Raw genomic sequence first — 57,671 nt, forward strand, 5'->3', positions numbered from 1 at the left:
CGAGGTCCATCCCGAGGCGCGTGGCCTCGGCTATTAGTCGATTCATTTCCGCCCGCGCCGCTTCAAGGTCGGTAGTCGCGCCCAGCTTGACCTGATCAGCAATTGCCCGAAGGCCCGCCACCTGCCGGGCCGCCCGTTGGGCCGTCTCCGTAAGGGCCGATCGAACACCCTCCACTTTTTTCCGTTGTTCCTCGATCTGTGTGGTGAGTTCGCGTTTGGCCGTTTCGACATGCCGATCGATCTCGTCGGTGAGTGCGCGTCGATCCCGCGCGTTCGTCGGCAGTTCGCACTGAATGCGGGTTAGCTCATCCTTGGCCGATGTCAGGGCCCTTTCGAAGAACGTTTGCGCGCGTTCGCAATCCGCCACCGCGTCACGTACCCGTCGCTCCAGGGAGCGCACGGATTCCTCCGCCGACCCTGTATCCAGGATGACTCGTTGCGGTGCATCGCTCCTAGCGGTGGGCGCGGCCGTCAATGGTTGCTGCCCCGTCACGCGCATGTTTTCGCTTGACGAAGCAGAGTTGGGTCCGCACGGGGCGACGACTTCCTCCACCATCGTTTCCGTGATCTTTTTCGCGGAGCGCGAGTAGGCGGCGAGCATCGCCCCATCACAAATCTGGTTGATGAGCCGGGGGATTCCCCCCGACGCGGCATACACAGCGTTCAGCGCCGGGCGTTCAAATACCGTTTGGGCCTTTGGGATTCCCGCGACGCGGAGTCGATGGGTGATGTAGCCTTCCGTCAGTTCCCGCGACAACGCCTTCAGGTGATACCTTCGAAAAAGGCGCTGGCGGAGCTGCTCCATTCCCGGCAACCCAAACGCGTCCTGCAACTCCGGCTGACCGAGGATCAGGACGGTCAGCAGCTTGGCGTCGTCTGCTTCGAGGTTGCCGAGCAAGCGCAGTTCCTCGAAGGACTCTGTCGTCAAATGCTGAGCCTCGTCGACAATGACGACCGCAAGACGATCCCGGGCGTATTGGTCGAGCAGGAACTCCTCCAGGGCGCGGGACATTTCCGGGGCCGACGCATCCGCCGCCACGCGGACATCGAACTCCCGGCAGATCGAAAACAAAAGTTCCCGGGGGCCGACGCGTGTATTGTGGACCACGGCGAATTTCGCCGAGCGCTCCAGACGCGACAACACCAGCCGGCTGACGAGCGTCTTTCCCGAACCGACTTCGCCCGTCAACAGCGCGAAGCCCTTGCGCTCCTGCGCCGCATAGACCAGCGAGGCGACGGCTTCTTCGTGATCCGGCGTATTGAAGAAAAAACGCGGATCCGGCGTGTTGTTGAACGGGCTGTACTTCAGGCCGAAGAAGTCGGTGTACATGGTTCACTGGCTCCAAGGCGCGCTGGCGCGGCACGGTGCGGTCGGATGACCGGTGGCGCGGAAATCGCGCGGGCAGCGTTGTCGCTGTGCGTCCGTTATCGGAAGTCCGAGAAACCTCCCTTGATGGCGGGACGCGCCGCGGACCGGTCGCGCGACAATTGCCGCTTTGTCCGAGAATAGGCCTCTCCATTGATCGGCCGAGAATCCGCCTAATTGGAGTCCCGCTTCAGCGATTTATTCAGTCGGTAGGGTCCCCACCCGATAAACGCCCGGCGAGGGGTTGAAGTCCGTGGCCCGAGGTCGGGCGGCGGGCCATCGAAAGAAGCATTGGGAATACGCGATGCCGCCTATCGGCGAAATCCTCATCCCTGCGTCCGCGCCCCTGGCGTTGCTGCGACGGCGCCTCGCAGGCGGAGCGTCGGCATGGTTGGGCGTGCTCGCGCTGGGCGCTGCGTGCGGCCCTTCCGATCGCGAGATTGACTCCTTTGTTCGCTCCTGGGAGACCTCCGTTTCGGCGGCCGACTATCAGGTGCAGCCGCCCGACGCATTGGAGATCAGTTCGGCGCAGGCCAGAGAGATCGACGGAGAAATTCAGACGGTCCGACAGGACGGAAAGATTACGCTTCGACTCCTGGGGGACGTGAAAGTAGCGGGCATGACGCCGATCGAGATTTCCCGCAAACTCGAATCGCTGCTGCAACGGTACTATGTTGATCCGCAGGTCAATGTTCGCCTGAAGGAGGCGAACAGCAAACAATATTATGTCTTCGGGCAGGTCGATCGCGAGGGTCCATTTACCTGCACCGGCCGGGATACGCTGCTCAGCGCGCTGGCCCTCGCGCAGCCGACGTTTATCGCACTCAAATCCAGTGTCAAAGTGATCCGTCCGAACCGGGACCGCGAGAAGCGCCACGTCATGACCGTCGACGCTGACCGAATCATCAAGAAGGGCAAGCTCGAGGACAACGTCTACCTTCAGGACGGGGACATTGTATACGTGCCGCCGACGCCGCTTGGCTGGCTGGGCTTGAAGCTCAGTGCGCTGTTCTACCCGGTGCAACAGACCCCGATTTACGGGTACGCGCCTGCACGATTGGCGAGCGGATCAGACGATTAAGGAAACCTAGAAGAATCTTGTAGACCACGGAAATGCAGCACCACATTGAAGAATTCTCCGTCGCGGATGTTCGCCACACCCTGGCAGAGGTCTGGCGCGTGATCGCGGCGCGGCGATGGTGCTTTCTCTTTCCATTTCTGGCCGTCGCGACGCTGGCCTTCACCGCGTCGCTCTGGGTTCCACGGAAATATTCCGCGACCACGGTCATCAAGCGCGAGCACGATCCCGTCCTGGCCAGCATGATGGGCAAGGCGTGGTCCGAGCCCTACGCCGAAATTCGCCAGCGAATGGCCGCCGAACTGACCCACCCCGACCTGATTCAGCACGTTCTGGCCGAACTGGACCTGCCGGAGGGGCTTTCGCGCTTTGAGAATGGTGAACTCACGCCGGATGCCCAGGCGGCACAAAAGGAAATGGCCGAGGAGATCGCGCAAGGTCTGGCCACGAAATCCCTCGAGGCGTCGCCCAATCGCGATGTCGTCGCGCTGACACTCGTCCTGTCGGACCGGTCGCACCAGGCCGCGATTCTCCGCGAACTGCGCGATCAGTATATCGCCCGCACCAAGAAGCGAACGATCGAGGTCATGCGCGGGGTTGAAGCGTTCCTGCTCACTCAATCGGAGCGATGCAGAACCGAACTGGCCGAGCATCAACGAAATCTTGTTGAATTGGAGTACCAATTTCCCGGCATTGACCCCGTGGCCACTGATCCGACGCTGGCGCAGGAAGCCGTGCTCCTGCACGAGAAGGTGGACCTCGAACGGCAGCTTCAAGCGCTGGAGGCGCAATTCCAGCAGTGGACCGACCGCCTGGCGCACTCCTGTGTAACGGCGAACGGGACTCCGGACGGCCGACCGATACGGCTCCCGCAAGCGCCGAATCCGCAATATCTCGAACTTCGCCAGCAGATCGAGAAGCTCGAGCGTGAACTCACTGACGCAAAGTCCGTGCGCATGATGACGAACGAGCACCCCATTGTCGTGGAACTGCATCGGTCGCTGGCCGCCCGCCGGTCCGAGCTTGGCCAAACGCCCGTGACCGTGGATCGATCGGCCCCGGTAATTTCAGGGCCGGATGGTCCAATGGCGGCGGCACAGAATGCCGAATTTCAACTCGCGGATCTCGAGGCGAGATTGCAGAGCGCGGAGAGTCGACATCGAGAAGTGTCTTATCAGATCGCCAAGATTCAGGATGGGAGAATCCTTGCAGGCGGACGACGCGAAGAATACCTCGGCATCAAACAGAAATCCGACCGGGCGCGCGAGGAAATGGCGACCTGGACTCAACACCTCGGGCCGCTCCGCCGCGTCGTCACGCTCGAGAGCGACAATCGCGGCATTCACTTCAGCACCGTTCAGGACGTCGTCGCCGAGGCGCGGCCTCAATCGCCCGACGCGCTGCTGGTCATGGCCGCATGCCTGGCGATCGGCGCCGCCGCCGGCGGGCTCTCAGTCCTGGTGCGCGAGCTGATGGATCGATCATTCCGAACGGTCAAGCACCTCTCCACCTCGCTGGGCATTCCCGTCATCGAGAGCATCGATGAGATCATGACGCAAACGTCGCATCGCCGGCGCCTGATTCGAACGCTCGTGACGGTCCCTGCCGCGGCGGCGCTGATGCTGTCCGTTACGTCGGCAACCGGAGTGATGGCGTACCTGAGTCTGAAGGATCCCATTGGGTACGAACGCGTAAAGTCCACTCCCACGAGCGTGGTGGAAGTCCTTTTGGAACAGAAATAGGCCGGGGCGAAGGATAGGTATCAGCCATGGGACATCTCGCGGACGCACTCAAAAAAGCGGAACAAGAGCGGGGCCGAACGCGACACGCCGGAATGTCGAGGGAGTCGACCCCGACGCTGACTCTGGCCCCCCCGTCGGCGGATCGCCTGCGCGATGCCGTCCATTGGACGCCGATTGCACGCGGATCAATGGAATCGCCTGTACTTCCCCTGGGCGGGTCGATCCTTAATGAAGTCGTCGTTCCGCTCCGTTCCGCCGGCCCCCCTTGTCGGCCGGCCTGGACCATCCACCCGTCCGTCGTCGCCTATCACGATCGCACCTCTTCCATCACCGAGCAATTCCGCGCCGTTCGCACCTGGCTTCTCGCGCATGCCGCGCCCGGACAATCGACCTGCCTGGCCATTACCAGCAGTGTCCCCGGCGAGGGCAAGAGCGTCACCACCGCCAACCTTGCCGTCGCGATGGCGGAGGTGCGGCAGATGCGCGTGCTGGCGGTCGATTGCGACTTTCGGCAAGGTGGACTGGGAAGGCTCCTGCGTACGACGCCGGGGCCCGGGCTGGCGGATGTGATCGCCGGTCGCGCCGCCCTGCGCGAGGCGATACGTTCCACACCGTTGGACAATTTCTTTGTGCTTCCGGCCGGCACGTGCGGGGATATCGGGCCGGCGGAGCTGCTGAACTGCACCGAGGCGGCCCGCGTCTTCGAGGAGATCCGCGACAGCTACGATTGCGCCCTGGTCGATACACCTCCCGTCCAACAGGTGTCGGACGTCGGGGTAATTGGCGGCCTCTGCACGGGCGTCGTCATGGTGGTGCGCATGAATCGCACGGATTCCCAGGTGGTCCGGCAATCCTTGCGCTGGTTGCAGTCGAACAATGTGAAAGTACTCGGCTGCATCGCCGCGGCATGCAGCCTCAAGGCCTCGCTCAACAGTTACCGACCGACCGACGACATTGAATAAGCCGGCGGGGTGTCGGCATCGCGGGGGGTGGAACGAACTTCGATGCAAATCCGCCTCCTCGACGCTTCGTCCGAGACCCGCTACGCGGAATACGTCGCGCGCCGCGCCGATGCAACCTTCTTTCACGAACTCGGCTGGAAGCGGGCCGTCGAGCGGGCGTTCGGCCATGAGTCATGGTACTTGACGGCGGAACGTGATCGAGAAATAGTCGGCATATTGCCACTGTTCCAGGTAAACAGCCTCCTGGCGGGTCGGCTCCTGATCAGTGTCCCCTATGCGACGTATGGAGGAGTACTGACTGACGACTCGGACGCTGCACATGCGCTCTTCAGCGAGGCGAAGTCGATCGCCGGACGTGTCGGCGCTCGGTCCATTGAGTTTCGATCCCTCCGCGCTGCGGACCCATCTTTACACACCGAGTCCAGCCACGTCACCTTTACAAAAGCGCTTCCGACTCGTCCCGATGAAGTGCTCGGCTCATTTCCTCGCAAGGCCCGCGCTGCTGCCCGTCGCGCCGCGGAGCGCTACGCCCTCACAACACAGTTCGGCCCGCATTTTCTCCCAGACGTGTGGAGACTTTACGCCCGGTCGATGCGGCGACTAGGCTCGCCCAACTATCCTCGGAAATTCTTTGAAGGGCTGTTGGCTTCGGAGCCGGAACGCTGCGTCTGCCAACTCGTTCGGTGCGGGGAGCGGCCGGTCGCGGGGTTGCTCACCTTTCTGCATCGCGACACCGTCATGCCGTACTTCGCGGGCATCGACGAGCGCCGCGAGATCTACGGCCTCTCGCACTATCTCTACGCCGAATCGATGCGCTGGGGCGTTCAGCAAGGGTTTGCCCGCTACGACTTCGGGCGCAGCCGGATCGACAATGCGGGCGCCTACGACTTCAAGCGACTGTGCGGCTTTGAGCCACAGCCTTTGGAGTACCAGACCTACATCGCGCCGGGTCGTAGCGCGCCGGATCTCGCCGCCGGATCCCCGCGTTGGGCGATGGCTCGACGGATGTGGAAACATCTTCCGCTGGCGGTCGCACGACCGTTAGGCGGGTGGCTGGCTCGGTCCATCCCCGGTTGATTCGGAGTATCCCCAGCGTGCATTCACGGCAGAACATCCTCTTCCTGACGCATCGCGTCCCTTTTCCCTCGAACAAGGGCGACAAGATCCGCACGTTTCACCAGATGGAGTATCTGGCCGCGCGGCACAACGTCTACTGCGCGTGCTTTGTCGATCGGCCCGCCGATAGGGTCCACGCCATCGCCCTTCGCCAATGGTGTAAGGGCGTTATCGCCATCCCGTGGGACCGACGAACGGCTATTCGCCGCGCCGTGAAGGGATTTTGGAAAGGGCGCAGCCTGACGTGCGCCGCGTACGACGATCCCACGATGTGGCATCACCTGCGGGAGTGGGCGCGCGCTATTCAGTTTGACGCCGTGACAGCATTCTCGGGGTGCATGGCCCCCTACGCTTGGGCCTTTCCCGCGGGCAGGCGCATCCTGGACCTGTGCGACATCGACAGCCGGAAGTGGCACGACTACGCCGGCGACTCCCTATTTCCGCTTTCTACCGCCTACCGCGCCGAGGGGCGACGACTGGCGGCCTTTGAGCGGCGGTGCGCCGATCATTTTGATTCCACGATCGTGGCGACACCGCGCGAGCGCGAGTTGATCGACCCAGAACAACGCCAGCGGACGTTGTATATCGTTCCGAATGGAGTCGACCTCCCGGCCCTCCCGCCGGAACCTCCCTCGGCCAATCCACCGATCGTGACCTTTGTCGGTGCGATGAACTATCGGCCCAATGTCGATGGCGTGCTCTGGTTTGTCCGGCGTGTCTGGCCGCGTATTGTGCAGGCGACGCCTGACGCGCGGTTTGTGATGGTCGGTGCAGACCCTGCCCTCCTTGTCCGCCGTCTTTCCCGGTTTAAGAACATCGTCGTCACCGGCGAAGTGCCTGGCGTGCAACCCTACCTGCGCGCCTCACGCGTCGTCATCGCCCCGATGCCGATCGTTCGCGGCATCCCCAACAAAGTGCTCGAGGCCATGGCCATGGCGCGGCCGGTTGTCGGGACACCCGGCGTCGCGGCCGCGTTGGGTGCGCAGTCGGGCCGGCACCTGATGACCGGCGAGTCGCCTGAGGCGTTCGCCGACCATGTGATAGCCCTGCTGACCGATAGCAAACAATGCGACCGGATCGCCGCCGCCGGCTATCGCTTCGTCGACATTCACTACTGCTGGAAGGATGCACTGACGGATTATGAACGCGCCGTCGCAGGGCCGGCGATCTCTGCGGCTCGACCGTCTGTGCTGTTACAAAGGGCTTCCAATTCCGCCCGATCGGCCGTGGGAGTCCGATAAAGTACAACTCCATCCCGCGCTTCTTATCGCTTTAGTCGCGTCCCGCCCCGCTCGATACAACAGACACGAACAGTTTTAGGACGATTCGCGCGGGCTGTTGTTCCAGGCCCTCGCGACCGGAATGGAGTCCCGTTTGTCCGCACGCGCCAAGTCAACCCGTTCTGCCGTCGACGTCTCTTCGCGCCCCAGGCGGCCCGTGCGAATCCCGCCCCGGCTTCGCCAACCCGCCTTAACGGACGAGCCGCCAATCGGTGCAGCGCCCGTCGACAATTCCGGACGGCGACACAAGGTGCTCATCATTGCCAGTCGCTTTCCGCCGGTGGCTTCCGTCGGGGCCACCCGCGTTCGGAAATTCGTGAAATTTCTGCCGGAGTTCGGGTGGGACCCGGTCGTCATCACCGGGGCCGCGCGAAAAGGTGACTTAACGCTGCACGACGCCCGCCGCGCATCGGATTTCGAAAGTCTCGCCGACCTGCCCGCCGGCGTACCGGTCCATCGACTGGGCGCGGCGCTCGATCATTGGCCGACCTACCTGGCCCGCGCGGCGGGGCAGCGCCTCGCGCCGTGGACATGCGCACTCGGCGTAGACGAGCTTCGCTGGTGCAGCGCGTTGAAATGGCGTTTCGAGAAGCTGCATGACGCACTGGCCTTCCCCGATCGCGGAATATGGCGTCTGCCCTCGACGGTTCGGCTGGCCTTGCGGCTCCACCGGCAATACCGCTTTGACGCGATTTTCTCCACCGGGATGCCCTTCAGCGATCACGTCACCGCGATGGTCATTCAATCGCTTATTCGCCGCCCGTGGTTGGCGGACTTTCGCGACCCCTGGGTCGAGTACATCCACTGGCAACAATGGCAATCTGATGCGGGCCGGCGACTGACGGCCGCTGCCGAGTCGGCCGTCGTCCGGCGAGCGGCCTTTGTCATCAGCGTCAACGATCCCATGACGCGCCGCTTTGCGGCCCGCTATCATGGGGTGGGCCCCGCAAAATTCGTCACGATCGCCAATGGTTACGATCCGGCCGATTTTCCGGCGTCAGTGCCCACGCCCCCGACCACGGGCTTCCGACTGCTTTACGCCGGTTCGCTGTACGGCGCGAGGACGCCACATACCCTGCTGGCAGCGTTCCGCCAGTTTCTTGACGACACGCCCGGCAGTCGGCGTCACGCCTTCATCGATTTCGCCGGTCGCCCCGGGCCGCACGTCGACGAACTGTTGCGAGAGTCCGATGCGGGCAACGTCCGCTACCTCGGCATGTTGCCGCACGGCAAGACGCTGGAAGCCATGGCGTCGGCGGACGTCAATGTGATCATCCTGCCCAATCTTCCCGGCAGTGCCAACGATTCCACCGCCAAGCTCTACGAATGCCTGGGCAGCAATCGAGCCATTCTGGCCGCCGTCCCGATCGACGGCGCGGCGGCGAATGAGCTGCGCCGGTTTGACGGAGTGAGTATCTGTGATCCGGATTGTGTCGATCAGATCAGCCGGGCGATCGGGGAGTATTACCAGGCGTGGCTTTCGAACGACTTGACCGTCCGGCGCCCGGCTTCATTGCTCGCCACGGTGACGCGCCGACATCAGACCGGACAACTCGCGGAGCGGCTTGACGCCGCCGTCCGCGCCAGCCGATGCACACTGGAGGTGCGACCATGAATCCGCTGATGACGACCGCCGGTTTCGATACGTTGACGGGCCGATTGATCCGGCGCATGCGCCGCTTGCGGAGCGAGACCTGCGTCACGATCCTGACCTACCACAGCGTCGACCACACCGAGACGATATTCAATTCCAACGTCCGTCACGACCCGGCGGAGTTCGAACGGCAAATGGATTATCTCGCGGAGAACTATTCGCCGCTGAGCTTGCGCGAGTGGATCGAACGGGCCCATCGAAACGACCCGCCGCATCGCGGCGTCGTCGTAACGCTGGACGACGGATACGCCGATTCTTTACGGCAGGCGCTCCCCATTGCGTTCCGGCGGCGCATTCCGGTCACGATCTTTCCGGTGACGGCGGTCATCGGAAACCGCGACCTCCTGTGGCAGCACAAACTGGCATGGCTGGTCGCGCATCATCATGAAGCCCGAGTCCTGGATGCGCTGATCTCGGCGGGGTATCCACCGGTCCCGGAGAATCAAAACGTCGAAGCGTATGTCCGCGCGCAATTCCGCGCTGATACGCCGGAGATCCTTGAATCCCTCTTGAAGAAGTTGGGGCAATCCGGCGCGTCGATCGCCGCCGCCGAGCGACTTTACCTGGAACCGGAAGAGATCGCCCAGGCCGACCGGGACCTCGTCGAATTCGGCAACCACACGCATACCCATCCTTTTCTGTCGGCCCTCAGCGTGGATGAACAACGCGAGGAAATTATTTTGGCCCGAGATGCCCTTTCCGCGCTGACCGGGTACGCACCGATCGCGCTGGCGTATCCGTTCGGTCTCAAGCGTCACTACAACGCTGCGTCCTCTCAAATCGCGAGAGAAACGGGTCATCGCGTCGCCATGGATATGCGCCGCCGCATCAATCGGCCGGATGGCGATCCGTTTGAATTGAGCCGTAAGCCGGCGACGACCGGTCCCCATGATCACTTTGAGCGCATCCTGGAAGATTGGCCGGACAACGCCGAACCGCCGCCCATGGAGGGCCGCGCATGAACGGCGATCCGCGGGTGCTCGTGGTTGCCCCCTACCTTGGGGAGTTCGGCTGGGAATTAATGAACTGGCAGGGGCGCGTGCGCCGCCTCCTCATGGACCAGACTCATCCCCGCGTCGTGCTCTGCGCTTCGCCGGATCGCCGGCCGCTCTACGCAAACGCGGCTGCGGATGGCCGTTTTCTGTTTTGTCCGGTCCACGTTGATGCGCCGGGCATTGCCAGCGAAGATCATCGAATCGATGCGCGAGGCAATCGTCACGACCCGGAAAGATTGCGGCTCTTGACGTGCGATGCGGCCCGTCGGGCCTGCGAACACTACGGCATCGACCTGGCCCACGCCGAGTTTCTGACCCCCGACTATCGCGGAACGCTCTGGCCGACCGATCGCGCCGATCAGTGGTTTTCCGAATTGCGCCAATCGTCACCCCTCGAAACGGATATCCTGCTCGTCCCCCGCACGCGGAAGAGCGCAACGGAGCGAAATCAACCCGCGTCGTGGTGGGAAGAACTGGCAGCTCGACTAATCCGCGAGGGCCTCTCGGTCGAAGTCTATATGGCCCCGCTCAGCAATGCCATCCGGCAACTTTCACGCGCTCGACTCGCTATCGGCGCCTCGACCGGCGGACTGCACCTGGCCAGTCTTTGCCGATGTCCGCACTTTGTCTGGGGCAGCGGGGCGGATGATCGTTGGACCGCCCTGAAGTTCAGCAATCGCCAGCGCTATGAGACAATCTGGAATCCCTTCGGCACGCCCTGCCGATACGACGAGTGCGGTTGGCAGCCGACGGTTCACTACATTCTCAAAAAATCACTTGGCGCGCTGGCGGAGATCGGACTCCCGCGCGGCCGGGCGACGCCGGCCTGGTCGTGGAATCCGAAGTGGCGAATCAAGCGGCGAATAGCGCGGCTACTCGACGATCGCCGGGGAATCCTGCCGTGGCCGTGGACGGTCCGACAATTCGTCCGCGAGCACGTGGTCTAGCCAGGGGACTTTCGGTCGCAAATGAAAGGACTCCGCAACCTGCTTCTGGTCGCATACCACTTCCCGCCGCACGGCGGCAGCGGAGTCCAACGCGCGCTCAAACTCGCTCGTTACTTGCCGCCGGCCGGTTGGAGGGCGCACATCATAACGGCAGGCCACGACCATTATCCCGTCCTCGATCGCACGCTGTGCGCGGAATACGCCGACGCAAATGTAGAACGAGTTCCCGGCTGGGAGCCCGGCGCCCTGGCGAAGCACATGGCGGCGCCGTTGCCTCCCTTATTCAAACGGAGTTGTTGCGGACTCGAAGACCGCCTCTATTGGCGACTCGATCGGTGGATGCGGAGATTACCCCTTGCGGAGCTGGAACAACTTTGGGTATCGGCGGCAGCGCGCCGTGCACGACACATGATCCGCGAACACGCCATCGAAGCGGTCATCACAACGTCGCCGCCCTGTGCCACGCACCTCGTGGGGCGAAATCTCCAGCGGCGAATGGGCATCCCCTGGATCGCCGACCTGCGCGATCCGATCGTCGACAACTTTTCGTACCGCCCGAAGACCAGCGGTGAGGATCGTTTCTTCGAACGACTGGAAGCAACAATTGCACAAGAGGCTGATCGGGTTGTGGTCACGTGCCCCGAGTTGGCGGAGTGCCTGCGCGAGCGATACCGCAACGTTCCCGCCGAGCGATTTACGACCATCACCAACGGATACGACCCGGCGGACGCACCAGCGGCCGTGCAAAGGGCGAACTCCGGCCGATTTACGCTGGCACACGTCGGGGCCTTCTATCGCGAGCAGACGGTCGGACCGATTCTCGATGCCGTTCGTCAACTCCGCGCCACCCGCCCGGAGATCCGCGATGCGCTGCGATTGCGACTGGTCGGGACGCTGTCCGCTTCGGAACGTGCGCGACTGCTCCCGGAAGATCATACTTTTCTTGACCACGCCGGGTATGTCGATCATCGCACCGCAATCGAAGAAATGGCGTCGGCAGATATCTTGCTGCTGACGACGCCCGCTTCGGATGGCGGGAGACTTTGCATTCCCGCCAAGACCTTTGAATACCTTGCATTCGGGAAACACATGATCGCGTCACTCCATTATTCGTCCTGGATTTCCCGGACGATTCAACAGGCCGGCAACTGCACCGTTATGCTTTGCGCGGGCGCGGCGGAGTGGGCCAACGCCATCGAATCCTGTTTTGTCACCTGGAATGCCGGGCGACTTCAGCAGCCACGCGACAGGGCGGTTGTGGATGCGTTCCGGCGCGATCGAATCGCGGCGAGATATGCCCGCGTCATTGAAGAAGCCATTGCGGAAGTTCGCTTAAGCCGCGCCGAGGTACTATGCGCGAATGAGGCCGTCGCATGAAATTAGCCTGGCACATGCCAACCCTTCGCCGCACATGCTGCGGCCTTTCCCAGCGCGCCCTGCGCCTGGCGAACGGTCTTCGGCAATTCGGCCATGACGTCGAGTTCTACGTTGAGGCCGGCAAATCGGACATTGCGGGCGATGTGTTGGACGGTTTTTGCGTACGTCGGATTTCAACTCAACGGAATCGGCTGCTGCATTGGTCGCTACAAGCCCTTGGGCGGCGTCGTGCAGCCGCGGCACTCGCGGCACAAATCACTTCGGACCACGAGGTCATGCTGACCTGTCAGCCCGAGTTTGCCTCCGAATATGTACGGCATCGCCGCGACACGCCCCTGATTTTTGTGTGCGGCGGGACGACGCTGCTGCATGATGAGGCGGACCGCGCGCGATCGGCCGTAGTTTCGTGGCCCCGGCGAGGGTTCTTCGCGTTGGATCGACATCTCAAGCGCCGCAACGAGCGCAACGCGTTCAGGCTCGCCGATGCCGTCGTTTTCGACAGCGATGCGACGCGCGCTCATGTGACGCGCGACTATCGCCTGGACATCGCCCGTTTTCAGACGATACATGGCGGCGTCGACTCGGATGAATTTCAGCCGCCTTCAACACAGCAGCGGCATAATGCCCGGCATCGGCTGGGAATCGGTCCATCCGAAGATGTACTGGCATGGACCGGCCGATTGTCGCCGGAAAAAAACATTGACTTTCTGCTTAATGCCCTCGCCTACTGCCGTCGACGACCCCACCGAGTCCTCATCGTCGGCGACGGTCCCGCTCGTGATGCGTTGATGAAGCTCAACCATCGCCTGGGGCTCAATAGTGTGGTCAGTTTTGTGGGCATTCAGAGTGACGTCCGACCATTCCTTCATGCCGCCGACGTTTTTGTTTTTCCGTCGCGCGGAGAGTCGTTCGGCGGGGCGCTGGTCGAAGCGATGGCCTGCGGGCTGCCGTGCATTGCCCTGCGTCCCAACGGCGACGCCATTCGCAACGCCAGTCTCGAGATCATCGAACCTGAGACGTCCGGATTGCTGGTCGATCGCGCCGAGCCCGCCGCCCTCGCCGCGGCAATTGAGCTTCTGCTGGTAAACCGCGAACTGCGCAACGCGCTCGGCGCAGCCGCGCGCCGCCGTGCGACTTCTTTGTTCACCTGGGCGGCGGCGGCCGCACAATTTAACGCCTTAGTGAATGAAATCGCCGCCCGCGGCCGGCCGAACCGTCGTCTCGATGCCGCCTCTTTGACCGCGCTTCAGCCTGCCCACGCTTGAGGAAAACCATGCGCTTTGCCGTCTATGTCACCTTGCTGTTTGCGATCCTGCCGATCATCTTCTACCGGCCGTTCTTCGGTCTTTGCGCCTATTACGTTGTGTCGTTTCTCCAGCCCAAGCTTTTCTGCTGGCGGCCGGATTTTCAGGACGCCATGCTCGTCGGCGTGCCCCTCGTCATTGGGGCGGTCGTGATCGGCGTGCGCCGCGCCGTTCCGGTTCCGCGTATCGTTGCCTCCACCGGCGAAATACGCGGCATCGTCGACAAAATCGTGCGCAGCCCGGTCCTCGTTCCTGCCTGGCCGCTGGTGGTCTGCGCGCTGCTGTTTATCTACATCGCATTAACGCGATTGTTCACGGCCTTCCCGCTTGCTCCAACGACCGATCAGTTCCGCGCCCTCGGCAAGATTCTGATTATTACCGCCCTGCTGACCGGTCTGGCGTGCGACTTCCGCCGCTTCCGTATCCTCTACATCGTCATCGCGCTGTCCGTGGCCTTTTGGGCGATCAAGGGAGGCTTCAAGGTGATCGTCCTCGGACCCCATCAGGTCTACGGCAAGACGTATGACAACAACTATTTCGCCCTGACGTCCGTCATGACTCTGCCGATGGTGTTCTACTTCGCCCTCTCCGTCCGGCATGCGCGATGGCGAACGCTGCTGTTGGTCTTCGCCGCGCTCATGTGTCTGGCCATCATAGGATCGCGTTCGCGGGCCGGCTTCGTCGCGTTTTCGATCGTGCTCACGGCCATGGCCTGGAGCAGCCGGTATCGCCTGCGCGCGCTCTGCGCCGTGCTCGTGGTGTCGACCGTCACGCTGCTGGCGGCCGCCACCGAAGTGCGTGAACGCATTCAATCCATCGTCTCCTACGAATCCGATCGCTCCGCCCGCTCGCGGTTCCAGACGTGGGCGGTCGCCCGGGAACTGGTCGCCCAAAGTCCCCTCATCGGCGTCGGCTTCAATAATTTCGAACTGGCCAAAGACCAGTATGAGGGCGGTCGCAAGGCCGCGCACAACATCTACCTGCAAAATCTGGCCGAATTGGGATTTTTGGGGCACCCGCTTTGGCTTCTCCTGGTTTTCGGCTCCATGCTGAGCATGTACCGATTCATGCGTCGATCGCGCCGACTTCCGTCGGAGATGCGGTGGGCCTATCACTGGTCACGCGGCCTGCTGTTGGGCATGGTCGCGTTCTGCGTTCATGGGATGTTCCATAACGAAGAGTATCTGGAATTGATGTTCGCGATGATCGGCCTGCATATCGCACTTCAGGTGACGGCGCGGCACGAGCTTGCCCGATGGCAGTGGGGAGACCGGAAGCGGACGCCAGCGACTACCCCGAACCCGGCCCGATCGGCCGGCGCGGGGACGACGCCCACCTTGCACCCCGCCTATCTTTTCGGAAAATTAGCCCGTACCCGCCGCGTGGCCCGCACCACCTCTTAGCCCATGAGGAACACGCGCCGCCACGCCCGCGCGATCTCGCCATAATAGACCATTCCCGCCGCGATGGTGCCGACAATGCCCGCTCCAAGGAGCCCCATCTTCAGAAGCCAAAGCTGGCGATCGAAACGGTTCACGGCGGCCGCGTCCTGCGCAAAACGCTCGATGAGGCGGCAACGCGACTCGATGCTGCCGTGACGCCAGCTCGGGGCGGCTTTTGGAATTCCATTTAGACCGGCGATCTTCGACAGCGTACGACCGAAGAGGTTTGCCGCCGAGACGCATACGCCGGAGGCCTGCCGCTCGCCGTGGATCGGGCACCAACTGAGACAATTCTGAATGTCGGGTGTCACGCTGCGAACACCGAACAAGTCCGCCTGCCGCTCAAAGCGTCGCGAGAGCCAGCCGAAGCCAAAGAGCCACAGCCCGAGTAGCACGACGAGACCGATGAGTTGCAGCAGGCCCGAGTCCGTGATGACTCTGCCCCGCACGAGCAATTCCAGGACACCTCCGGTCACATACATCGATGCCAACGCGAATAATCCGAAGAACGGCAGGTGCCAGTGGTGAACATGCCCCGCCTCATGGCCGAACACCGCCTCTATCTCCTCGTCATCCATGGTCTCCAGGAGCGCGTCCGAGACGAGAATGTACCGTAGCGGCGGTATGAACCCCATCACCGCCGCGTTGACGGTCATACCGTGCGTGTGCCAGAGCAGGACATCGCGATAACGCAGGCCGATCCGCTTGCAGATCCGCTCGAAGCGCTCACGCAGCGGACCCGGAGGCAACGGCTCCGTTGCCCAGATGTAACACAATATTACCGGCGAGATGAGCAGCACGAGAAACGAAATAATCCCGAGGACGGCATCCGCCGCCCAGGGGAGCGTCGTCGCGTTCATCAGGTCCCTTCGCCACAGATCGGTGAAATGCTTGGCGGCGACGATCAGGGCCATGGGCGCGGCCACAATCAACACCTGGTGCCGAAACTTATCCCACAGAAAAGTGAACACCGAAGCGTCCGGCGGAGGCCTTCCATTGGAAGCCGCGGAAAGCGCCGTCGCGGCATCCGTTTTGCGTGCCTCGTCAATCGGCGGGGCGGGTTCGCGCTCCGAAGGAAAGAATACGCCGCGAAGCCGAGCTTCCACGGGAAATTGGATCGCCCAGATTACCGCGAGAGAGGCGAAGAAGGGGACCAGTAAAGTCAAATCGCCGACGAGAGGTAACCGGTCCAGGCCCCATTCTCGTCGTACCAGGGAGGCCCAAGGCGTCAGGGTCATCGTCCCGGTGAGCAGCGCCGCGATCAGCACGAGGAGGACAAACTGGCCCGTGGAGAATGCCTGAGTCGCCCGATCGAAACCCTGAGGCGAGCCATCCAAACGGCGCAGCGACTGCTTCCGAACATACAAGGCCGCCAAGGCGACAACAGCGATCTGACCAATAGCGATGGAAAGAGTCATACTCTCCCATCCGGTTCGGCCGGCGATGAGGTTAAAACCCGGCGGAGGAAGGTTATCGCTAAGTACGAAGGCAAAGGCCATGATTACCAGGAAATACATCGCAACCGCCGCTTAATGAGGCTCGTACAAGGAGACGAAGGACCGCCCCGGGAATGATAATCGGTCGCTGTTTAATTGCACCCCCCGTCGATTTGCGCCCAGCCTATTATCCCGTAAGATTCTTGTCAACCGATCCGGCGAGCGTCGACAGGATCGGAACTTCAGGAGCGTGAACCATGATTCGCATTTGCCGGCCCGTGGCGATCGTAATCGTTCTTTTCCACGAGACCCTTTGCCCCGCCCAGGCGCCACCCGCATCCCCGCCGACGACCGCTCCGGCCGCCGACAAGCGCAATTTCCGCAGCTTCCGGCAGGAGGACCCCACCTTTCTCACCGAGCGGATGACCCAGGAATTGAGCCTCGACGACGCGCAGCGGGAAGCCGTCGCAAAAATCCTGCGGGACCATCAGGCGCACATCGCCGCGCTCCGCCAGTCGATGCAAAGCCAGCCCACCGAGGGCTACGACAAGATGCGGCTGATCGCGCAGGAGATGCGCACCGCACGGGAAGCGGCGGACACCGCACGGGTCGAGGAGCTGACCCAACAAATGCGCCAACTCCGTGAGGAACAGCAGGCCCGCCTCGCCCCGATGCGCGAGCAGATGATGGCCAGCCAGGAAAAACTCCAGACCGATCTGTTCGCGGTCCTTCGCGACGACCAGAAACCGGGCTTTGAAAAGCTCTGGGAACAGCAATTAGCCCGGCGTTCGCCCTATCGAGGTCCGGAACGTAGTCCGCAGACGCTTAAAGCGCTCGTCGATCGTCTCCCGGGTCTGACGCTCGAACAACAGAAAGGCGTCGAACAATTTTTCCGCCAGCACCAGGACGCTGAAAAGCAAACGGAGAAGGGCTCGCCCGCTGAGCGGGCACTGGTGACAAAATTGTACGACGGCGTGATCGCGCTGCTCACGCCCGAGCAACGCCAACTTCTTGAAGGGCAGCTTTCCGGTCGCCGCGGCGGCGTCCGCGGCGCAGAGCCGTTGCCGATCCGCGGGCCTGCCCAACCGCCGACGCCCACGTCGCCGGACAAGTCGGAGACTCCGCAGACCCTTCCGTGATAGTCTAACGAGCGGCGCCTGCCACAGGTCACCCCGCTACGGGGGAAGCGACGTCTGGAATCGCGCGGAGAACGGCCCCGATTGCGACCACGGCTAGGCCAAGCACAACATTAAGCATCAGCCAGAATGCCCGCCGCTTGCGCAGCCCCTCAAACGCGGCGGAGCGACCGGCCAGCGCGCTGGCCAGGAAGAAAACGGCGAATGCCAGGATGATTTTGAAGCCCATCAGGGCGTGATAATGCGCCTGCCCCTTGTGCGCTGGGACTTCGTTCGCGATGTAATTATAGAAGCCGGTCAGGAGCAGGATTGCGATGGCCAGCATCACCAGGCGCGCGGTCCGGCGGCGGACCGACTCGACCAGTCCCTCGCGCACCTCCTGCGGCGCCGCCTTGATCGACGGCAGGATCACCATCAGACTGAAGATCGCCCCGCCCACGGCGATAATCGCGGCGCTTAGATGAAGAAAGCGGACGACGACATTGACGAAATCGATGTCTTGCATGGCTGTAGGGCGGGCTTTGCCCGCCGCAATCTCCTTGAACCGAAACATGGCGGTCTAAACCCGCCCTACTCGATCATCGCCGCATATTCGCTCAGTTCCTCGCGAAAGTCCCGCATCGTGATACCGAATGTGTTTTCAACTGGGGCGGTGTCGCAGACCGAATTCTCCTGCGACATCTGCACCTGACCCACATCAAACCGCAGGTCTCGCGGGAGCAACGGCAATTTCATCACCGTCATCGCCATCAGTTTGGCCACCGACGCGGGGCCACCCACGATCGGCTTCCACGCCTTCGCGCCGGGGATCGTCTCCTTGCAGACAAGGTAGAACTGCCGCCACGTCATCGCCTCCGGCCCGCCGAGTTCGTAGATCTTGCCGATCGTCTCCGGCTTCGAGAGCGCTGCGACGAAACAGTGCGCTACGTCCTTGACTGAGACCGGCTGCAATTTCCGCAGCCCGTCTCCGAAGTAAGGGATGACCGGAAACGGGGCGGGGATCACGCTCAGCACCGGCACGGTCGCCTTGGTCACAAACGTCTTCATCATCCGCATGAACTCGCCGTCGGGCCCGTGGATGATGCTCGGCCGAAAGATCGTCCAATCCAGCCCGCTGTCCCGAACATAGCCCTCAGCGAGCCACTTGGTCTGGTGATACTCGCTGACGGCGTTGGCCCGACTCCCCAACGCCGACATGTGGCAATAGCGTTTGATTCCCGCGGCCTTGCAGGCCTCCAGAACCCGCCGCGTGCCCTCGACGTGGATCCGGTGAAAAGTCTGCCGCTTGAGGCGCTGCTGGGTGATGATCCCCACGAGATGGATCGCCGCCTGCGCCCCCTCCGCGGCCTTCTTCATCGCGGCTTCGTCAAACAGGTCGCCGCCAACAGCCTCGAATCGATCCCTTCCGTACGACGCGGCATGTCGCAGAAACCGCTCGCGATCCCGCACCAGACAGACTGGCCTATGCCCCCGCGCAATGAGTTCGCGAACCACCGCCCTCCCGACAAAACCCGTCGCTCCGGTCACCATGACGCGGGCAAGAAACTCGGGTTCGGGAGTTGTCGGCTGTGATTCCGCGGACTTCGACTCTGCTTCGCTCATGGTAATCTCAGTTCAACTGCGTTTATCAACCCGGTTGCATGATAGCCGGGCGGTATGAAGTGTAAACAGGTGCGGCGACCAAAGCCCAGGGCGCAAGCCCTGGGATCGACTCCAGGCGTCCCACTGACTCCCAGGGAAAGCTGCCTACTTTGAGCGCCGTCGCGCGCTTGATCCGCGGGCTTGCGCCACGCGGCACTGATTATTGCAACTTCGCACGAACCATGATCGGATTACTGTAAAACCAAAGATCATCCCACGGATTGACCTTCGGCCCGTCCATCTCCGGGGCCTGTACGTCGCGGTTGGTGCCGCGGATGCGAACGTAGAAACTGTTCTTCACGTTGTCGAAGCGATGGTGAAACACGAGCCAGTCGCCTCTCTTGACCAAATCCTTGGCAGGGACGCGCGCCACGACGCGCGTCGTCGGGTTGACGATCGTCTCCCGGTCATTCGCCGGGCCGAGGATGTCGCCCACGATCAGGTCGATATGATCCAGTATCGGCCGACCACCACCGAAATTCTGCCCCGTCGCCGGTCGCAGGCGAATCCGGACCTCCACGTCACGGTCGTTCTTATCCAGCACCAGCGTCCCGCCCATCGGGGCGGCCGCATCCGCCGCGTGCGCCGAAAACTCGAGTCGATCGATCAAATCGCCGTGAACCGTGAACATGTTCCCGTGCCGCAACGCGTCGAGCACGGCCTCCCGTGACCCAGACGCCGCGTACACCCACGTTTTCGTATATTCGCCGGGGAAAAAATCAATATTGTCATCGCGATCGCCGTCGTGATGGTCTGCTTTCCGATCCGTCGCCGTCACATGGCCGTGCGTCTCGTAGGTGGACGTGTCTACGATCGTCGCGTCGGTCCAGTGCCGATGGCTGTCGGAGTTCGCCGTGATGTACCACGCCCGGCCCTCGCCGAGCAGGCTGTCCCACAGACCGCCGACGGTCGCGACGTACCAGTCATACCCGCCCCACGTCTTGAACGACTCCTTCGGGTAGCCCTGCCACGCGTCCGGCTTGATCTTCTTGCTGTATTCGCCGCGCGTGTGACCGACAAGCGTCGCGGCCTGGTGACCGGGGGCGCCCTCGAACCCGCGCACGACGTTCGGCCCGGCATCCGACCAATTGCGGAATTCGGTGGGGCTGACGCGACCGGTCCGCGCGGGGTGGTTCACGAAAAAGAGCGGACGGGGCGTCATCGACTGAAGGTACTGCAGCGCGCGGACCGCATCAGCCTCGGTATCCGCCGGGGTGTTTTCGCGCGACTTGTTTTTCTGGTCGAACCGCGCCTCGAACTCTGCGATCCGCATGGCCTCGTCAGGCGTCGGTGGCAGGATGACACTGCCGTGCTCGGCGGCGGGGATGTTCCACTCCAGCCCCTGGAAGACATGCATCGACGGGTGCTTCTTCCGAGCCGCGACCAGTTCGGGGTAGGCGTACGTAAGCGCGACCTTGTCGTGCATCGGCCCGCCGTGGTCGGTGATCACGCACCACGACAGGCCGTATTGCCGGACCTTGGCCACCTGCGCCTCGATCTCGTACTGACCGTCCGGGCTGTACTTGGTGTGGATATGATGATCGCCCGCCAGCCAGACGCCGCCCTCGTAGGGGCCGTCTGCCCTGCTATGGCACGGCAGCCACCAGCCCATTGCGACGAGGATGACAGCCGCGCCGGCGCGGGCCAAAAAGTCGTGGTGCGAGAACGCGGGCTTGATGCGTTGGTCCATCCGCGAATAGTAACGGATCGACGCCGTTGTCAGAACCCCGACCGCAAGGCCGGGCAAGCGAACGACGCCGCGCGAGCCCGCGCCAGATCGCCTGTTAGGCGCTCCCTCGCAGGCACTTGCGGGCCTGGTTCTGATTGACCTGCCACACGCCGGCCGATACGCTTAGCGCAATCTTCACCCCGTTTTCGGAGGATCAATTACATGTCCGTGCAATCGCCATCCAAGCCGACCTTAGGCTGCCAGCCCCCGATCAACCTCAAAAACTGGATCGAGGAAAACCGCGAGGGCTTTAGGCCGCCGGTCGCGAATCAATACCTCTACGACGGGCGCGACTTCTTCGTCATGGTCATCGTCGGCCCCAACGCCCGTAACGACTTCCACCTCGTCGATTCCGAGGAGTATTTCTACCAACTCAAGGGCGACATCGTCGTCCGCACGCGCGAGGGCGACAAGATCGTCGACCATCGCGTCCGCGAGGGCGAGACCTTTTTCATCCCCGCCAACGTGCCGCACTGCCCGATGCGCCCGCCGAACACGATCGGCGTCGTCGTCGAGCGCCGCCGCCCGCCGGGCGAGAAGGAACACATCATCTTCTACTGTCCGCACTGCAGCGCGCTGGTCGAGGACATCCTCTTCGACTGCCGCGACATCGTCGACCACTTCCGCGACACGATGGAGGCGTTCTGGAAGGACGACGCGCGGCGGGTGTGCAAGAAATGCGGCAAGCGCGTGGAGAAGCCGGGGCCGATGGAGAAAATTTGATCGCGGTTGATTCGATGGGCTGGATTCGAGTACGATGCATCCGCTCAAGGCCGGAGCTTCGGAATGGCTCGCCCAAAAAGGAGGACACATGCGGATTGCACGTGACTATTGTGGCCAAACTCGTTCTAACGAGAGGGGTAAGGACCGCAGACGCGGCTTTGGTAACACGATTGGCTTGACGAGTCTCGTCTGCCTGCTGGCATTCGTACGCGCCGCACAAGGCCAGACTGTGCCAAGCGGGTACCAAGTGCAGCCCGTGGCGTGTGGGTTAAGTAGGCCTACAACGATGAGTTTCCTTTCCGCGAATGAATTCTTGGTCCTCGAACAGTATTCGGGCAATGTCAAGCGCGTTCAATTGCCCGGACCGCTCGTTACTACAGTGTTAACACTTCCAGTCGTTCAAGAATCTGAAACGGGATTACTCGGAATCACGCTGCATCCACAATTCCAGCAGAATAGCTTTGTCTATCTGTACTACACGAACCCTACTCCGCGCGAGAATCGGATTGTTCGCTACACGTGGGATGGGACTATGCTTACCTCGCCCACGACCATTGCCACGCTTCCATCGTTAGGGTCGCTCCATAACGGCGGCATCCTTCTCTTCGGTTTTGACGGAAAACTGTACGTGGTGATAGGACAACAAGGTTCGAGTCTTACGACAAACAGCGCAGCGTCTCCCCTCGTTACAACCGCCGTCATATTGCGGCTGAATGACGATGGGACTACCCCGATCGACAACCCGTTTTCATTGCCCGGATGGGAGCGATTCTTTGCTTACGGGATCAGGAATTGCTTTGGTATGGCGTTTGACTCGCTTAGCGGCTTCCTGTGGATCACGCAGCCAGGTACGGTCCTTAATGACGAAATAAACCTGATCCCATCGGGCGCCAACAGCGGATGGGATCGAATACAGGGGAATGTGGCTAATGATCCAGAAGGAACAAGCGACCTCTATGTAGTGCCCGGGTCCCAGTACGTCGACCCAAAATACGTGACCGGCGGAACTCCGACTTCCATTCGCTTTCTGCATAGTTGCCGCTGGCCGGCGTCTTTGCGAGACGATTGTTATGTTGGAAAGTACTCCGGTGGATACATCCTTCAAGGCATCATAAGCTCGGATCGGACCGTACTTTTCGTACTGGTCGTTTGGGGCCAAAATTTTGGAATAACGACAGATATTCAGATTGGTCCGGATGGTTACATGTACGTCGTATCACTGGACCAAGGCTGCGTGTACCGCATCCGCCCCATCAACCCCATGGGCGACCTCAACCTCGACGGCACCGTCACGATGGACGACATCCCGCTCTTTACTCACGCCCTCCTCGGAGAACCGCTCACCCGGCAGTTACTCGCCGTGGCCGACTTTGACGGCGACGGCAGCGTGACCGGAATGGACATCCCCTGCTTCGTCACTTCGCTCCAGATGCCGAATTAGGGCAAAGTCTCGGAGAATAAAATGGCACGACGAATCGTAGCGATCGTTTTGGGCCTGCCCGTGGTGTTACCGCCCATTCCCGGATGCGCCAACGAATACAAAGGCGTCATCAAGCCCACGCCGGACCTCAAGTCGCTCTCGCCTGAGCTGGAGAACATGACCGACGCCGCGATCGACCACTTGCTTTCGACAAACGTCGAGCCGGACTTTCCGGCCGTGGTCGCCGTGGCCAAACTCAACGCCGGATACTCCCATCCCTTTTATAACCGTCAGGACTCGCTCAGCCTGGAAATGCCTTCCGGGGACGAAACCGACGCGTGGCGAAAGGCCGCAGATGCGGCAAGATTCGGAAACCTGGCCCTCGTAGACCAGGTTCATGTCGTCAATCCGTTGATCTCCCGGCGCGCCCCGACCTTGAAGGAACTCCGTGATTCCGCCGCATTGCTTCACGCAAACCTGCTCGTCGTCTATGCCCAGGGCGACTCCGCCGACTCCGGCTACAACAGCGCCGCCATCGCCTATTGGTCGATCATCGGTCTCTTCCTCGTGCCCGGCGATACCGTCGGCCATCACACGGCATGCTATGGACTCGTCATGGACACGCGGACGGGCTACATCCTCGCGGTGCTCGACGGCGACTCGAAGAAGGAAGAAAACGTCCTGCCCGGCGCGGTGCCGATCGCCCGCCGCCGGACCCAATCGCAGGCCCAGGCCCAAGCCCTCGAACGGCTACAAAAGCGATTCACCGAAGCCCTCGTCTCCTTGGGTCGCGGCGGAGACGAACCGGCCGCTGCCAAGGCGCAATAGCCCCTTTCGCTATTCGCCATTCGCTATTCGCCATTTACAATCCCCCCATGGCCTCCAGCAAGATCGACCTCCACACCCACATCCTCCCCAAAACCTGGCCGGACCTCGACTCCAAATACGGCTACGCTGGCTTCGTCCGCATCGATCATTACCAGCCCTGCTGCGCGCGGATGATTCAGGGTGGCAAGGTCTTTCGCGAGATTACCGAGAATTGCTGGGAGCCCGCGCGGCGGATCGAGGACTGCGACCGGCACGGCGTCGCGACGCAAGTCCTCTCCACCCTGCCGGTCATGTTCAGCTACTGGGCCAAGCCTGCCGACGCGCTCGACCTGTCACGGCTGCTCAATGACCACATCGCCGGAGTTGTGCGCGATCACCCCGGCCGCTTCGCCGGTCTGGGGACGATCCCGCTACAGGACCCAGAGTCCGCCTGCCGCGAGTTGGAGCGCTGCATCCGCGAACTCGGCATGGTCGGTGTCGAGATAGGCACGCACGTCGAGCCTAACGCGCACACCGGCCGCAAGGAGCAATGGAACCTCAACGAGGCTGCGCTTCTTCCAGTCTTTCAAACCGCCGAACGGCTCGGGGCCTGCGCCTTCGTCCACCCGTGGGACATGATGGGCAAGGAGCGGATGCCGAAGTATTGGCTGCCCTGGCTGGTGGGCATGCCCGCCGAGACAAGCATGGCGATCTGCTCCATGATCTTCGGCGGCGTGTTCGAGAAGTGCCCGGGGCTCCGCGTCGCCTTTGCCCACGGCGGCGGGTCCTTCCCCTTCACCATCGGCCGAATCGAGCATGGCTGGCGTGTTCGGCCCGACTTGTGCGCGGTCGATAACCCCGTGAATCCCCGCGACTACCTCTCCCATCCGGACGGCAGACCTGCGCGGTTCTGGGTCGATTCGCTGGTCCACGACGCGGAGGCTCTGCGACTGCTGGTCAAGCTGTTCGGACCACAACGGGTCGCGCTGGGGAGCGACTACCCGTTCCCACTAGGAGAAAACGTACCGGGAACGCTCATCGCGTCGTTATCTGACCTTTCCCACGCCACCCGCGAGACGGTTCTTGCGGGCTCAGCCCGGGAATTTTTGAAGATGGAGTCGCGCGTCGGCGCGTGAGCGCTATCGCCCAAGGGGTGCGCAAGGACCCAATCCCCGCGCAATATCCGCAAGGGATGGGGCACGCTCGCTCCACGGGCAAGTACCCGTGCTACATGGGCCTATACGCCGGCGAGGCGGAAGGGAATCCCGACGAAGTTGTTGATGGCCGAAAAAAGCCCCGTCGTGAAGAACGTGTTTATGAGGGCCATAAACAGTGAGAAAAAGATGTCGCCGAGCAGCATAGCAAATCTCCATGAACTTGATGGTTTCTAAAACCGAATTCCAAAACCGATACTCGCCTGGAAATCGGGGGCCTGCTCGTTGAGGCCGACGCTCACCCGTGTGTCCAGCGAGATAGTGTCCGTGATCTTGAAGACCGGGCCTCCGCTGAGCAGGTGCGAGCAGTCCGAATCCTTAAGGCTGGGGTAAACACCGAAATACTCCAGGTAAAGCGAGACGCACTCGTGAACCTGGTACGCCCCCGCCAACGTCGCCGCCGTCTGGCAAAACTGGCCGTCCTCTCCGTCCGGCACCCGCTCAAGGATCGAACCGTACACCGTGAAGTGGTCGGTCACACAATAATTCCAGGGGAATTTGATTTCCGGCACAACGTTGTCGAAGCTCTTGCTTTCCTTGCCCGTGGGGACGTACAACGAGGGGATCACCGAGATCGTGGGTATCCAGCAACCGTCTTTCTGACAAAAGATCGGGATCTTGAACCCGAAATTCGTATCGCGGCAGCCGTCGTCGTGATCTTCGTGACCGATATGCCGCCCCGCCGGCGTCTTGATCTGGTCCAGCGTCTCGGTCAGGCCGTATCCGATCCAGAGGGCTCGAAATTCAAGCCAATCAGTCAGACCCGTGCGGAACGCCGTCTCGGGAAAATTGTGGTCGATCACGCGCTCTTCGTGTTCGCGGTCATAAGTAAAGGTGTACCCGGACTCAATCTGGATTCGGCCCCGCGGAACCAGGGCGGCGGCATCAGAGAAACCGGGCCGGTCCGTCACAATCTTCCCAATGGGAGCCGGCTCCGGAAAGATCCAGAACCCTTCGGACGAATGCGTGGTCGTCTCCGCGGTGGTTGTTTCTGTCGTGGAGGTCTCCTGCAGCGACATCGGCTCAGACGATTCGCCGCTCCCTTGCGGCGGTGTTTGGCCGAACCCAATGGGGCTATGGATGACGGTCAACAGGAGGGTCAAACACGCGATCGAGCGGGTTTTTCTCATCGTGTCACCTCTACAGAACTTGGGTTCCTCGGGCGCGCTCCGACGCACGCCAACGTTCGTTCCGCCAGTAAACCTTGATCGATTCAGTTGGATCGACCGCGCCGGAGGCAAATGAAACCCGCTCCCCTGGGGTGTTGTCAAGCTTTTTCCGATCCCGCGACGGTCGATTTGGAAGACCCTGTCCCGCGAATGTTGCGCCAACAAGACCTTTGACCGAGGGCTACATAATAGCGGGGCTCCGATCCGGGGAATGCCGGTTTTATCAGATGTCGGCGCCCATAATGGTTATTGGACAGGGCGTGCGGGCCTTGGACACCGTCGCTTGCATACGTAAACTGTCCCTATGGCGCCCACCGCGTTCCAGACCGACGAGGCGTTCCCCCAACGGCTTGACGCTGAGGACCCCCTTCGAACCTACCGCGAACGCTTTCACCTCCCCATCGACCGCGACGGTCGGCCGCTCGTCTATTTCGCTGGCAACTCCCTCGGACTGATGCCCAGGACCGCACGGACGTTGGTTGATCAGGAGCTGGACGATTGGGCCCGGTTCGCCGTGGACAGCCACTTCAAGGAGAAAACTCCCTGGTACTCTTACCACGAGATGTTCCGCGAAAGCGGCGCGCGGCTGGTCGGGGGGCACGCCGGCGAAGTGGTGATGATGAACAGCCTCACGGTGAATCTTCACCTCATGATGGTCTCTTTTTACCGCCCCACCAAGAAGCGCTACAAAATCATCATGGATGCGCCGGGGTTTCCGTCCGACACTTACGCGGTCAAAAGCCAGATCGCCGCGCATCGCTTCGATCCCAACGACGCGCTGGTCTGGGTCCGGCCCGGCGAGGGCGAGAATTCAATCCACCCCGGCGACATCGAATCCATCCTGGAGGACCACGGCGACCAGGTCGCGCTTGTGCTCCTGTCCGGCGTAAATTTCTTCACCGGCCAGGTCTTTGACATCGCCGGAATCACTGCCCTGGCCCAGCGCGAAGGCTGCACCGTCGGCCTCGACCTCGCCCACGGCGTCGGGAACATCCCGCTCGATCTGCACGACTGGGGCGTCGATTTCGCGGTGTGGTGCAACTACAAGTACGTCAACGCCGGGCCCGGCGCGATCGGCGGCTGTTTCGTCCACGAAAAACACGGCAAGAACACGGACTTGTTGCGGCTCGCGGGCTGGTGGGGCAACGACCCGGTGACGCGATTCCAGATGCAACTCCTGCCCGACTTCGTGCCGGCAGCCGGAGCCGAAGGCTGGCAGGTCTCCAACCCGCCTATTTTCTCGGCTGTACCGCTCCGCGCATCGCTCGACATCTTCGACGACGCCGGGATCCCGGCCCTGCGGTCCAAGTCGCAGAAGCTGACGGGCTACCTGCAATTCCTCCTCGACCAGATCCCCAGCGGTCGCTACGAAGTGATCACGCCGAAAGTCCCCGCGGCACGCGGTTGCCAGCTGTCGATCCGCGTGAACGACCGGCCCAAGGAACTGTTCGCCGAATTAGAGGAGGCGGGCGTCAAGGGCGACTTCCGCGAGCCCGACGTCGTCCGCGTCGCCCCGGTGCCGCTGTACAACACCTTTCACGAAGTCTGGCGCTTCGCGCAGGTGCTAGCGAAGCACGCCTAAACCGCCGCCTCAACCCCCGTTGGCAATCGCTACCGCCGCGAGCAGCGCTTTCGCCTTATTCATCGTCTCCTCATATTCCGCCGCCGGATCGCTGTCGGCCACGATTCCCGCCCCGGCTTGCATGTCCACGATCCACTCGCCACTCTTTGTGCCGGGTGTGATGACCATCGTCCGCAGGGCGATGCACGTGTCCATATTGTCGGAAAAATCGACGTAACCGACCGCCCCGCCGTAGGGGCCGCGGCGGACCGGCTCCAGCTCATCGATGATCTGCATCGCCCGAACCTTCGGAGCGCCGCTCACGGTCCCGACCGGCAACGATGCCCGCAGCGCGTCCAGCGCCGTGCGGCCCTTCGCGAGCCGACCCGTCACCGTCGAACTGATGTGCATGACGTGGCTATAGCGCTCGATGCTCATGATGTCAGACAGTTCAACGCTGCCGGGTTCTGCGACGCGGCCCACGTCATTGCGGCCCAGATCGACCAGCATGATGTGCTCGGCCCGGTCCTTGGGATCGGCCAGCAGCTCCTTTTCCAGCGCGGCGTCCTCGTCGCCCGTCGCCCCCCGCCGCCGCGTCCCCGCCAACGGCCGATTGGTGATCACGCCATCTTCCACGCGGCAAAGTATCTCGGGACTCGCGCCGACGAGTACGCACTGTGGACTCTTGATGTAGAACATGAACGGTGAGGGATTGACGACGCGCAGCGCCCGGTAGATATCAAACGGATCGGCGACCGTTGTCGCCCGGAGTCGCTGGCTCAATACGACCTGAAAAATATCGCCCGCCACGATGTATTCCTTGGCCTGGCGGACGACGGTCTCAAACGCGTCCCTCTCAAAAGTACTTTCAAATGCAATCTCCAGTCGGGCGTCGACGTCAAACTCCCCCGCCGCCGTCGGCCCCGGGTGATTCAAGGTCTCCACCAAGCGCTCGATGCGCCGACAGGCATCGTGGTAGGCCGCTTCCTCTCTACCACTCTCCACGCGAGCATGCGCCACGACCATGACCGTCTTGCTGACGTGATCGAAGATGACCATGTCTTCGTAGATCCCGAAGACGAGATCATCCAAGCCCCGATCATCCTTGGGCGCGTGCGGCAGCGGTTCATAACGCCGGACGGTGTCGTACCCGGCGAACCCGACCGCCCCGCCCGTGAAGCGCGGCAGCGCGGCGGCCCCCGGCGCCGTATCCGAACGCGGGCAGGCCTTCAAGCCCTCAAGCATTTTCTGAAGCGCCGCCAGGGGATCGGCGACCGATGTCATGACCTCAATCGACCCGTCGGCCCGCTCAACGGTGGCGCTGCGGTCCTTTGCCCGGAATACGATTCCGGGACGCGCCCCCACGAAACTGTACCGGGCAACCTGCTCACCGCCGATCACACTTTCCAAAAGGAAGGCGTGTTCGGCCCCCTCGGCCAATCGCGCAAACGCCCCCACCGGCGTCAACTGATCGGCCATCAGCCGTCGATAGATCGGTACGGTCCGGCCGCGACCGGCGAGCCTTTGGTAATCATCCAGACTTGGCGAATAGACGGGCAACGACGGCTCCTCTCTGCGTCCTTCGAGGACGAGCGTAGAACGCATTGTACCGAGAGCCCGGGTCGGCCCAAGCGCGTCTTGCGTTCGCGGCCCTGCGCAGTCGGCGCTAGAATGGCCGCCAGTGACGAGCAAGCGAAGCCTATCGAAAAACGACACCCGGCGCGTGAATCCGGCCGGCCTTGCGCTGGGCCTCGTGATGCTGATCGTCGGCGCCTCTCTGCTGGTTTCGCCGATGACACACGAGTCCCACAGTTGGCGTTGGGACCTTCGCGAACAAAAAAACTGGGAGGGCGCGAAGATCAACGCGCAGCCGATGGGGCTCGATGAATCCGGCGTCTTGTTCTCACCGATGGGGAACCGGCCGGTCAGCCTGTTGACGCCTCCGCTGGAGTTGCGCGGGGACCTCGGTGGGATTCTGACCGTCTCCGCGCAATGCCCGGACGCACCGGTACAGGGTGTCCGCACGGGGGTCCGACTGCTCTGGCAGATCGAAGAGCGCCCGGATTTTCATTTCGAGGAGCAGATCGTCCAGCTAGGTCGGAGACCGACGGAAATCGTCTTTGGGCTTCCCGTACCGGCAGCGGATCTCCATCGGATCGGCGTACAGTTCCTGGGGACAAGCCAGAACATCCGATCCTCGGGAATCCAAATTCCATCGCCGTCGCCCGTCCAGAAATTGATCTATGTTGCTCACCAACTCGGGACGATAGTGCCAATTCTCAGTCACAGTGTCAACTTCGTACGCGGTCCGCTCCTGCTCGGCCACTCCACGAACTACTACACCCTCTCGCTGATGTTAATTGCCCTCGGCGGCTACTTGGTCTCGCGCTCCATCCTCCGCCGGCCGATCCGCTGGACGACGATGGGGCTCCTGTTGCTCATCGTGTGGGTCGCCGCGGACATCCCGGCGACATGGCGATTCGCCCGGCAAGTCAACGACGATGTTGCCAGGTTCGGCGAACTCGACGCGAACGGCAAGATCGCCGCCGCGCACGGCGGCGAAGTCGCATGGGCGTTCGAGCAGCTTTCTCAACACACTCCAGTCGGCTCGACATTCGCCGTTGTCAGCGACGACACTTTTACGCCCGCCCACCGGCTGGGATACCTCGCCGCGCCGTTCCGTACACGGCGAGAGAATCCGGCCGATGCGGAATTCGTTTTTTCATGTCATGCAAGTAACGTTGCATTTGACTCATCCAAAGGCGCGTTTGCGGTTGGGGATCAACCACCGATTCAGGCTGCGGAAATCGCCCGGCTTTCGCCCGACGTCTATTTGCTACGCAACACCTCGCAGCCGAATTCCGCTCCGACCGATAGCCCGCCGCCCCAACTACCCTTGAGCCTGCCGTGGCTGCTCGCCGGGATTCTTGTTCCTTGGGCGGCTGGTGCGGGGCTTGTTGCCTGGCTGGTCAACAGACGGTGGACCTGGGTTTTCGTGATTGGAGGGGGCTGGCTCTTCGGACAGATTCTCATCGTCGCGACCCTCTCCATCTTCCTGTTGATAACCAACGGCGGCCGCGCACGGCTGATTATTCTCGGCTTGGCCATTCTCGCAGCTTCTTGCTGGTGGATCGTATTCCACCGCACTCGACTTTTCGCCAACGCCGACAAGACTCCCAGCTCTGGAATTTCCGGGAAAATACGGCAGCCTCTTTCCTGGCAGGTGCCGGCAATGGCCCTGCTGATAATCGGTCTGATGATCAAGCTCTCCTACATGACCATGAGCCAATGGTCCGTCACTGTCCGCTGCGATGACGCGATCTCCATGTGGCTCTTCAAGGCGAAGGTCATCGCCGGGCTCGATCAATTGCCGACGGATCCGACGCACGATTACTACCTCGGCGGCTCCAACCCGAACTATCCGCTTCTCTGCCCCCTCATCGCCGCATGGCTGCCGATGGTCGCCGGTCAGTGGGACGAGCGAATCGCCACGTTGCCCTGGCTTCTCTGCTACATGAACTTGTTGCTGCTGATGGGTGGCGGTCTCTGCCGGTGGCTGTCCGCCGCGCATGCGAGCGCTGTGGCCTATCTCGTCGGATCGCTTCCGCTTCTCGCCATGCACGTCGTACGTCCGGGTTACGCCGATTTGTTATTGGCGGCATTCCTTGTCGGTGCCGTAGTGCTCCTGTCCGGCTGGCGATCCGACGGCCGGCTCGGCGATCTCCTGCTGGGCGGGATCTTCGCTCTGACCGCCGCCTGCATGAAACGCGAAGGACCGCCCGTTGTAGCGCTCGCCCTTGTTTTTTTCCTGGCAACAGGCCGCCGACACCTCCTCACTTATCCAATTAGGGTCCGTTGGGGAATCGCCGCGGTCGTCCTCATCGGCACGATCCTGACCACCGCGGTCGTCGGCTTTTCCGACCACGCCGAGAGCGTTGCGGCCTTCGGCTACCACCCCGGCGTCTGGAGCGCGCTCGGCCGCCACCTGTTCACCTGGGATTCTTTTCATGCCCTCTTTTGGTTGTTTGCCTTCCTGATGCCCGTCCTCCTTTGGAATAGGCGCGTCGAAAGCGGCCCCGCCGCTGCGCTCCTGGTACTGGTATGGTGCAGTCTGATCGCCGCCATCTTCATCTTCACGCCGCAGGCCCGTTTCGCCTTGAACGACCAGACGCCCTCTCGGCTCTTTCTCCAAGTAACGCCTGCCATCGTGGGGCTGCTGGCGGCGACGCTTGGACCTACAATGTCCGACAAAGGCGAGGCGGCCCATGGGAACGTATGAGTTGGTCATTGAGTCGGAGTTTTCCGCCGCCCATCGGCTGCGCCTCCCCGACGGCTCCTGCGAGCCGCTCCACGGCCACAATTGGCTGGTAGAAGTGCATCTTGCGGGCCCGGAACTCGACGACGCGGGCATGCTGGCGGACTTTACCCACGTTCAGCCCGCCCTCACGGCCATTACCGCCGAGCTTCACGACACCTGCCTGAACGAATTACCGGCCTTTCATGCGACCAGCCCCTCGACTGAGCGCGTGGCCCGCTATGTGCACGATCGCCTCGCGCCGCAGTTGCCGAAGTCCGTTGCGATCCGGCGCGTGCGCGTCTGGGAGACGCGGCAATGCGCCGCGGCCTATGTTCCCGGCGCCTCCGCCGGAGATTAGCCCGGTGGACAAAGGAATCTGATGCCGCGAGGGCCGGTTGACGATAAAATGTAGGCGGTCTAATATTTTTCGGACCGTCCTGGCCTCCCAGAGAGGTTGAATCGACGATGAATCTCGGTTGTCAGGCCTGCAAGAAGCAGCCGGCTACAGTTCACCTTACGGATATCACTCCAGCGGGGGAGAAGCGCGAGCGCCACCTGTGCGACGAATGCGCCCAGCAGGAAGGCGTCCTGCCGAAGGTACCCGCGACCGTCCCCGTCAGCGAGATTCTCAGCGGTCTGGTCCTCCAGAAGAGTATCGTCCAACAGCTGGCCGATCTGGCCTGCCCGCATTGCAAGCTGACCTTTGTCGAGTTTCGCAACAGCGGCCTCTTGGGCTGTCCCCACGATTACGAGGCCTTTGAAAAAGCCCTCCTGCCGCTCATCGAGCGGGCCCACGAAGGCGCCAGCCACCATATCGGCAAGACGCCTCATAAGCACGCCGATCCCGGCGCGCCGGGACGAGTGGAGACCGATTTGATTCGACTGCGCAAGGAACTGAACCGCGCGGTGGACGACGAGCAGTACGAAGAGGCCGCCCGCATCCGCGATCGCATCAGCACTTTGGAAAAAAAATGATCGTTGACGAAATGGCCAGGCAATCAGGGGAATGGCTCCGCGGCGTCGGACCGATGTCCGACATTGTCATCAGCTCGCGCATCCGCCTGGCGCGCAACATCGCCGGTTATCCCTTCCTCAGCAAGGCGTCGGAAGAACAACGGGCCGAATTGGCCACCATCATCCGCCGCAACGTCGATGAGAAGGCCACCGCCGGCGAGTGGTCCTACCTTGAGATGGCCAAGACCGACGAACTCGATCAGCAGATCCTGATCGAGCGGCACCTGATCAGCCGCCAACATGCGGACTCGCGCGGCAGCCGCGGCGTTGCCGTCTCCAAAAATGAATCCGTCGCGGTCATGGTCAACGAAGAGGATCATCTCCGGCTCCAGGTGCTGCGCAGCGGCCTGCAACTCGATGAAGTTTGGGAGGAGATTTCCCGGATCGACGATCGTCTCGAAGAGCGGATCGACTTCTCATTCCATGCGCGGTACGGCTACCTGACCGCCTGTCCGACCAACGTCGGCACGGGGCTTCGCGTCTCCGTCATGTTGCACCTGCCGGGGCTTAAGCTGACCGGCGAGATCGAACGCGTCTTCCGCGCCGCCCGCGACATGCGCCTCGCCGTTCGCGGTCTTTTCGGTGAAGGGACGGAAGCGACCGGCGACTTCTTCCAGATCAGCAATCAGGTAACGCTTGGCCGAACCGAGGAGGAAATCGTCAACGACTTCAAGCACCTCGTCATCCCCAAGATCATCGACTACGAGAATCGCGCCAGAAAGACGCTGGTGCAGGACAAGACGCTTGCTTTGGATGACCGCGTTTGGCGCTCCTACGGAACGTTGGTAAATGCCCGGACCATCAGCAGCGAAGAGACCATGTTGCATCTCTCGCACCTGCGGATGGGCATTAACCTGGGCCGGATCAAGACGGTCGATATGAAGACGGTTAACGAACTCTTCCTGCTGACCCAGCCCGCCCACCTCCAGAAGCTGCACGGCGGCCGGCTCAACGGCGAACAGCGCAGCATTGCCCGCGCCGAGCTGATTCGCAAGCGGCTGGCGAAAACATAGGACCAAATGACCCCATCAGTCCTATTCCGCCTCCGTCAACACGCATGCATCTCCCGCCGTTTCGCGATCTCAGATCGCTGAACCGTTAAGGAGACCGCGCCGTCGAGCTGCGGGGAAATCTCCACCCAAACCGACTTGTACGCCGGCGTCCGCGACCGCGGATCGATCCGCCGCGGCACAATGACATTCGCCTCAGGGTAGTACATGGCTGCATTGCCCGCACGAATGTCGAATTCGCGTACTAGAATTCGCTCCATCTGCCCGGCTTCGCTGCGCACGACGACCGGTTGGTCGACGCGCAGCCCCAGCCGCTCGATGTCTTCGCGATTCATCAGGATCACGTCGCGCCGGTCCTGGCCTCGATAGATATCCTCCTCCTCGTACACCACAGTGTTGAACTGTCCCTCGGACCGTATCGTCATGAGCCGCAACCGCCCGTTGGAGTGAGCGGACGGAAGTTCATGCACGCGAAATCGGGCGCGCCCGGAGGCTGTGGGAAATCGCGGCGTATGCAGGACGCGACCGCCGATATGGAACTCCTGCTTCGTCTGATCGATGTCCGCCAGCGGCTCGAAGCCGGGTACGATCCTGGCGATCGCCTCCCGAATGGTCGTATGATCCTTCATCCCCCGCCAATCGACCGGCCCGCCCTCGCCCAGCACGCCGATCGCGACATCCGCGATGATCGACGATTCGCTTCGCGGGCCGGGATGGCGCGGCGTGCCTCCGTCGCTCAAACGGACGTAGTTGAACATCGACTCCTGCGTGGTCGATTGCGACTCCTCATCGCGGGCCAGCGCCGGCAGGACCATCGTCTCCCGGCCGAGCCCCCACGCGTGCGTCGTATTCAGCATCGTGTTGACGTACACAACGGTATCGACTCGGCCCAACGCCCGCGAGGCAAACCCCGCGTCGGGCGTCGCCCCAAACAGATTGCCGCCGATGCACCACGCCAGCTTCATCTCCGCGCGCTCGGCGGCCTCCAGGCAACCGATCGTGTCGTGGCCCGGCGTCGTTGGCAGCCGCACGCCAAAGTGCGACTCGAGCCGCTGAAATACGGCCTCTTTGAGTTTCGGCGCGACGCCCACCGAGCCGATACCCTGCACGTTGCTATGCCCGCGGATCGGCAGCAACCCGGCATGCGGTCGCCCGATCATTCCGCGCATCAGTGCCAGATTGACAATCGCCTGAACATTCTGGACGCCATGCTCGTGATGGGTGATGCCCATTGTCCACGCAAAGATGGCGTTGCGGGAGTTCGCGTAAAGCGCTGCGGCATCCTCTATCGCCGCTCGCTCGACGCCGCCCGCCTGCTCGACCGCTTCCCACGTCAGCCCAATAAGATGTTCGCGGAATGCCTCCCACCCCTCGGTCGCGTCGCGAACAAAGTCCTCTTCGATCGCCCCGCGCTCCAGTACGGCCTTGGCAATGCCCGTCAGCAGCGCGAGATCGCCACCCGCATGGGGTTGAAGGTATCGGCTGGCAATGGGGCTGCCGAACAACAGGCTCCTCACGTCTGAAGGGACGCGGAAGTTGACGAGCCCGACCTCGCGCAGGGGGTTGATCACGACGACGTGACCGCCCGTCCGCCGGATCTTCATCAAGGTGCGCATAAGCCGCGGATGGTTCGAGGCCGGGTTGGCCCCGATCAGGAAAACGAGGTCGGCATGTTCCACATCTTCCAGCGTGACCGTCGCCGTCCCCGTCCCGATCGAATCCGAAAGCCCCACGCCGCTGGCCTGATGGCAGTAATACGAGCAATTGCTGACGTGATTGGAGCCGAAAAGCCGCGCGAAAAGTTGCAGCAGAAACGCAGCCTCGTTGGACGAGCGGCCGCTGGAATAAAAAAAGCATTGCTCCGGAGTCGCCGCCTTAAATCGTTCAACGACCCGCCCCAACGCCTCGTCCCACTCAATGACGCGATAATGCGTATCGCCGGGCCCTGCGTAGAGCGGCTGCACAATCCGCCCTGCCGATTCAAGCTCGCGAGCAGAGAGGCTCCGCAACTCCGCCAGGCTGTACCGCCGGAAAAACTCCGGTCGCAGACCGTCCTGCATGTCCGCGGCCATCGCCTGAAACGACTTCTTGCAGATCTCCGGCCAGTGCCCCGCCTCGTTCCGCATCGCCCCGCGCTGCCCGCCCATGCCCAGCGCGCAGGTTTTGCACGCGTTCTTCGTCCGCACCGCGCGCCATAACCGCCGCCAGCCGACACGGTCGGCCAGGTCCAGCACATATTGAAGAGCGGGCCACCCGCCGCCGGATTGGGGACGCTGCATCGATCACCTGCGACTCATCGACTCAGAAATACACCATAGACATCATAACCGCTTCAATAAAAACCCAGCGCGGATGTTACGGGGCCTGTCGAGTCCGCATATGCCATCGCTTTCACTGAATCCAAACGACTCCTCTCCTCCGCTTGCCGTAGCGACCGTCATATTCGAAGATTTGCAAGAGCTGCGCGCATGAACTCCATTTATTCATCCAGAGTTAGGGCCTATCCAGGCATCCTCGTCGCGACGATGGCGAGCCTGTGCGTCGTCTTTTACCCTGGATGTACGACGCCGCCCTTGCTCGACGGGTCGCTTCCGCGTACCAACGGCGACGATACCGAAATCGTCCCCGTTAACTCCGCAGCGGCCAATCTCTCGTCCCTGCAAATTTTTCCAGACGATAATCCCTGGAATCAGGACATCTCCGCCCTTCCCGTGCATCCCAATTCAGCGAACTACCTCGCCTCCATGGGCCTCAATACCGGCCTGCACCCCGACTTCGGCACGGTCTGGGATGGCGCGCCTATTGGAATCCCCTATGTCGTGGTCGGTGGCGACCAACCCAGGGTGCCGGTCTCGTTCGACTACGCCAACCAAAGCGACCCGGGGCCCTATCCGATTCCGCCGGACGCACCGATCGAAGGCGGCGCGGACTCCGATGGCGACCGGCATATCATCGTCATAGATCGCGACAATCGGTTACTTTACGAACTTTTCTACGCCTATCCCTCCGCCGGTGGGTGGACCGCCGGCTCCGGGGCGATCTTCGATCTGACGTCTAACGCGCTCCGCCCGGCCGGTTGGACCTCCGCGGATGCCGCAGGACTGCCCATCTTCCCCGGCCTGGCGCGTTATGACGAAATCGTCGAAGAGGGCGAACTCCATCACGCGCTTCGTTTTACGGTCGCGCACACGCAAAGGGCGTATATCTCCCCCGCCCGCCATTTCGCCAGCTCATCCACCGACGCGAATCGACCTCCAATGGGCCTGCGTGTTCGCCTGAAGGCCGATTTCGACGTGTCGCAGTTTCCGACGACGGTGCAGGTGATCCTCCGCGGGCTCAAACGCTACGGCATGTTCGTGGCCGACAACGGCTCCAATTGGTATATTACCGGGGCGCCGGATTCGCGCTGGAACGATGAGGAACTGAGCACCCTGGGCGACGTCAAGGGCCACGACTTTGAAGTCGTTTACACCGGCGACCCGGTCACAAACTGATCGGGGGTAGCCTTTCGAATGTCGGCCTTGCCATCCTAACAAATACCGAATATACTTTGGTAATGGCCCTCAAACTCGTCGCCAACCCGCCCAACCCCTACGAAAGCCAATATCGCGAATTCCTCGGCCCCCCGCCGCCGGTCAAGGTCGAAATCTACGAGGAGCATGCCAAGAGCCTTGTCACCGAGAATGATAGTCCCGATATCCCCTTCCGCTGGTCGGTCAACCCCTACCGAGGCTGCCAACACGCCTGCGCGTATTGCTACGCCCGGCCCTACCACGAGTACCTCGGCATGGGTGCGGGGACGGACTTCGACACCAAGCTTGTCGCCAAGATCAATGCCGCCGAGCTTCTCCGCAAGGAGGTCGCCCGGCCCAAACTCCGCGGCCAGCCGATCTGTTTCTCCGGCGTAACGGACTGCTACCAGCCGATCGAGGTGACCTACAAGCTGACGCAAGAGTGCCTTCGAGTCTGCCTGGAAATGGGCAACGCCGTCTCGATCATCACCAAGAGCTTCCTCGTCATGCGCGATGCCCAGCTTCTTTCGCAACTTGACCGGGCTGTCGGAGCGACGGTCTATCAGAGCATCCCTTTCGCCGACGACAAGCTGGCCCGGCTCATCGAGCCCCAGGCCCCGCCGCCCTCCAAGCGCTTCGAGGCCATGCGCCGCCTGACCGACGCGGGCGTCCCCGTCGGCGTCATGGTGGCCCCGATCATCCCCGGCCTGAACGACCAGGAGATCCCCGAGGTCCTGCGCCGCGCTGCGGAGAGCGGCGCGTCGTCGGCCGGATATGTGCCGCTTCGGCTCCCGGGCAGCGTCGCCGCCGTCTTCATGGAGCGGCTCAAAGCGGTATTGCCGCTTCGTGCCCAACGCGTGGAATCGCGCATCCGCGAGATGCGCGACGGCCAATTGAACGATTCCCGGTTTGGCAACCGCATGCGGGGCGACGGCGAATATTGGCGGAGCATTCAAGGCTTGTTTCGACTCTCCGTCGAACGTTTTGGGTTGAATTCTCGCCGTCGAGAGAAGGAGGCCGATGGACCGGCGATGCCCGCTCCAAGAGCGGCAACGGGCCAGGCGACTTTTGACTTCGCCTAGGGCGATCCCCGTTTGGATGGACGTGCCCCCGCTGCCGTCAGAGCCGCGTGGCGCAAGCCCGCGGATCGAGCGGCGCATGAACCGCTGAACCGGGAGACGCTTGCCAACAAGTAGCACTGCAAGGAAATAGTGTATGATTAGCGCTTACCGAGGGTTGGCCGTGCGCAGCATTATCTGGATCGCAGCGATTCTCATCGGCACCATCATTGTCATTCTTTTGGTGCGCGCGAAAGACCGCAAACGTCCGGGTTTTCGTGACTGGCTCCGCGACCCGACTTCTTTCTACCGTCGAGCCGCGCAGGACGGGCTGTTCGAGGACCCTGATCCTGGGCGAGTAACCGACGACCAGATTCGCGCGGAGGTTTCTGCGCTATTAAATGACAGGAAGGCACAACGCGCGGCTTCCTGGCTGCGCAAGGTTGGCCCAAGATGTGTTCCCTTCCTTGTTGACGCTCTCCGAGATTCCCGCTTCCTTACCTACTCCCGTCCGAAAGATTCGGCCTTTGCGACTGTTCCGATCGATCGAGTCTTATCGATTCTAGGACGCCTTGGCGATGCGAGAATGGCTGAGGCGATGACGCATCTTGCGTTCGACAGCGATATTCGGATACGGCAGGAGGCCGCCATGGCACTGACCTCCCTCGGGGCGGCGGAGCAGGCGGCCACAATAAAGAGGCTTCTGCTTGAAGGCAATGCAAAAATAGTGGATTACGTCTTCATTGGCCTTCAACATGCAATCGAGCGCAAGACAGCGTCTCCAGAATTCCTAACCGCGATATTCGACGATCTGCAGCAATACCTAACTTGGGAAGAATTTCAATTTGAAAGCAAACCAGCTCAGGCGATGCTCCGCGCAGACCGCAGCCGGGCTCTCTCGATCATTACCAGCGATCCCGTCTGGCGTTTTTCCAATCCGTCGCTGGTTCCGATTCTACGAGCTCTCCTTAAAGAGCGCGTTGATATTCCACCCCAAGCTCTCGCACAGCTCGATCATGAATTGGGCGAACCGAATGGCGACCGTCGCCGCGAGGAAGTGATCGGACTTTTGTTGAATGCGCAGGCCCGCCAGAGAATACGCGGCGTGGAGGCCAGGATAACTCGGTACCTGGATGCGGGTTCGACCTTGATTCAGCACTATGCCGCCGAAGCCTTTGCCGCGATAAACGGAGTCATCGATCCACTTGCACACACCTCTAATTTGATTGACGCACGGGGCTGGGACCGCATGACCGAACCGCAGCAGTTTCTCCACGCGGTTTACGGGCTTGAAGGCGAAGTAAACAATGGCGGATTCAGCCAATATTTTTTCAATTCAGCCGGAGATTTTTGGCGAACTGCGCTCGCGGGGCTCCGTGCGATGAATGTAAACACGACGTTTGAGCTACTTCAGAAAGCCGTAGATTTCTTTGGACCCGATGGGCCTAGCGCAGATCGCGATGAACGACAGGAACAACTCTCCAAAATTATCGATGAACGTGAGGCGGACTTACATGCGCTGGACGACGAATTCTTCAAAGATGAGGATCAGCGATATGTCCGGCTCCTGCTTTACGCTGCCAAAAATGCCGAGCATTTCCACTGAGTACGTTCAGGCGCGCCGAGGCTATCTGCCTGATGGCTTTTGAGTGGTCTGTCCACAATCTACCGTGTATAGTTCGTCCATGACCGCGCTCTATCAATCGTTTCTTACGCTCATCCGCGAAGCCGGAATCCTCGGCTCTGTCGAGGCCCTGCTCGACTGGGACAGCGAGACCTTCATGCCGCCCGGCGGTCTCGCCACGCGAGCCGAGCAGATCGCCTTCATCGCCGGTCAGGCCCATGAGCGGCGGACCAACCCGCGGATCGGCGAACTGCTGGCCAATCTCGAAGTCGGGTCACTCGATCCCATTGCCGGAACCAATGTCCGCGAGACCCGTCGATCCTACGACCGGGCAACAAAGATTCCCGTGGACTTGGTCCGCCGGATCGCCAAGGCCTCGACGCTCGCCAAGGACGCCTGGGGCAAGGCCCGGGCCGAATCCAACTTCGACCCCTTTGCCCCGCATCTCACCGAATTGCTGGACCTTAAGCGTCAGGTCGCCGACCTCGTCGGCTACTCCGGCGAGCGCTACGACGCCCTCCTCGATGAATACGAGCCCGGCATGACCGCGGCGGGCGTGGAAAAGGTCTTTGGTTCGCTCCGCGGCCCGCTTTCGGAGTTCGTGAAAAAAATCGCCCAGGCCAAGCGCAAGCCCGACGTCTCCATCCTGCACCGCCATTTTCCCCGCGCCGCCCAGGAAACCCTCTGCCGCGAATTCGCCGCCGCCATCGGCTTCGACTTCACGCGCGGTCGCCTCGACGTCTCCAAGCATCCGTTCTGCAGCGGCACCGGTCCCGGCGACGTCCGCCTCACCACCCGCTATTACGAGGACTTCCTCTCGCCTTCGCTCTTCGGCGTCCTGCACGAGGCCGGCCACGGTCTCTACGAACAGGGCCTGCCCGTCGAACACCAGTTCACCCCCGCGGGCAATGCCGTCAGCCTCGGTATCCACGAGTCACAATCGCGGATGTGGGAGAACTTCGTCGGCCGCAGCCGCGATTTCTGGGAGGGCCGCTACGACCGTTGCCGCTCCGCCTTCCCCGAAGCCCTCGGCGACGTGCCGCTCGACGCCTTCTACGGCGCGATCAACTTCGTCCAACCTTCGCTCATCCGCGTCGAGGCGGATGAAGTGACCTACAACCTGCACATCATCCTCCGCTTCGAACTGGAGCGCGAGATGATCGCCGGTCGCCTGCAAGTCCGCGACGTCCCCGAGGCGTGGAACGCAAAGATGCGCGAACTGCTTGGCCTCACCCCGCCGAGTAATGCCGATGGCTGCCTCCAGGACATCCACTGGTCGATGGGCGCATTCGGCTACTTCCCGACCTACGCCCTGGGCAATCTCTACGCCGCCCAGTTCTTCGCCGCCTCCCGTAAAGCAATCCCTGATTTGAGCGACCGCATCCGGCGCTGCGACTTCCGCCTGCTCCTCGACTGGCTGCGAACCAACATCCACGCCCACGGTCAGCGCTACCGCCCGGCCGAACTTGTCCAGCGCGTGACCGGCGCCCCGCTGTCCATCGAGCCCTTCATGGACTATCTTCGCACCAAGTTCTCGCCGATTTACGGCCTGTAGCGCCCGCCGTCTCCTCTTTGTAACGGTATAACTACGAAGTTGTGTTGCTATTGATGGCACTGTTCGTGTTCATCTACCGATTGTGGACGGCATACCGCACTTATCTTCGCTCTCGACAATCCATGCGTTTCTTCTGGTTGTGAACATTCTGATCCTACTGGTATGGAATTGAATCGCCCCGGCCGCTACCAGCCCGTCAACACTCGCACCATCCATGCAATATCCTGCCCGTTCGCCACCCCGTCCCCGTTCACGTCGGCCCTCGCCTGACACGTCGCATCGCAGGCGCCGCCCACCAGATAGTTCGCCAACACCGCCGCGTCGGTCAGGTCCGCGGCCCCGTTGTCGTCCAGATCGCACGCATGGATGCTCATCACTGCCCCGCCCTGTAGTTGCACGCTTGCGCCGCTTTCCTTGATCAGCACATCGTAATAGACGTAGCAGCCGTTCAGCCGGATGGTCGCGCCGCTGCCCAGGCTCAGCGTCTGGACGTAAAGGACCTCGCAACCCGAGCCGGCCAGGTTGTCGAAGGCGTTGAGGAAATCGACCGTCCGGCCGCTCTCGACGCGCAGCGTGCCCATCTCGAAGTTGTCGACAAAGCCGGCCGGGTCGCGCGGGCCATAGTCGAAGCCCGCGAGTTCGAAGGTCTGCACGGCCGTTCCGTCCATGGTGAGTTGCCCCGGCCAGTTGAAGATCGCCGGATTCGACGAGTGATTATCAAAGTCCCCGGCCAGCGTCACCGGCTCCGAGGAATCCACCGTCAGTTCGACATCGCCCTCCAGGGTGAAATCCCCGTCCACGTCGAAATTGGAGCCGCCGCTGACGCTCAGGACCGGTGGGGTACAGCCGCGCGGCGCCATTCCATCGTCCCTCAATCCCTCATTCCCTGCCCCCTCATCCCCTGCGGCGAAAAACGCTCCGCAGCCGATGGAATCCATATCACCGACATGCATGGCCACAACCTCGGTCAGGAACATCCGACCTCCCGTCCCACTTGAATTGATCGTCATGCTGCCCGCGCTGAACGACCCGCTCGCACCCGATGCGCATTGCAACGTCGCGCCCGAATCAATCGACACCGGCCCCGACAAATCGACCACTGCGGAACCCTCGATCTCAAAAATAGCGCCGTTGGACAAATCGAGCCGTGTTCCTTCGACGGTTGTCGTGCTGCCACGTGGAGAGCGGAACGGGCTGCTGTCCACAACCCGGAGGGTGCCGCCGTCCGCAGAGTAGCGGCCTGACAGGCCCACCACATTCGTATCGATAATCTCCAGCGTCCCGCCGTTGGTCGCCGTCATCAGTCCGTTATTCACCTTGGCGAGCGATCCCGTCACGCTCAACGTGGCGCCGTTCACGCTACCCCGTATGACTCCGAAACCGCTGTTGGTGATTCGCGCGTCGATCACCCCCTGGCCCGTAATCGTCCCCTTGCAGGTGAGCACACTGGACGGACCCGATGAGATCATTGCCGTAGCGTGGTTCATGAAAATCGGACTGAAACCGCCGACTGTACTGGAAGCCTGCGCGAACACGGTTCGGCCGGCCCCGATCGTGAGCGATCCGTTGTTTTGAATACCACCGGCCGCGTCGATGGTCAGATCGCCGCCGGTGATGTTCAGCGCCTGGCCGGGCTCGACGACAACCGAGTCGATGGTCACGGGAATATCCAGCGTAACGGCCGGTACGGGACAGGTAATGTTCACATTGTACCGATCGCCCAACTGCGGTGTGTCGTTGTTGGGGACGCTTCCGCAATTCCACGTCGCCGGAAGGCTCCAAACGCCTGCGGCAGCGCAGAAGCAGCAGGAGTCAATGACGCCATCCGTTGGATTGCTGTCGATCGAGGGATCGTCGGCGATATCCTCGGCATCGTCGATCCCGTTGTTATTGCAATCCGGGAAGTATTCGTAGGCCCCCATGTCCACGACCGGCGAGCCGGGAATACCGGTATCGCTCGTATACGGGTCGTCCGCCTCGCGTTTGTCGCCCGCCAGATCTAAGGGCGTTCTCTCAGATGTGTTGGCGTCGCCATCGAGATCTGAGGAATCGGGAGGCACGGCCGGAGTGTTGGCCGCGTCGATGCAGGGCGAACCCGCGAGGATATGAAGATCGTCGTCGATGGTCCCCAGAATATCGTCCGGTCCATCGACATCGGCAAAGAGCGGATCGGCATTGATGTTGCCGGTTCCCGCAAGCCCGCCTTGGACATTGCAGTAAGTTACCGTGGCAGTGCCCGCGATTTGCGTCGGCGCGCTGGCCGCGGTATTGCCCCAAACGAGGCTGTTCGTGACGGTGGCCGTTCCGCCGTTGTTGCGCACGCCGCCGCCCGAACTCGACGAATCATTCCTGGTAAACGAACAGTTTGTCACCGTGAGTGTGCCGATCGAATAGATCCCGGCTCCGGATCCGTTGTTGCTCTCGTTGCCGGAAAAGACGGAGTTCACCACGTTGGCGGATGCACCCGCCGCCTGGATGGAAATCCCCCCGCCGCTGGCGACGGTCGTGTTCTTAAGAAAAGTACAATTGATGACGCCAACCGAACCGCCCCCAATCCGCATTCCACCGCCCGTGAACGTCCCATCCGTATTGCGATTCCCCTGGAAGAGACACTTCACGAAGGCCAGGCCGCCGGTGCCGGTGGTGTATGCCCCGCCACCGCCGTCGCCACAGGAGTTCGCAACAATTTTGCATTTGCGAATGAGCGGAGTACCTTCAATGTAAATACCGCCGCCGCGCGCATTGGGTCCTCCAGAGACGCCGGAATTGGCGTTTCCGGCAGTGATCGTGAAACCATCCAAGATTACGCCCGACGTGGCGGACTCGGGGGCTTCGACGACGTTGTAACTGTTGTCCCCATTGCCAAAGAAATCCGGCCCGTCGTTGGACAAGAGATCGCCCGTGAGGACCGTGAGGTTGGCTTCTGGATCGCGCTCGCTCAACATCGACTCGCCGCTCGCAAATCCGCCAAAGATCGCCAGCCCGTTGCGCAGCACGAAGGATTTCGAACGGTCGCCGGTGCCGCTCGGCTTGTACTCGCCGTCAGCCACCCAGATCTCCGTCACGATATTGTCGCCCGGCGGGCAGTTGGCGACCTGCAAGGCAACGCGAAGCTCAGGGAAGGCATCCTCCCAGCTAGATCCATCGTTGGCCCCCGTCGCGTCCGAATCCACGTACAGCCGCGCCGTCGGCAGGGTCTCGCAGGCGTCACCGACGCCGTCGGAGTCGCAATCTTCCTGTCCGGGATTGGGCGCGATCACGCAATTGTCGCACGCGTCGCCGACACCGTCCGTGTCGGTGTCCGTTTGAGTCGAATTCGGCACGCTGGGACAGTTGTCGCACGCGTCGATCAGGCCGTCCGTGTCCGCGTCCGGCTCGCACATGTCGCTGGTGCCGTTGCTGTCGCAGTCGATCGCCGTAACGACCACATCGTCGATTCCCGCCTCCACCAGCGAACCGGTAGCAAGGTCTGACGCACGGAAGCGCAGGCGAATGGGTCCCGTGGCTGTGACAATGTCGCTCACCTGGAACGTGTGCTGGATCCACGCGAGGGGGGGACTCGTCGGCCCGACCGTTTCCGCATTCACCCATGAATCCCCGTCGTCCGGTGAAATATCGACCACGAACAGATCCGCATTGGGGGCTCCGCCGAGATTGTTACTATACCAACGCCAATAGCTGATGATGGCGTCGTTGCCCGGTAGCGCGATCGACGGAGATGTCAGCGTGGTCGTGCCTCCATCCACATCGGCCTCGCCCGCCCCGCCACCGACGGACCCTTGTCCGGTCACAAAGCACATCGTTCCCGCCGGAGTGTGGTCATCCTCGGTTTGCGCCGCAGTCCCGTTAGGATCGACGCGCGTCCAGATGCCGGTACTGGCATCGTCGGGCCCGACCGTCCAGCCCAGATTGGTCTCAAAGTCGTCGGAAAAAACGATGAGATTCGGCGCGCAGGTGCATTCGAGCGGATCGCAGGCGTCGCCGATGCTGTCGTTGTCGCAGTCCCCCTGAGTCGGGTTCGGCATGTTGAGGCAATTGTCGCAGGCGTCACCGTCGCCGTCGCCGTCGACATCGGATTGGGTTGGATTCGCAAGGCCAAGGCAATTGTCGATGCAATCCATGGCCCCGTCGGAGTCCACATCCAAATCCGGCTGTCCACAACCGCATACGCCCGGATCGATCTTGTTCGGATCGTTCGGACAGCCGTCGCAGACATCGATGAGGCCGTCACCATCCGTGTCCGTCTCGCACTCGTCGAGCAGTCCGTCCTGGTTGCAATCGCCCCACGCGAAGATATACGCGGAGCCGGCGTCGGTCCCGCCCGCATGATCGTCGAACCACGCCCCAACCACCACGGTGTCTCCGGAAAGCGCCGCCGAAATCCCGAAAAAATCACTTGCCGCGGCATCGTCGGCCGTTAACTTCCTCCGTTCGGTCCAAAGTCCCCCTGTTCGCGTAAAGACATATGCCGAGCCGGCGTCCGTACCGCCCGCGTGATCGTCGCGGTTTGCCCCAATGACAGCCGTATCGGCGGACAGCGTGACCGAAATGCCAAATCGGTCGTTCCCCGCCGCGTCCGACACGGTCAGTTTTTGCTGCTGGGTCCATGTTTCGCCGGATCGGCTGAAGATGTAGGCTGAGCCGGCATCCGATCCCGCAGCGTGATCGTCGAAATTTGCTCCCACAATCGCGGTGTTGCCGGAGAGAGAAACGGCGATGCCGAAGAAATCACTGGCCGCGGCATCGGAGGCGGTCAGCTTTTGTTGCTGGGTCCAAAGCGTGCCTGAACGTGTAAAGACATAGGCCGAACCGGCGTCCGTGCCGGCGATCGTATCGTCGTTTTCGTCCCCCACGAGCACCGTGCCTCCGCTGATGGCGACGGACGAGCCGAACAATTCGGCGGCGGCGGCATCGGCCGCGGTAAGTTTCGCCTGCTGGCTCCAAGTCGTCCCGGATCGAATGAAGACATAGGCAGCGCCGGCGTCGGAGCCCCCCCCATTATCTTCGCCTGGTGCTCCGCCAATCGCCGTTTCACCATCGATGGCGATGGCCCGACCCAATTGGTCCCCCGCAGCCGCATCGGAAGCAGTGAGCTTGGCCTGTTGCGTCCACACTCCAGCCGACCGCACGAAGACGTAAGCCGACCCCGATGCGTTACCGAAATCGTCGTCAAACGGCGAGCCAACGACGATCGTATCGCCGCTGATGTCAACGGACGCGCCAAAACTATCGCCAGTGGCGGCGTCCGACGCGGTGAGCTTGGCTTGTTGTATCCAATCCAACCCCGACCAGACAAATACGTATGCCGATCCGGCAGATGTTCCCCCCGCATGCGTATCCTGATTGGCGCCGATCACAGCCGTATCGCCTGAAATCGCCACTTGCAACCCAAACGCATCACCCGACGCCGTATCCGAACCGATAAGTTTTCCAATCTGCGTGTCAAACTCGCACTGGTCCGGCACGCCGTTCGTGTTGCAATCGTCCTCGCAGACATCGCCGACGCCGTCGTCATCGCAGTCCTCCTGGCCCGAATTCGGATCGTTCGGACAGTTGTCCACCATGTCGGTTACGCCGTCTCCGTCAGAGTCCACATCGGGCGCCACCTCCAGCGTGATCTGTGTTACCAAGCTGGCGCCGGTATTGGATGGAAAGGAATCAGTGCTAATTAAATGAACACTGTTAACTCTAAAGAGGCCGAGGGATTCGACATACGGAATGCCGCCCGGTCCCAGTGGGGAGGGATCGAAAAAAGTGCCGCTTCCCTGACTCGCGGGAGTGGTGGCCACATAGAAGGCCACGCGATAACTAGCGCCGCTCTGCAAAGTCACGGAGATCGGAATCGTCACGGGGCCGCTTGAGAAGATTGTCGTGTTGCCCGATGCAAGCAGGAGGGTGCTGGCGCTATCATAGACCCTGGCGCCGACGAACGCCGACGTAGCCGAGCCGATACTCAGACCATCGAGGCGCATGGACGACAATACCTGATTCGTACCGGACAAAACTGTCACGTCCACGCCGCGGGTTTCATTGAACGACTGCCCGCCAGGGAACGTGCCGCTGGGACCGGAAATCAAACTGACCGGTGTCGCACGAGCGGAATTCGCACCGAACGCGATGGCCACCAAGGCGGCAATGACCTGTGTCGACCCGAGCTTCAAGAATATTTTCCACCGGGCTTGGACGATCCAATCGGCGGACGGAAGAAAGCTCCCTCTTCCTATGACGAGGCACGAGCGTTTCATGGCCTCACTCCTCCCCCCATTACTCGTCGCTTGAGATTGACCCGATCAAGCCGCTCCGAACCGTCAGTTTATCACAAACGTGCCCCGAATTCCACGCCCGGCCCATCGTTTGCGGCCATTCCTGGGCACCTTTCTGCAGCGCATAAAGTAGCCCCCCTGAGCGCGCTTTTGACAGCGGCTCAAGGGGGCTCGCGGGAAAGGGGATGGAAAGAAGCATGGGCGGCCTCGTCGGCACACTTTCCTTCCGCTCCGGATCGCGCCGACATTCGCCGACTACCGCCGTGCCGCTCCGCGGTCAATTCGTCGCCAATGCCTGGAGGCGCGCGCCACGCGGACCTCTCCCAAGCACGCTCCAGAGTGCGGACTCACCGCCGACAGCAGCGCGGGTCACCTCGCAAACCGAGCGAAGAAAAATCAGACCGCCCTGGCCGGGCCCAGGCGTTCCGGGCCTGTACGGCCAGGACGAGTCTGCCTTCTCCAGCTACTTCAGCCGGATCGGCGGATTTCTGTCACGAAAAATTTCAGTTTTTTTGGCCGCAAGAAGCGAGCTGGAGGTTGCTTTTCCTCACCAGCCGGTCAAAAGGCGGGTTATCAGGGCGATGTCCAGACCGTCGATCGCGCCGTCGCCGTTTACGTCGGCCAGGGCCAAGCACGGAGGGCTGCACGAGCCGCCAAGTAGGAGATCGACGAGCAGGATTGCGTCGTCGAGATCGTTCGCGACCTCGCCGTCACCGTCGAGGTCACCGGCTTCAGTGCTCATCAAGGCCGCGCCGTTGAGCAGGATGACGGTCGCGCCGGGCTCTTTCACCAGAGTGTTGTAATACACATTGCAGCCGTTGAGGCGGTAAGTCGCGCCCGCGCCGAGGCTGAGTGCATCGACATACAAAGCCTCGCAACCGGCCGGGGGGATATTGTCAAAGGTATTCTGCACATCGACGGTGCAACCGGGGTCGATTCGCAGCGTACCCAGGGCGAAATTGTCGATGAAACCGGCAGAATCAAGCGGGCCGAAGTCTTCCCCGGCGGCCTCAAAGGTCTGCGGAGCCGCACCGTTCATCGTGAGCGGGCCGGTCTCCCAGTGAAAGGTCATGGGGCTCGTACACTGGTTGTCAAAATTCCCGGCAAGTTCAAAGGTCGTCGCGGGCTCGACGGTGAGGTCGGCGATGTCGCCCGACATCGTGAGATTCCCGCCGACGCTAACCGTCGCGGTTCCCAATACGTACAAGACCGGCGGCGTGCAACCCCGGAAGAGGCCTAGGCAGCCTCCGATTTCAAAATGGCTGGCGAGGCTGAGACTGCCTTGACCGGCGACGCGAAATGTTCCGCCGTTGGAGACCGTCGCCGTTGATCCGTCCACGGTCACCGCCGTAGTGCCGGGGATGTCGATGGTGCCACCGTCGGCAGCGTAAGAGCCGGTACCGGTGATGACGTCGGCCAAGACAAGCGTGCCCTGCCCGTTGGCGCGAAACTCGCCGTTGTTGGTCTTGGAACCCGGCGCGTTTATGGTCAACGCATCCGTCGGATGACCGGGAATCATCGACGCCACAATCGCGCCTCCGAATTCGTTCGTGAAGGTCCCAAATATTCGTCCCGCGCCTTGGACACAATGCCCGGATTGGTTCATGATAAAGCCCTTGAACTCGCCGAGCCGAGCGAACTTGCTTTGCATCATGACGCAACCGGATCCCGTGAATTGCGCTCCAATATCCCCGGGGGCCAGGAACGTGGCTACGCTGGAGTTGGGCTGTGCGACGTCGATGATGCCGAGATTCGTAATCGTGCCCGTGACCAGGCCGGTCTGGCCCGTTGGAACGCTGACCGTGGCCGCGCTGGTGACGACATTGCCGTCGACGATCACGCCGTCGAGGGCAGCGCCGCCGAGCAACTCGATGACCGCCGAATCGCCCTCGGTGTGAAGTGTGCCGCCGGTGACGCGCCGGCCGTTAATCTGAATCTTGCTGGCCTGACCCGTCTGGCCGACGGCCTCGATGACACCCGTTGCCCCCTGATTGATATCGGATGCGTCGAGAAGCAGTCTCACGGCGTCCTTGGCGCGGATGGTGCCGTCATTCTGAATCGTTTCGAAGGGTGGCTCGACCACGAGGGTGCGCACCGATGCGCCGCTGTCGGCGTTTACTTCCAAAGTGCCGCCGTCCTGGATAGTAAGGTCGCTGATCGTCGGTGAAATATCGAGCGTACAGACCGGCGTAGTGCCGGGAATGGTGACGGAGTACGTATTACCGGCGGGTGTGCCGTTATTGGGAACAAGCGGTTGGCACCAATTGGCGGCGATGCTCCAGGTAAGTGGCTGCGTCCCGCCAATCCAACGGCTGTCGACCGGACCCGTTTGCTGGCAGTCGTCCGGGATGCCATCGCTGTTGCAGTCCAGGCTGTTCCCTTCGTCAAATTCGCAGGCGTCCAGTATCCCGTTTGTGTTGCAATCAAAAAACACCCCCAGCGACCCCCATCGAGCCCATCCTCCTGAGATGTTCCCACCGGCGATGTTAAAGGCACCGCCTGCGATGAGTTCATTGTTGTACACTCCGAGAGCCTCGATCCAGTTGCTCACACCGGTGGTGAGCGGATGCCAAGATAAGCCATCCCAGCGAGCGATCCTGTTGGCCGCGACTCCACCGGCGGTTGTAAAATCACCACCGGCGAACAGATCGCCGTTATAAACTGTGAGGGCTCTCACCTTGTTGTTCATCCCGCTGCCCATCTCCTGCCACAACGTTCCGTTCCAACGGGCGATATTACCGATGTTCGTAACACCTCCAGCAGCCTGAAATACTCCGCCCACGATCAACTCGCCGTTGTAAACACAAAGTGCGTTCACGGTGGCAGCGAACCCGCCAACACCTCCACCAAGTGACTGCCATTCTGATCCATTCCAGTGAGCGATGTAGTTGGCGCTTCCACCGCCTGGAAAGGACTCAAATCCTCCGCCTGCGATCAATTCATTGTTGTATACAGCAAGGGCTCGAACTGGCCCTCCCGTCCCCGAATCCAACCGCCTCCAGGATGTTCCGTTCCACGCGGCGACCCCGTTTGCAAAATTATCTCCTCCAGCACCGCTGAAAAATCCGCCCGCGATCAGTTCACCGTTGTAATCCGCAAGCGCATACACCACAGTTTGGAGGGGGTTTGGCGCGTAGAAAACACCGTTGCCAAGCGTATTCCAAGAATCGCCGTCCCAGCGCGCAATGCGGTTGACAGACGTACCACCGGCTGCGGTAAAGCTCCCGCCGGCGATCAACTCGTTACCATAGGCTGTTACAGCATTCACGCTATGGTTCATCCCGCCTCCAAAAACGTCCCAAGACACACCGTTCCACCGTGCAATGCCGTGGGCCTGAAGCTCATCGCCAATACTTGTGAAATCGCCACCAGCGATCATGTCGCCGCTAAATACGCCTAACGTGTTAACTTTGTTGTTTATCCCCACGTTCAATGCTTGCCAGGACGCGCCGTTCCAGCGGGCGACGCGGTTTAGCGCCACTCCTCCAGCGACGGTGACGGTGAAGGCCCCTCCGGCGATCAATTCGCCGTTGTAGATAGCAAGTGTGGCAACTTCGGTGTTCACACCGGTGTCCAACGCCTGCCAAATCGTGCCATTCCAGCGGGCAATGTTACTGGCCGCCACGCCGTCCCCAACTTGAGAGAAGCCCCCAGCTACGATTAATTCATTATTGTAAACTCGCAGTGCTTCAGGAGAAATCGTGGATCCATTGGGAATTAAGGTTTGCCAATCCGAGCCGTTCCAGCGTGCGAGTGTGTTCCCCGCAACACCGCCGATGGAGGTGAAACCGCCGCCCATAATCAACTCGCCCGCATAATAGGAGAGGCATGTAACTCCTAGAGCGTAGTCTTCATTCGTACCGCCTGTTGGAAACGCTTGCCAATTTAATCCATTCCAGCGGGCAACATTGTTTGTGGTGACACCCCCGGCATTGGAGAAGCTGCCTCCGACAATCAACTCGCCGTTATATGTAACTAGAGCCTTGACGTCGGGGTTTGATGATCCTCCTCCCACTCCACTCCCCAGGTTTTGCCAAGAGAATCCATCCCAACGCGCGATGCGATCGGTTGAAACTCCGCCAGCGATTGTGAAATTCCCACCTGCGATCAACTCATTGCCGTAAACTTCAAGCGCTTTCACTATGCCGCCGCTTATCCCGGTGCCAAGTGGCTGCCAAGCCATCCCGTTCCACCGGGCAATGCCGTTCGCCGACACACCTCCGGCGGTGGTGAAGTCCCCTGCAGCGATTAACTCCCCGTTGTAGACCGAGAGCGCATAAACAGTCGTACCGTTCATGCCGCTTCCGAGCGTTTCCCAACTTGTACCATTCCATGCGGCGATGTGGTTTGCGAATATATCACCAGCGATTCCGAAGCTCCCGCCCACGACGAGCAACTCAGGTTCCGGCCCCTTGCCATCGGGGTCCCAGACCGTTGACGCCCATACTTTGCCATCGGTTCCGCACACGCCCTCTCCCGGCCGCCAATCAAACTCGCACTGCCCGAATGAACGGTTCCCTCCGTGAAAAACGCCGGAAACAACGATCAAAAAGCCAAGTTTGAGCCGACATTCGGAAATACGTCCAGCAGCCCGACTTCGCACCCCCTGATCAGAGTATGTCACGATTGAAGCCTCCCTTCCCATGCTCATGTGTCCGCCCTCTGGTTCCGACTTAACACACATTCGCACCAGGACTTGGGAATCGTCGTTACGACGTAATGGAGGCCGCGAGATCAAGAACAGTCGGCCAGCTTGACTCCCAGTCTACCAAATCCTTCGTCCCGACTCCAGAATTCTGTCAGGGAAAGTAGAAAGTCTTCCGACCGGCCCACCGTGCCGTTTTCGGGCGCTCGCGATCGACCCGCCCGTTCCCCTCAAACCAGTCTCCCATGGGCGAAACAGCCCCCAACCTCCCCACCCGAAGCCTCGCCCCCCTTAGCCCCCCGCCTGACTCGTCGGCTGACTCGCCGCCGACTTCATGTCCAACAGCTTCTCCGCCTCCGCCCGCAAGGCGTCTAGGTCAGCGATGCTGTCAATCCATACTGCCCCCGAGTACTCTGACATGACTTTCGGAAACATGGCCGACGAGCCATCGGAGACTTGCCTCAAAAGGACGATAGCTTGATCACGGGCCCTTTGAGCCTCATCCGGCGATTCGGTCCTTGCCAGCGCAATCGCCATAATTAAGTAAGGGAATGCCGATCGATCGTTCAGTTCAATCGCGCTCTTCGCATAGTCTATTGCCTTTGCATAGTTCTCGACCCTAAGTTCTGCAAGAGCCCGGATTCGCTTGATTTCAGCCGCCAATGGACCACCTGCGGCTAGGACATCGACGGTATTCGCTAGGTCGTGCGCACGGTCGAAGTCCTCCTTCGCCGGCAAGGTCAAATAAAGCTTCGCCAACAACAAGAGAACGGGAAGGCTTTGAGGTTCCGCATTGCGGGCGCGTTCACAGGAATCAAGCGCTTCCGTCTTTCGCAAGTGAAGTTGTATTGCAGCAATGTTATTCCATAGGGTCGCTGCCTTGGAGTCTGTGATTAGCGCGCCTCTCGAAAGACACTCTTCCGCCTTTTGGAATTCATACTGCAACATGTAGACGTTTGCAAGGTTGACGTACATTGCGAAACTGTCCGCAATGAGTTTTCCTGCTTCGTCATGCCTGCCGTCTTTCTCAAGCTCGCTTGCAGTTCGTTCCGCAAGTTCCAACCCCTGTTCATACGCATCGACGGCATCGGGATATCGCCCTCGAAGCCGGAGTACGACCCCCTTGAGATTCAGAGGCTCCCAACGGTTTGGGGACACGTCACTGGCCTTAGTAAAGAGCTCGATGGCTTCGTCCAGAAAATGTTCACGTCTGGAAGTTGGCGAGTCAGCCGTGACTACATAAAGGTTTTTCTTTGCGATTGCGAGATTCATCAACGCCCTGTAATCGGCGGGATCGATCAATAGTGCCTTAGAAAGTACCGAAGTCGCCTGCGCTGGCTCATTGTTCCTGATGTGGCTAACTCCAACACTAACAAGTTTTTCAACCTCTTCAATTTTTGCCTTTGCCTCGGCCAATCGACTCTCTTCTTCGGCCCTCGCTGCTCGCCTCTTATAGCTCGCCGTTCCTGCTATTGAAGCGCCCAAAAGTACAATGGAAAAGATCGCCACCGTCGCCGCCCGCCGACGCCGCATGAACTTCACCGACCGGCCAACAGGACCGAGCGGTTTTGCCAGAATCGGCCGGTCGTCGATGAATCGCCGCAAATCCTCCGCCAGTTCCCGCGCCGTCTGATACCGCGCCCCCGGGTCCTTCTCCAGCGTCTTCAGGCAAATCGTCTCCAGCTCTCGCGGCACCGTCGAGCTAATCTTCCGCGGCGCCGTCGCATCGCGCGTAATGATCAGCCCCAGCGTCTCCTTATCGTCGTGCCCCGCGAAGGCGGGCTGAAACGCCAGCAATTCGTACAGCGTCGCCCCGAGCGAATAAATATCCGTGCGATGATCCACCTTCATCCGCTTCGCCATCGCCTGCTCCGGGCTCATATAGCGCAGCGTCCCCACGATCGCCCCGGTCATCGTCACGGAATGATCCCCCTGCGACTTGGCCAGGCCGAAATCCAAAATCATGATCCGCCCATCGCGGGCCAGCAGAAGATTGCTCGGCTTGATGTCGCGATGGATGATCCCCTGATCGTGCGCGTAGTGCAGCGCATCGGCTGCGTCCGCCATCCACCGCGCCACATGGCGGTAATACACCCGCGTCCGCGTGAGCGAAAACGACCCGGCACTTGATCCCGGCGCGGCAAATGATCCCGACCTGTCAAAAGTGCCGCTGGACCCCGGCTCGCCCGGCTCGATGTCGGTCGCATCGCACAACAGGCGTTCCAATTCGGCCGGCGAGGCATCGGGCGCGTTCGCATTGGCCAGCCGCCGGATCATGTCCGTCATCGACCGCCCCTCGACCAGTTCCATCGCGTAGTAATGCGCGACGCCGGACTGGCCGAAGTCATAAACAGGCACGATGTGCGTATGGTGGAGTCTGGCGGCGGCCGTGGCCTCGCGGCGGAACCGATTGACGGCATCGCGATCCCGCAAGCCCGACGAACCAGGCAGGATCTTGAGCGCGACCTTGCGGTTCAGCCGCTGCTGGATGGCCTCAAAGACGACGCCCATTCCCCCGCGTCCGATTTCGCGCGTGATGGAATAGCCCTCAATCGTCACCGCCAGTTCGGGCGGCAGCATCAATGGCGGGACATTTCCATCGGACGGCCCGCGGGTATGCGTCAAATTCGCCCCGGGCGAATCACCGCCAGCTACAGCGGGTTCATTTCGCGCCGCCCGCAGTTCCCTGAACATCTCCTCATCGCCCCGCCGCTCCTCCCACCGCCCCCGGCAGGAGACGCAACCCTCCAGGTGTTTTTGCAATTCGGCCTCGCGCCCCGGGGACAATCGTCCTCCGGCGAGTTCCTCCAACTCGGCTTCCGTCAGGCAAGCTCTCGGCGCACTCGCGTTCATGTATCACTGCCCAGAAGTTCAAACATCTTATCCTTGAGCCGCTTCGTAATTCGGCTCTTGGCCAGATAGACATCGTTCGCGCTGACGCCCAGCTCCTCCGCCACCCGCGTCACCGGCCACTCGTCCAGCACATACCGGCAAAACGCCTCGTACGTCTTCGGCGCCACCTCCGCCCGGACCTGTTCGAGACAGTACGTCAGCCGCTGCACCCGCCACGTCCGGTCCCACACCGCGCTCACGCTCGGGTCCGTATCCGGCAAGACCGCCAACTGCTCCTCGCCCGCCTGCCGGTCGCGCCGCCGCCGCAGGAAATTGATCACCTGATGGTTCACCATCGAGCGAAGCCAGCTCTTGAACCGCCCCTTTTCCGGCGAATAATCAAAGTCGCGCATGCCCCGCGCCAGAGCCGTCATGCACTCCTGCAAGACCTCCTCCGCATCCGCCGGCCGCAGCCCTCGGGCCTGCGCGTATCGCGTGATCAATGGCGCGTAAATGTCGTAGAACGTCCGCCACCCCTCCTCGTCCCGAGGGTCCCGGACGCGCAAGAGCAGACTGCCGTGAGTCGTGTCGGACACGACCGGCATTATAAACCCGGCTCGTTACTTCAACATGCCTACGAACTGATCGAAAAGATATCCCGAATCATGCGGCCCCGGCGCGGCTTCCGGATGGTACTGCACCGCGAAGACACGATTCTCTGGATGGGCGAAGCCCTCCAGGCTGCGATCGTAAAGATTGATGTGCGTCACGCGCCCGCCGATCGCCTCCAGGCTGGGGATATCGACCGCGAAGCCGTGGTTCTGGCTGGTGATTTCGACGCGGCCGGTTTCAGCGTTGAGAACCGGATGGTTGGCCCCATGATGACCAAACTTGAGTTTGTACGTCTTCGCGCCGAGGGCCAGCGACAGAAGTTGATGACCGAGGCAAATGCCGAAGATCGGAAGTCGCCCGACAAGCTGTCGGATCGTCGCCACCGCGTCGGTGACCGCCGCGGGATCGCCGGGGCCATTGCCTACGAGCAAGCCGCGCGGATTCGTTGACAATATTTGCTCTGCTGACGCAGAAGGCGGCACAACGCGCACCCGGCAGCCCGCCGCCGCCAGTTCTCGAAGAATGTTGCTCTTAATCCCGCAGTCCATCGCCACGACGGATAGATCGCCGGAGCCGCCCTCGGCCGAAAAGACCCGTTCCCCGTCGGGCCGGACCTGCTCCACCAGATTCTGCCCCTCCATCGGCCGGGCCGCCCGCGCCTTGGCCACAAGCTGCGCCGGATCGCCGATCTCCGTCGAGATCACGCCGCGTAGCGCCCCGCGCTCCCGCAGCCGCTTCGTCAGCGTCCGCGTATCCACCCCCGCCAGCCCGATGATTCCCGCCGACTGGAGAAACTCGTGCAGGCTGCCGGTCGCCCGATGATTGCTGTACCGGCGGGACAGTTCTTTGACCACGAAGCCGGACAGGTGCTGTTTCGACGACTCCATGTCCTCCGCGTTGACGCCGTAGTTACCCATCTGCGGCATCGTCATCGTGACGATCTGTCCGCAATAGGACGGGTCCGTCAGTATCTCCTGATAACCCGACATCGCCGTGTTGAATACCACCTCGCCAACAGACGTTCCGCTCGCGCCAAACGACTCGCCCGCAAAGACGGTCCCATCTTCAAGGCCGAGATAGCACTTCGTCTTGGTCATCGAATGCCCGCCGCATAATCTTGAAGCGCCCGTACGGACAGCGCCTTCTGCGC

General features: G+C 61.6%; 40 protein-coding genes (2 of these 40 cut by a window edge). 25 read left to right on the forward strand and 15 right to left on the reverse strand.

Features of this window, described 5'->3' with window-relative positions:
* A protein-coding gene (locus VJZ71_11690) for an AAA family ATPase (protein ID HKQ48722.1) crosses the window boundary here: on the reverse strand, nt 1–1,330 show its beginning. Its footprint begins 2,099 nt before the window's first position; only the first 1,330 of its 3,429 coding nucleotides appear in the window; the start codon lies at nt 1,328–1,330; the stop codon falls past the left edge of the window.
* A 340-nt stretch (nt 1,331–1,670) separates the two neighbouring features.
* Between VJZ71_11690 and VJZ71_11695 the strand changes: the two genes are divergently transcribed.
* The 11 genes from VJZ71_11695 to VJZ71_11745 all read left to right on the forward strand — a co-directional run bounded on the left by VJZ71_11695 (nt 1,671) and on the right by VJZ71_11745 (nt 15,224).
* A complete protein-coding gene (locus VJZ71_11695; protein HKQ48723.1) occupies nt 1,671–2,447 on the forward strand; it encodes a polysaccharide biosynthesis/export family protein in 777 nt (258 codons plus the stop codon).
* A gap of 32 nt (nt 2,448–2,479) precedes the next feature.
* Complete coding sequence (locus VJZ71_11700; GenBank protein HKQ48724.1) at nt 2,480–4,186, forward strand: hypothetical protein; 1,707 nt, start codon at nt 2,480–2,482, stop codon at nt 4,184–4,186.
* A gap of 188 nt (nt 4,187–4,374) precedes the next feature.
* Nucleotides 4,375–5,148, forward strand: a complete 774-nt coding sequence (locus VJZ71_11705) for a CpsD/CapB family tyrosine-protein kinase (protein ID HKQ48725.1) — start codon at nt 4,375–4,377, stop codon at nt 5,146–5,148.
* 42 nt (nt 5,149–5,190) lie between these two features.
* The gene (locus tag VJZ71_11710) at nt 5,191–6,225 is read left to right on the forward strand and encodes a FemAB family XrtA/PEP-CTERM system-associated protein (protein ID HKQ48726.1); all 1,035 of its coding nucleotides are present in this window, start codon (nt 5,191–5,193) and stop codon (nt 6,223–6,225) included.
* A 17-nt stretch (nt 6,226–6,242) separates the two neighbouring features.
* On the forward strand, nt 6,243–7,505 hold the full coding sequence (locus VJZ71_11715) for a TIGR03087 family PEP-CTERM/XrtA system glycosyltransferase (protein ID HKQ48727.1): 1,263 nt from the start codon (nt 6,243–6,245) through the stop codon (nt 7,503–7,505).
* A gap of 196 nt (nt 7,506–7,701) precedes the next feature.
* On the forward strand, nt 7,702–9,159 hold the full coding sequence (locus VJZ71_11720; protein HKQ48728.1) for a glycosyltransferase: 1,458 nt from the start codon (nt 7,702–7,704) through the stop codon (nt 9,157–9,159).
* Complete coding sequence (locus tag VJZ71_11725) at nt 9,156–10,160, forward strand: polysaccharide deacetylase family protein (protein ID HKQ48729.1); 1,005 nt, start codon at nt 9,156–9,158, stop codon at nt 10,158–10,160. The genes VJZ71_11720 and VJZ71_11725 overlap by 4 nt, the downstream gene beginning before the upstream one ends.
* Nucleotides 10,157–11,140: a hypothetical protein gene (locus tag VJZ71_11730; GenBank protein HKQ48730.1), complete on the forward strand. Its 984-nt coding sequence runs from the start codon at nt 10,157–10,159 to the stop codon at nt 11,138–11,140. The genes VJZ71_11725 and VJZ71_11730 overlap by 4 nt, the downstream gene beginning before the upstream one ends.
* Nucleotides 11,141–11,161: 21 nt before the next feature.
* Nucleotides 11,162–12,517: a glycosyltransferase gene (locus tag VJZ71_11735; GenBank protein HKQ48731.1), complete on the forward strand. Its 1,356-nt coding sequence runs from the start codon at nt 11,162–11,164 to the stop codon at nt 12,515–12,517.
* Nucleotides 12,514–13,782: a glycosyltransferase family 4 protein gene (locus tag VJZ71_11740; GenBank protein HKQ48732.1), complete on the forward strand. Its 1,269-nt coding sequence runs from the start codon at nt 12,514–12,516 to the stop codon at nt 13,780–13,782. Before VJZ71_11735 ends, VJZ71_11740 begins: the two co-directional genes overlap by 4 nt.
* 8 nt (nt 13,783–13,790) lie before the next feature.
* Nucleotides 13,791–15,224, forward strand: a complete 1,434-nt coding sequence (locus VJZ71_11745) for an O-antigen ligase family protein (GenBank protein HKQ48733.1) — start codon at nt 13,791–13,793, stop codon at nt 15,222–15,224.
* Here the strand turns inward: VJZ71_11745 and VJZ71_11750 are convergent.
* A complete protein-coding gene (locus tag VJZ71_11750) occupies nt 15,221–16,681 on the reverse strand; it encodes a M48 family metallopeptidase (GenBank protein ID HKQ48734.1) in 1,461 nt (486 codons plus the stop codon). The genes VJZ71_11745 and VJZ71_11750 overlap by 4 nt on opposite strands.
* Before the next feature lie 275 nt (nt 16,682–16,956).
* Between VJZ71_11750 and VJZ71_11755 the strand changes: the two genes are divergently transcribed.
* Complete coding sequence (locus tag VJZ71_11755) at nt 16,957–17,838, forward strand: hypothetical protein (GenBank protein HKQ48735.1); 882 nt, start codon at nt 16,957–16,959, stop codon at nt 17,836–17,838.
* A gap of 28 nt (nt 17,839–17,866) precedes the next feature.
* On the opposite strand, the gene VJZ71_11760 is transcribed toward VJZ71_11755, so the two are convergent.
* From VJZ71_11760 to VJZ71_11770, 3 genes are all read right to left on the reverse strand, one after another.
* On the reverse strand, nt 17,867–18,388 hold the full coding sequence (locus VJZ71_11760) for a hypothetical protein (GenBank protein ID HKQ48736.1): 522 nt from the start codon (nt 18,386–18,388) through the stop codon (nt 17,867–17,869).
* Nucleotides 18,389–18,405: 17 nt separating this feature from the next.
* On the reverse strand, nt 18,406–19,437 hold the full coding sequence (locus tag VJZ71_11765) for a complex I NDUFA9 subunit family protein (protein ID HKQ48737.1): 1,032 nt from the start codon (nt 19,435–19,437) through the stop codon (nt 18,406–18,408).
* 199 nt (nt 19,438–19,636) lie between these two features.
* Nucleotides 19,637–21,166, reverse strand: coding sequence for a PHP domain-containing protein (locus VJZ71_11770; GenBank protein HKQ48738.1), 1,530 nt, complete (start codon nt 21,164–21,166; stop codon nt 19,637–19,639).
* A 201-nt stretch (nt 21,167–21,367) separates the two neighbouring features.
* Here VJZ71_11770 and nbaC point away from each other — a divergent pair, with 201 nt between their 5' ends.
* The 4 genes from nbaC to VJZ71_11790 all read left to right on the forward strand — a co-directional run bounded on the left by nbaC (nt 21,368) and on the right by VJZ71_11790 (nt 25,291).
* Entirely contained in the window at nt 21,368–21,928 is a 561-nt protein-coding gene (gene nbaC / locus VJZ71_11775) for a 3-hydroxyanthranilate 3,4-dioxygenase (GenBank protein ID HKQ48739.1), read from the forward strand.
* Between the two features lie 88 nt (nt 21,929–22,016).
* A complete protein-coding gene (locus VJZ71_11780) occupies nt 22,017–23,369 on the forward strand; it encodes a PQQ-dependent sugar dehydrogenase (protein ID HKQ48740.1) in 1,353 nt (450 codons plus the stop codon).
* A gap of 21 nt (nt 23,370–23,390) precedes the next feature.
* Nucleotides 23,391–24,176: a hypothetical protein gene (locus tag VJZ71_11785; GenBank protein HKQ48741.1), complete on the forward strand. Its 786-nt coding sequence runs from the start codon at nt 23,391–23,393 to the stop codon at nt 24,174–24,176.
* A gap of 47 nt (nt 24,177–24,223) precedes the next feature.
* Complete coding sequence (locus VJZ71_11790; protein ID HKQ48742.1) at nt 24,224–25,291, forward strand: amidohydrolase family protein; 1,068 nt, start codon at nt 24,224–24,226, stop codon at nt 25,289–25,291.
* Between the two features lie 101 nt (nt 25,292–25,392).
* Here VJZ71_11790 and VJZ71_11795 read toward each other — a convergent pair whose 3' ends face one another.
* The gene (locus tag VJZ71_11795) at nt 25,393–25,515 is read right to left on the reverse strand and encodes a hypothetical protein (protein HKQ48743.1); all 123 of its coding nucleotides are present in this window, start codon (nt 25,513–25,515) and stop codon (nt 25,393–25,395) included.
* A gap of 27 nt (nt 25,516–25,542) precedes the next feature.
* Complete coding sequence (locus VJZ71_11800; protein ID HKQ48744.1) at nt 25,543–26,499, reverse strand: transporter; 957 nt, start codon at nt 26,497–26,499, stop codon at nt 25,543–25,545.
* Between the two features lie 343 nt (nt 26,500–26,842).
* On the opposite strand from VJZ71_11800, the gene kynU reads away from it, so the two are divergent.
* Complete coding sequence (gene kynU / locus VJZ71_11805) at nt 26,843–28,120, forward strand: kynureninase (GenBank protein HKQ48745.1); 1,278 nt, start codon at nt 26,843–26,845, stop codon at nt 28,118–28,120.
* Nucleotides 28,121–28,129: 9 nt separating this feature from the next.
* Here kynU and trpE read toward each other — a convergent pair whose 3' ends face one another.
* Nucleotides 28,130–29,659 carry an anthranilate synthase component I gene (trpE, locus tag VJZ71_11810; protein ID HKQ48746.1) on the reverse strand — a complete coding sequence of 510 codons (1,530 nt, stop codon included), beginning with the start codon at nt 29,657–29,659 and terminating at the stop codon, nt 28,130–28,132.
* 121 nt (nt 29,660–29,780) lie between these two features.
* Between trpE and VJZ71_11815 the strand changes: the two genes are divergently transcribed.
* From VJZ71_11815 to VJZ71_11830, 4 genes are all read left to right on the forward strand, one after another.
* Complete coding sequence (locus VJZ71_11815; protein HKQ48747.1) at nt 29,781–32,378, forward strand: hypothetical protein; 2,598 nt, start codon at nt 29,781–29,783, stop codon at nt 32,376–32,378.
* A complete protein-coding gene (locus VJZ71_11820) occupies nt 32,365–32,754 on the forward strand; it encodes a 6-carboxytetrahydropterin synthase (GenBank protein HKQ48748.1) in 390 nt (129 codons plus the stop codon). The genes VJZ71_11815 and VJZ71_11820 overlap by 14 nt, the downstream gene beginning before the upstream one ends.
* A 107-nt stretch (nt 32,755–32,861) precedes the next feature.
* Nucleotides 32,862–33,371 carry a UvrB/UvrC motif-containing protein gene (locus tag VJZ71_11825; protein HKQ48749.1) on the forward strand — a complete coding sequence of 170 codons (510 nt, stop codon included), beginning with the start codon at nt 32,862–32,864 and terminating at the stop codon, nt 33,369–33,371.
* Nucleotides 33,368–34,423: a protein arginine kinase gene (locus VJZ71_11830; protein HKQ48750.1), complete on the forward strand. Its 1,056-nt coding sequence runs from the start codon at nt 33,368–33,370 to the stop codon at nt 34,421–34,423. Before VJZ71_11825 ends, VJZ71_11830 begins: the two co-directional genes overlap by 4 nt.
* A 35-nt stretch (nt 34,424–34,458) precedes the next feature.
* On the opposite strand, the gene VJZ71_11835 is transcribed toward VJZ71_11830, so the two are convergent.
* On the reverse strand, nt 34,459–36,699 hold the full coding sequence (locus VJZ71_11835; protein HKQ48751.1) for an FdhF/YdeP family oxidoreductase: 2,241 nt from the start codon (nt 36,697–36,699) through the stop codon (nt 34,459–34,461).
* Between the two features lie 189 nt (nt 36,700–36,888).
* Here VJZ71_11835 and VJZ71_11840 point away from each other — a divergent pair, with 189 nt between their 5' ends.
* The 4 genes from VJZ71_11840 to VJZ71_11855 all read left to right on the forward strand — a co-directional run bounded on the left by VJZ71_11840 (nt 36,889) and on the right by VJZ71_11855 (nt 42,169).
* On the forward strand, nt 36,889–37,914 hold the full coding sequence (locus VJZ71_11840; GenBank protein ID HKQ48752.1) for a hypothetical protein: 1,026 nt from the start codon (nt 36,889–36,891) through the stop codon (nt 37,912–37,914).
* A 62-nt stretch (nt 37,915–37,976) separates the two neighbouring features.
* A complete protein-coding gene (locus VJZ71_11845) occupies nt 37,977–39,014 on the forward strand; it encodes a PA0069 family radical SAM protein (GenBank protein ID HKQ48753.1) in 1,038 nt (345 codons plus the stop codon).
* A 133-nt stretch (nt 39,015–39,147) separates the two neighbouring features.
* Entirely contained in the window at nt 39,148–40,596 is a 1,449-nt protein-coding gene (locus VJZ71_11850) for a DUF4375 domain-containing protein (protein HKQ48754.1), read from the forward strand.
* A 79-nt stretch (nt 40,597–40,675) separates the two neighbouring features.
* A complete protein-coding gene (locus VJZ71_11855; GenBank protein HKQ48755.1) occupies nt 40,676–42,169 on the forward strand; it encodes a carboxypeptidase M32 in 1,494 nt (497 codons plus the stop codon).
* A 185-nt stretch (nt 42,170–42,354) separates the two neighbouring features.
* On the opposite strand, the gene VJZ71_11860 is transcribed toward VJZ71_11855, so the two are convergent.
* The 6 genes from VJZ71_11860 to carB all read right to left on the reverse strand — a co-directional run.
* Nucleotides 42,355–48,414, reverse strand: a complete 6,060-nt coding sequence (locus VJZ71_11860) for a thrombospondin type 3 repeat-containing protein (protein ID HKQ48756.1) — start codon at nt 48,412–48,414, stop codon at nt 42,355–42,357.
* 565 nt (nt 48,415–48,979) lie between these two features.
* Nucleotides 48,980–52,057 (reverse strand): dockerin type I repeat-containing protein, encoded by a 3,078-nt coding sequence (locus tag VJZ71_11865; GenBank protein ID HKQ48757.1) that lies wholly within the window; start codon nt 52,055–52,057, stop codon nt 48,980–48,982.
* A gap of 1,311 nt (nt 52,058–53,368) precedes the next feature.
* Entirely contained in the window at nt 53,369–55,930 is a 2,562-nt protein-coding gene (locus VJZ71_11870) for a protein kinase (protein ID HKQ48758.1), read from the reverse strand.
* Nucleotides 55,927–56,505, reverse strand: coding sequence for a sigma-70 family RNA polymerase sigma factor (locus VJZ71_11875; GenBank protein ID HKQ48759.1), 579 nt, complete (start codon nt 56,503–56,505; stop codon nt 55,927–55,929). Before VJZ71_11875 ends, VJZ71_11870 begins: the two co-directional genes overlap by 4 nt.
* 24 nt (nt 56,506–56,529) lie before the next feature.
* Nucleotides 56,530–57,618, reverse strand: a complete 1,089-nt coding sequence (gene carA / locus VJZ71_11880) for a glutamine-hydrolyzing carbamoyl-phosphate synthase small subunit (GenBank protein ID HKQ48760.1) — start codon at nt 57,616–57,618, stop codon at nt 56,530–56,532.
* Nucleotides 57,615–57,671 carry the final stretch of a carbamoyl-phosphate synthase large subunit gene (gene carB, locus VJZ71_11885; protein ID HKQ48761.1) on the reverse strand. The gene runs 3,549 nt beyond the window's last position, so the window shows 57 of its 3,606 coding nt (coding positions 3,550–3,606); its start codon lies beyond the right edge, outside the window — the gene reads right to left on this strand; it ends in the stop codon at nt 57,615–57,617. The genes carA and carB overlap by 4 nt, the downstream gene beginning before the upstream one ends.

This window comes from Phycisphaerae bacterium (assembly GCA_035275405.1).
In the GTDB taxonomy this organism is placed as follows: domain Bacteria; phylum Planctomycetota; class Phycisphaerae; order UBA1845; family UTPLA1; genus DATEMU01.

Excerpts from the sequence above, each read along its gene's own strand:
- kynU (HKQ48745.1), top strand. The coding sequence starts at position 26,843 with ATGGCGCCCACCGCGTTCCAGACCGACGAGGCGTTCCCCCAACGGCTT.
- VJZ71_11700 (HKQ48724.1), top strand. The coding sequence starts at position 2,480 with ATGCAGCACCACATTGAAGAATTCTCCGTCGCGGATGTTCGCCACACC.
- VJZ71_11850 (HKQ48754.1), top strand. The coding sequence starts at position 39,148 with ATGATTAGCGCTTACCGAGGGTTGGCCGTGCGCAGCATTATCTGGATC.
- VJZ71_11735 (HKQ48731.1), top strand. The coding sequence starts at position 11,162 with ATGAAAGGACTCCGCAACCTGCTTCTGGTCGCATACCACTTCCCGCCG.
- VJZ71_11845 (HKQ48753.1), top strand. The coding sequence starts at position 37,977 with ATGGCCCTCAAACTCGTCGCCAACCCGCCCAACCCCTACGAAAGCCAA.
- VJZ71_11795 (HKQ48743.1), bottom strand. The coding sequence starts at position 25,515 with ATGCTGCTCGGCGACATCTTTTTCTCACTGTTTATGGCCCTCATAAAC.
- VJZ71_11855 (HKQ48755.1), top strand. The coding sequence starts at position 40,676 with ATGACCGCGCTCTATCAATCGTTTCTTACGCTCATCCGCGAAGCCGGA.
- VJZ71_11800 (HKQ48744.1), bottom strand. The coding sequence starts at position 26,499 with ATGAGAAAAACCCGCTCGATCGCGTGTTTGACCCTCCTGTTGACCGTC.
- VJZ71_11825 (HKQ48749.1), top strand. The coding sequence starts at position 32,862 with ATGAATCTCGGTTGTCAGGCCTGCAAGAAGCAGCCGGCTACAGTTCAC.
- VJZ71_11730 (HKQ48730.1), top strand. The coding sequence starts at position 10,157 with ATGAACGGCGATCCGCGGGTGCTCGTGGTTGCCCCCTACCTTGGGGAG.
- VJZ71_11695 (HKQ48723.1), top strand. The coding sequence starts at position 1,671 with ATGCCGCCTATCGGCGAAATCCTCATCCCTGCGTCCGCGCCCCTGGCG.
- carA (HKQ48760.1), bottom strand. The coding sequence starts at position 57,618 with ATGACCAAGACGAAGTGCTATCTCGGCCTTGAAGATGGGACCGTCTTT.
- VJZ71_11790 (HKQ48742.1), top strand. The coding sequence starts at position 24,224 with ATGGCCTCCAGCAAGATCGACCTCCACACCCACATCCTCCCCAAAACC.
- VJZ71_11725 (HKQ48729.1), top strand. The coding sequence starts at position 9,156 with ATGAATCCGCTGATGACGACCGCCGGTTTCGATACGTTGACGGGCCGA.
- VJZ71_11760 (HKQ48736.1), bottom strand. The coding sequence starts at position 18,388 with ATGTTTCGGTTCAAGGAGATTGCGGCGGGCAAAGCCCGCCCTACAGCC.
- VJZ71_11745 (HKQ48733.1), top strand. The coding sequence starts at position 13,791 with ATGCGCTTTGCCGTCTATGTCACCTTGCTGTTTGCGATCCTGCCGATC.
- VJZ71_11770 (HKQ48738.1), bottom strand. The coding sequence starts at position 21,166 with ATGGACCAACGCATCAAGCCCGCGTTCTCGCACCACGACTTTTTGGCC.
- VJZ71_11740 (HKQ48732.1), top strand. The coding sequence starts at position 12,514 with ATGAAATTAGCCTGGCACATGCCAACCCTTCGCCGCACATGCTGCGGC.
- VJZ71_11835 (HKQ48751.1), bottom strand. The coding sequence starts at position 36,699 with ATGCAGCGTCCCCAATCCGGCGGCGGGTGGCCCGCTCTTCAATATGTG.
- VJZ71_11860 (HKQ48756.1), bottom strand. The coding sequence starts at position 48,414 with ATGAAACGCTCGTGCCTCGTCATAGGAAGAGGGAGCTTTCTTCCGTCC.
- VJZ71_11840 (HKQ48752.1), top strand. The coding sequence starts at position 36,889 with ATGAACTCCATTTATTCATCCAGAGTTAGGGCCTATCCAGGCATCCTC.
- VJZ71_11870 (HKQ48758.1), bottom strand. The coding sequence starts at position 55,930 with ATGAACGCGAGTGCGCCGAGAGCTTGCCTGACGGAAGCCGAGTTGGAG.
- VJZ71_11705 (HKQ48725.1), top strand. The coding sequence starts at position 4,375 with ATGGAATCGCCTGTACTTCCCCTGGGCGGGTCGATCCTTAATGAAGTC.
- VJZ71_11750 (HKQ48734.1), bottom strand. The coding sequence starts at position 16,681 with ATGACTCTTTCCATCGCTATTGGTCAGATCGCTGTTGTCGCCTTGGCG.
- VJZ71_11820 (HKQ48748.1), top strand. The coding sequence starts at position 32,365 with ATGGGAACGTATGAGTTGGTCATTGAGTCGGAGTTTTCCGCCGCCCAT.
- nbaC (HKQ48739.1), top strand. The coding sequence starts at position 21,368 with ATGTCCGTGCAATCGCCATCCAAGCCGACCTTAGGCTGCCAGCCCCCG.
- VJZ71_11755 (HKQ48735.1), top strand. The coding sequence starts at position 16,957 with ATGATTCGCATTTGCCGGCCCGTGGCGATCGTAATCGTTCTTTTCCAC.
- VJZ71_11785 (HKQ48741.1), top strand. The coding sequence starts at position 23,391 with ATGGCACGACGAATCGTAGCGATCGTTTTGGGCCTGCCCGTGGTGTTA.
- VJZ71_11710 (HKQ48726.1), top strand. The coding sequence starts at position 5,191 with ATGCAAATCCGCCTCCTCGACGCTTCGTCCGAGACCCGCTACGCGGAA.
- VJZ71_11830 (HKQ48750.1), top strand. The coding sequence starts at position 33,368 with ATGATCGTTGACGAAATGGCCAGGCAATCAGGGGAATGGCTCCGCGGC.
- VJZ71_11765 (HKQ48737.1), bottom strand. The coding sequence starts at position 19,437 with ATGAGCGAAGCAGAGTCGAAGTCCGCGGAATCACAGCCGACAACTCCC.
- VJZ71_11780 (HKQ48740.1), top strand. The coding sequence starts at position 22,017 with ATGCGGATTGCACGTGACTATTGTGGCCAAACTCGTTCTAACGAGAGG.